The organism is Kurthia sp. Dielmo, from assembly GCF_000307285.2.
Taxonomy (GTDB): domain Bacteria; phylum Bacillota; class Bacilli; order Bacillales_A; family Planococcaceae; genus Kurthia; species Kurthia populi.
This window is the reverse complement of record NZ_HE578961.1, coordinates 125,644-183,314: the sequence shown is the minus strand read 5'-3', so window position 1 is coordinate 183,314 and position 57,671 is coordinate 125,644. Positions and strand designations below refer to the sequence as shown.

46 protein-coding genes (2 of these 46 only partly in view) are annotated in these 57,671 nt (G+C 40.9%); 11 read left to right on the top strand and 35 right to left on the bottom strand.

What is annotated here, in order from left to right; genetic code table 11:
- The 35 genes from KTHG_RS16380 to KTHG_RS16210 all read right to left on the bottom strand — a co-directional run.
- Nucleotides 1-4,208, bottom strand: partial view of a hypothetical protein gene (locus KTHG_RS16380; protein WP_139995278.1) — the 5' portion only. It extends 3,967 nt beyond the left edge of the window; 4,208 of the gene's 8,175 nt are visible here — the first part of the coding sequence; it begins with the start codon at nt 4,206-4,208; its stop codon lies off the left edge, out of view.
- Between the two features lie 11 nt (nt 4,209-4,219).
- The gene (locus KTHG_RS16375) at nt 4,220-12,811 is read right to left on the bottom strand and encodes a hypothetical protein (protein WP_139995276.1); all 8,592 of its coding nucleotides are present in this window, start codon (nt 12,809-12,811) and stop codon (nt 4,220-4,222) included.
- Between the two features lie 108 nt (nt 12,812-12,919).
- Nucleotides 12,920-19,366, bottom strand: a complete 6,447-nt coding sequence (locus tag KTHG_RS16370) for a hypothetical protein (RefSeq protein WP_139995274.1) — start codon at nt 19,364-19,366, stop codon at nt 12,920-12,922.
- Between the two features lie 27 nt (nt 19,367-19,393).
- Nucleotides 19,394-20,185, bottom strand: coding sequence for a hypothetical protein (locus tag KTHG_RS16365; RefSeq protein WP_139995272.1), 792 nt, complete (start codon nt 20,183-20,185; stop codon nt 19,394-19,396).
- A 12-nt stretch (nt 20,186-20,197) separates the two neighbouring features.
- Nucleotides 20,198-20,812 (bottom strand): hypothetical protein, encoded by a 615-nt coding sequence (locus KTHG_RS16360; RefSeq protein ID WP_139995270.1) that lies wholly within the window; start codon nt 20,810-20,812, stop codon nt 20,198-20,200.
- An 18-nt stretch (nt 20,813-20,830) separates the two neighbouring features.
- Nucleotides 20,831-21,442 (bottom strand): hypothetical protein, encoded by a 612-nt coding sequence (locus KTHG_RS16355; protein ID WP_139995268.1) that lies wholly within the window; start codon nt 21,440-21,442, stop codon nt 20,831-20,833.
- A 1-nt stretch (nt 21,443) separates the two neighbouring features.
- Entirely contained in the window at nt 21,444-23,114 is a 1,671-nt protein-coding gene (locus tag KTHG_RS16350; protein ID WP_139995266.1) for a hypothetical protein, read from the bottom strand.
- Nucleotides 23,115-23,131: 17 nt separating this feature from the next.
- Nucleotides 23,132-23,932: a hypothetical protein gene (locus KTHG_RS16345; RefSeq protein WP_139995264.1), complete on the bottom strand. Its 801-nt coding sequence runs from the start codon at nt 23,930-23,932 to the stop codon at nt 23,132-23,134.
- 67 nt (nt 23,933-23,999) lie between these two features.
- Entirely contained in the window at nt 24,000-24,635 is a 636-nt protein-coding gene (locus tag KTHG_RS16340; RefSeq protein WP_139995262.1) for a hypothetical protein, read from the bottom strand.
- 61 nt (nt 24,636-24,696) lie between these two features.
- Entirely contained in the window at nt 24,697-27,735 is a 3,039-nt protein-coding gene (locus KTHG_RS16335; RefSeq protein ID WP_139995260.1) for a hypothetical protein, read from the bottom strand.
- A 16-nt stretch (nt 27,736-27,751) separates the two neighbouring features.
- Entirely contained in the window at nt 27,752-28,261 is a 510-nt protein-coding gene (locus tag KTHG_RS16330; protein ID WP_139995258.1) for a hypothetical protein, read from the bottom strand.
- Between the two features lie 458 nt (nt 28,262-28,719).
- Nucleotides 28,720-29,574: a hypothetical protein gene (locus KTHG_RS16325; RefSeq protein ID WP_139995256.1), complete on the bottom strand. Its 855-nt coding sequence runs from the start codon at nt 29,572-29,574 to the stop codon at nt 28,720-28,722.
- The gene (locus KTHG_RS16320; protein WP_139995254.1) at nt 29,571-30,017 is read right to left on the bottom strand and encodes a hypothetical protein; all 447 of its coding nucleotides are present in this window, start codon (nt 30,015-30,017) and stop codon (nt 29,571-29,573) included. Before KTHG_RS16320 ends, KTHG_RS16325 begins: the two co-directional genes overlap by 4 nt.
- 3 nt (nt 30,018-30,020) lie before the next feature.
- Entirely contained in the window at nt 30,021-30,644 is a 624-nt protein-coding gene (locus KTHG_RS16315; RefSeq protein WP_139995252.1) for a hypothetical protein, read from the bottom strand.
- A complete protein-coding gene (locus KTHG_RS16310) occupies nt 30,644-31,396 on the bottom strand; it encodes an Ig-like domain-containing domain (RefSeq protein WP_139995250.1) in 753 nt (250 codons plus the stop codon). Before KTHG_RS16310 ends, KTHG_RS16315 begins: the two co-directional genes overlap by 1 nt.
- A gap of 31 nt (nt 31,397-31,427) precedes the next feature.
- Entirely contained in the window at nt 31,428-31,886 is a 459-nt protein-coding gene (locus tag KTHG_RS16305) for a hypothetical protein (protein ID WP_139995248.1), read from the bottom strand.
- Between the two features lie 34 nt (nt 31,887-31,920).
- A complete protein-coding gene (locus KTHG_RS16300) occupies nt 31,921-33,153 on the bottom strand; it encodes a phage major capsid protein (RefSeq protein WP_139995246.1) in 1,233 nt (410 codons plus the stop codon).
- 161 nt (nt 33,154-33,314) lie between these two features.
- Entirely contained in the window at nt 33,315-34,913 is a 1,599-nt protein-coding gene (locus KTHG_RS16295) for a hypothetical protein (RefSeq protein ID WP_139995244.1), read from the bottom strand.
- Nucleotides 34,914-34,934: 21 nt separating this feature from the next.
- Nucleotides 34,935-36,323, bottom strand: coding sequence for a hypothetical protein (locus KTHG_RS16290; RefSeq protein ID WP_139995242.1), 1,389 nt, complete (start codon nt 36,321-36,323; stop codon nt 34,935-34,937).
- Nucleotides 36,324-36,857, bottom strand: a complete 534-nt coding sequence (locus KTHG_RS16285) for a hypothetical protein (RefSeq protein ID WP_139995240.1) — start codon at nt 36,855-36,857, stop codon at nt 36,324-36,326.
- Entirely contained in the window at nt 36,857-38,494 is a 1,638-nt protein-coding gene (locus tag KTHG_RS16280) for a hypothetical protein (protein WP_139995238.1), read from the bottom strand. Before KTHG_RS16280 ends, KTHG_RS16285 begins: the two co-directional genes overlap by 1 nt.
- Nucleotides 38,495-38,520: 26 nt before the next feature.
- Nucleotides 38,521-40,362 carry a hypothetical protein gene (locus KTHG_RS16275; RefSeq protein ID WP_139995236.1) on the bottom strand — a complete coding sequence of 614 codons (1,842 nt, stop codon included), beginning with the start codon at nt 40,360-40,362 and terminating at the stop codon, nt 38,521-38,523.
- Between the two features lie 69 nt (nt 40,363-40,431).
- Nucleotides 40,432-41,688, bottom strand: a complete 1,257-nt coding sequence (locus KTHG_RS16270) for a hypothetical protein (protein ID WP_139995234.1) — start codon at nt 41,686-41,688, stop codon at nt 40,432-40,434.
- A gap of 64 nt (nt 41,689-41,752) precedes the next feature.
- The gene (locus tag KTHG_RS16265; protein WP_139995232.1) at nt 41,753-42,019 is read right to left on the bottom strand and encodes a hypothetical protein; all 267 of its coding nucleotides are present in this window, start codon (nt 42,017-42,019) and stop codon (nt 41,753-41,755) included.
- Nucleotides 42,020-42,115: 96 nt separating this feature from the next.
- The gene (locus tag KTHG_RS16260; protein WP_139995230.1) at nt 42,116-42,313 is read right to left on the bottom strand and encodes a hypothetical protein; all 198 of its coding nucleotides are present in this window, start codon (nt 42,311-42,313) and stop codon (nt 42,116-42,118) included.
- Between the two features lie 153 nt (nt 42,314-42,466).
- Complete coding sequence (locus KTHG_RS16255) at nt 42,467-42,823, bottom strand: hypothetical protein (protein ID WP_139995228.1); 357 nt, start codon at nt 42,821-42,823, stop codon at nt 42,467-42,469.
- Between the two features lie 12 nt (nt 42,824-42,835).
- Nucleotides 42,836-43,300 carry a hypothetical protein gene (locus tag KTHG_RS16250; RefSeq protein ID WP_139995226.1) on the bottom strand — a complete coding sequence of 155 codons (465 nt, stop codon included), beginning with the start codon at nt 43,298-43,300 and terminating at the stop codon, nt 42,836-42,838.
- A complete protein-coding gene (locus KTHG_RS16245) occupies nt 43,297-43,644 on the bottom strand; it encodes a hypothetical protein (protein ID WP_139995224.1) in 348 nt (115 codons plus the stop codon). The genes KTHG_RS16250 and KTHG_RS16245 overlap by 4 nt, the downstream gene beginning before the upstream one ends.
- Before the next feature lie 42 nt (nt 43,645-43,686).
- Nucleotides 43,687-44,613, bottom strand: coding sequence for a hypothetical protein (locus tag KTHG_RS16240; RefSeq protein ID WP_139995222.1), 927 nt, complete (start codon nt 44,611-44,613; stop codon nt 43,687-43,689).
- A gap of 15 nt (nt 44,614-44,628) precedes the next feature.
- The gene (locus tag KTHG_RS16235; protein WP_139995220.1) at nt 44,629-45,039 is read right to left on the bottom strand and encodes a hypothetical protein; all 411 of its coding nucleotides are present in this window, start codon (nt 45,037-45,039) and stop codon (nt 44,629-44,631) included.
- Nucleotides 45,040-45,480, bottom strand: coding sequence for a hypothetical protein (locus KTHG_RS16230; protein WP_139995218.1), 441 nt, complete (start codon nt 45,478-45,480; stop codon nt 45,040-45,042).
- Nucleotides 45,481-45,495: 15 nt separating this feature from the next.
- Nucleotides 45,496-46,482 (bottom strand): hypothetical protein, encoded by a 987-nt coding sequence (locus tag KTHG_RS16225; RefSeq protein WP_139995216.1) that lies wholly within the window; start codon nt 46,480-46,482, stop codon nt 45,496-45,498.
- Between the two features lie 12 nt (nt 46,483-46,494).
- A complete protein-coding gene (locus KTHG_RS16220; protein ID WP_139995214.1) occupies nt 46,495-46,839 on the bottom strand; it encodes a hypothetical protein in 345 nt (114 codons plus the stop codon).
- A 12-nt stretch (nt 46,840-46,851) separates the two neighbouring features.
- Nucleotides 46,852-47,592: a hypothetical protein gene (locus tag KTHG_RS16215; protein ID WP_139995212.1), complete on the bottom strand. Its 741-nt coding sequence runs from the start codon at nt 47,590-47,592 to the stop codon at nt 46,852-46,854.
- Nucleotides 47,589-47,966, bottom strand: a complete 378-nt coding sequence (locus tag KTHG_RS16210; RefSeq protein ID WP_139995210.1) for a hypothetical protein — start codon at nt 47,964-47,966, stop codon at nt 47,589-47,591. Before KTHG_RS16210 ends, KTHG_RS16215 begins: the two co-directional genes overlap by 4 nt.
- A 340-nt stretch (nt 47,967-48,306) precedes the next feature.
- Between KTHG_RS16210 and KTHG_RS16205 the strand changes: the two genes are divergently transcribed.
- The 11 genes from KTHG_RS16205 to KTHG_RS16160 form a co-directional block, all read left to right on the top strand.
- Nucleotides 48,307-48,804 carry a hypothetical protein gene (locus KTHG_RS16205; protein ID WP_139995208.1) on the top strand — a complete coding sequence of 166 codons (498 nt, stop codon included), beginning with the start codon at nt 48,307-48,309 and terminating at the stop codon, nt 48,802-48,804.
- Nucleotides 48,805-48,829: 25 nt separating this feature from the next.
- Nucleotides 48,830-49,063 (top strand): hypothetical protein, encoded by a 234-nt coding sequence (locus tag KTHG_RS16200; protein ID WP_139995206.1) that lies wholly within the window; start codon nt 48,830-48,832, stop codon nt 49,061-49,063.
- A 377-nt stretch (nt 49,064-49,440) separates the two neighbouring features.
- Nucleotides 49,441-51,948: a hypothetical protein gene (locus KTHG_RS16195; protein ID WP_139995204.1), complete on the top strand. Its 2,508-nt coding sequence runs from the start codon at nt 49,441-49,443 to the stop codon at nt 51,946-51,948.
- Between the two features lie 159 nt (nt 51,949-52,107).
- Nucleotides 52,108-54,387, top strand: a complete 2,280-nt coding sequence (locus KTHG_RS16190; RefSeq protein ID WP_139995202.1) for a hypothetical protein — start codon at nt 52,108-52,110, stop codon at nt 54,385-54,387.
- 383 nt (nt 54,388-54,770) lie between these two features.
- Complete coding sequence (locus KTHG_RS21505; protein WP_186439673.1) at nt 54,771-54,914, top strand: hypothetical protein; 144 nt, start codon at nt 54,771-54,773, stop codon at nt 54,912-54,914.
- A 253-nt stretch (nt 54,915-55,167) separates the two neighbouring features.
- Nucleotides 55,168-55,437: a hypothetical protein gene (locus tag KTHG_RS16185; protein WP_139995200.1), complete on the top strand. Its 270-nt coding sequence runs from the start codon at nt 55,168-55,170 to the stop codon at nt 55,435-55,437.
- 105 nt (nt 55,438-55,542) lie between these two features.
- Complete coding sequence (locus tag KTHG_RS16180; RefSeq protein WP_139995198.1) at nt 55,543-55,911, top strand: hypothetical protein; 369 nt, start codon at nt 55,543-55,545, stop codon at nt 55,909-55,911.
- A gap of 130 nt (nt 55,912-56,041) precedes the next feature.
- Nucleotides 56,042-56,662 carry a hypothetical protein gene (locus tag KTHG_RS16175; protein ID WP_139995196.1) on the top strand — a complete coding sequence of 207 codons (621 nt, stop codon included), beginning with the start codon at nt 56,042-56,044 and terminating at the stop codon, nt 56,660-56,662.
- Nucleotides 56,663-56,780: 118 nt separating this feature from the next.
- A complete protein-coding gene (locus KTHG_RS16170; RefSeq protein ID WP_139995194.1) occupies nt 56,781-57,020 on the top strand; it encodes a hypothetical protein in 240 nt (79 codons plus the stop codon).
- On the top strand, nt 57,020-57,433 hold the full coding sequence (locus tag KTHG_RS16165; protein ID WP_139995192.1) for a ribonuclease H family protein: 414 nt from the start codon (nt 57,020-57,022) through the stop codon (nt 57,431-57,433). Before KTHG_RS16170 ends, KTHG_RS16165 begins: the two co-directional genes overlap by 1 nt.
- 61 nt (nt 57,434-57,494) lie before the next feature.
- Nucleotides 57,495-57,671, top strand: partial view of a hypothetical protein gene (locus KTHG_RS16160; RefSeq protein ID WP_139995190.1) — the 5' end (the start) only. The gene runs 663 nt beyond the window's last position; only the first 177 of its 840 coding nucleotides appear in the window; its start codon is at nt 57,495-57,497; the stop codon falls past the right edge of the window.

Below are 57,671 nucleotides of genomic sequence, written 5' to 3'. Positions count from 1 at the left end.
AATGAATCTGCTGTCTGCGATCCGCTGTCCGTAAATTCTTCTGCAGAGAAATTTAATTTCGCGAGAGCATCGCCAAAGTCCTCGTTCAAACATTCTCTGATTACGCGGTCACTAAAACGACGAGTAAAGTCATCATCTTTACGAGCATCATGTGCTTGACCAATGCTTGACAGTGGTTTATCTAAAGCGGCTTTGATTAGCTTACTTGCTTCTCTTGCTTCATCCATTCGTTCTGATAACCACTTGCCTTGTCGTTCCTCGCCTGTCTTACCTTTCTTCATTGCATCATCTCTGTGCAATAAATCTTGATGATACTGGTCGATTCCTAGCACACGTATTTTTGGTGAAACGCTCCAACCTTCTGCATCCTCTGCAGACTGGATAATATCAATTAAGGCTTCTCCACTATTAACGTATTCTGTGACACTCTTCGATTTATCTGCAGCTGCCTCAACTTTACTAATACTTTCGTGCAAGTCTTTCGTATTCTTGCCTTCTTTTTTAGTGATGTACCCAAATTCCTTATTTGTTTCCAGCTCAACAGAACCGCCGTATTCATCAGTCCAAGTAGACTCAGCAATACTTTGCTCGTACGCTTGTGAAACAGCATCTCGTAATACGTCTGCTTGTAGTAAGTACCCATACACGAAATAGAAATCGGGATCTGGATAACTTCGATCTCTGTCGAATACATGACGAATAAAGTTAAATCCTTTCGATTCAAGTTCTTTCACTGTTGGCAATTCAAGGTCTGGATATAACTCTGCCGCAGCCAATGTTTCGTTTAAATTGTCATAAGACTTCAATTTAAGCTCTGTTGCGTTATCGTTACCAATAGAACCATTGTTCGTCCAATCGTTCACTTTGTTTAATGCTTCTCGGCTACGCAAAGTACGGTCCATTGAGATAGCACTAATATGTATGTCGTATAAGCCCGGCGCTCCTGCAACAGTGCTTACTTCTACCTTATCTAAAATGATTTCATTAATCCCAAGTGTTCGTGTCAGTTCTGTATCAATTCGGAATGGGCAGGCTGGAAGAATCAAGCGGTAATCACGAGCGTAGCGTGTTTGAAGCGACGTCATTTGATTAATCATCCCCACTGCATATTCATCCATTGAGTGAAGCGTGATTTCAATAATAGAATCTTCTGAACCCATGTACTGGCTGGCGTAACCTTCGCTACCGTTCAGTCCATACTTCATAAAGCTGTTCGTTGTACTAACAGAAATATTTTGAACGGTCACATGGCCCATCTCATATTGATCATAAGTCAAAGTGTACGGACTAATGTAATCTACATTCTTCGCTGTATCAGCAACTTCTTCGTTCGGGGTGTCTTCATCGCTGTCTTTGATTTTTTTATATTGTTGAGCATAAGCTAACATCTGATAATCGTAGCCCGACTTCGTTGTGTTTGGTAAAGCAGGATATTGGATAACTCCGTCATAATCCGTTGTAATGAATCGGTCAATACCTGTTTTTACACCAACTTTATCTTTTAATTCAACGCGATAACTGATATATAGTTTTTCATCTACTAAATTAAATTTATCTCGGCTCACTCCTGTAGCGGTAGATGCTTCCGCAATAAGGTTTGTAATTTGAGCAGGTGTTGTAAAACCTGGCATATACAAGTCCAGACACACACCAAACGTAATGTAGTCATCTCCTACTTTGTAGTAAGGTGTCACATCGTTTAGAATCTTTTCTTTCCCTTGAACATCCTTGAATGCGTCAACCATTCTCGATTGAACAAGATTCATATATTCTGGGAAGTACTCGTCATCAAAAATAAAGCCGTTTGTTTCAACTCGCATGATCTTAGGAGAACCCAGTTTCGCTTTTCCATAAACCAACCCTTTGCTTGCTTTCTCTGCAGTTAATACAGGTAGGCGGCCATCTTTGGCTGGTTTTAATTTATCGATCAAGCTCGTTGTGTACTGCCCCATCATTTTGTCAGTAAGCGCATCATCTGCAGCTTTGCCTAAAGGAGCTAAGTCGACCAACAGTTCTTTTTCAAGATCTGTTAAGACTGCGTATGTTTTGGACGTATCAAGTGCATTGATTTTCACTTGAAGCATTTTCTTCAAGTAATCTTCGTTTGCAACGTAAAACTTCACACCGGAATCTTCAAAGTGCATTGGTTGTAATGCAGTATTGCTACCCAATGTTTTTTCTATGTATTTAATGGAATTTGCATCAAGACCATCTACTTTATTCCCTCTTCGAATAGCACGTTGGTAATACCAGCGCATCGTAGCGTAGTCGATTGATTTAGCGAAAATGTTGAAGTATTCATCTTCATCTTGCTGGTCATCCATTTGAATGTTTGCCGGTAAATCTGGCATATAAGTACGCCAATCAAATGCTTGTAGTACGACACGAGCTACTAATGTTCGAGGGAAACCCTCAACTGTAGAGATTTCTAACGTTAGTAAATTGACCGCTTCGATATTACACATCTGATTAATGTAACGATTTTCAATTGGTAGAAATGGCGTGAACTTGAATTGCGAAATTAAAGCACGTAATCCATTCATATAATATGTAGTTTTATCTCCGTTTGGTAAAGTTGTCTCCCAAGGGTAGCCATTGATACCGCGCTCGTCATTGAAATACAAGTCCAGCTCGATATACTTATCTACCTTGGTGCCACCTTTAACCATCGAGCCTTTAGAACGCATTGTGCGTAGGCGTTCATTCGATACTTCATTCGTGACATTGATACTTGTTGGTGGAACGAAGAAGAATGTGTCACCAATACCGACAGTCCATTCTCGCAATTCATCAAATGAACGACCGAAGATTTCTTCTTGTACCTTTCTGCGGTCATCAATATCATCGCCAGCAACCTTCGTCGCATCATATAGAGCGTAGTTGTCAAAATCATAACTGGCTAAATTGAAATACTTATCGGCATAGTTATTGTTTACGCCAGACCAAGGTGTATCGCCATAGTCTGGAAATACGTCAACCATTTTCTCGTCGTCACCAGCAATCACATATTTAGCTAAGTTCACGTAACCTTCGTCTGTAATGACATATGGTGTTCCAAGGAAACGATTATATGCGTCAGTTCCCCACATATTATAGCCTTTATATGAATAATCGTTGTAGCTAACAAGTTGGCTAAAGATGTATTTTAATTTATTAATAGGACCTTTACTCAGTGCTGTCACATCATCGAAGATAGAAGCATAGCGGTCTGTGGCCATCTTCAAAGTAGAAGTGTTTAACATTAGGTAAACATAACCATCTGCAGAAGCATTGATTGCTTTGATTACGCGTCGTTGCGCTAAATCACCCTGTTCACGACGTTTCTTCTCAGTCTCACCTACTGTATTTAAATAATAGAAGTCTAATTTTTTCTCTGATTTAATACGACTCTTTGTTAATGGACTATATTCGCTATTCGTTTCGATAAACATTTCACCCAAGTCAATTCCGTCGTCATGGCTCATTGCATCACTCAATGTTACGAAGGCAATTACTTCTTTATCTTTGCGGCCTTCGTAGCGTCGGCAATAATAATGTGCTTCATCATTCTTGATGTCTCCGTATTCTTTAAATTCGACTTTTAAATAATCCGCATTAATATTCGACATATGTGTCCATTTTGAAACCTCTGGTGCATTGATTCCAAGGAAACGAATTTTAAATTCTTGCTCACTTGATTCACGTAAATATTTTTTGTACTCGCTATTCTTAGGATCACTTAAATCTAATCCTAAGCTCTCTAGTCGATCCATCAAATCTAATGAAGCCTTGTCATTAACAGCGTTGATGATTTTTTCAGTACCGCGTTTTACCTCTTCTTGAATCTTTGACTTTGCTTTGCCATCGTCATCACCAACGACAGCACTGACCTTGAAGGTCAGTGTGTCTCCATCGACTTTTCCCGCAAGTACATCTTGCGTTGTAATCAATGGCTTTGCTTTTACAAAAATAAGGTGATTCTTTTCATAGAAGCCAAGTTCGCTCGCAAATGGATTTTCCAAATAGAACGAAGCTTTCGTCATTTTGTCTTTACCTGCATTGCCTTCCAGTGAAGCGGCAAAATCATTTAATCGTGCGCTATCGACTGAATTGACGTACATGTCGCCCATGGACGGCAAGAAGAAATCTTCATCTGTTAGAATGAGATTTTCTTTATTCATCGTGCCATAAAGCTCTTTTAATTCTTTAGCAGTCTTTGTAGATGCCATAATAGTTCCCCCTAATTAAACGCATTTGACAGGATACTTGTGACGCTTTCGTTGTCCAAGTTGTTGTATTCGTTTCGCGTTGTCATAGAGATATTGACAGAACCGCCGCTTGCTTGTCGAACGGCTTGTCGAATTGCTTCTTGTGCATGTGCTTGTCCTTTTGGTGATTGTGCGTTGACATTCACGACATAACCTTGACCAGAAGGAATTTGGCTTACCGATCCAGTGCCGTCTGATAACGGCATTGATTCATACCCACCGGCTGATGGGGCTTGCGCTGCATGTTGTCCTGTTGGCTCAGAAGGATTACCGCCAACGAATGCGCCTAGCATTGACATTCCTGCCATACCAGCAATACCAAATACCGCTTGTTTACCACTAACTTTACTTAGTAGGTTTTTAACGCCACCCATTTTATCAGAAAACTCGCTGCGAAGCGACTGGACTGTTGGTGGCATATAGTCGTTACCTTGAAGCGGTCTTGAGTCACTGAAAGCTCCTTCTATACGCTCACGCATTTGAAGGTCGCGGGTTTCCCATCCAAGGTCGCCATTGCCTTCTGAGAGCGCACCATATACTTGCGACATCATAGATGATGAGTTCATACCAATCATTGCATCTTCAATTCGTGATGTTGGAATACCGTTTTTCCATTGACCAACGGCACCTAAGAACATATTGAAATCTTTTCCGTTCTCCGACTTATTAAAGATTTCTTGAATCATATCCGCAGCGCGGTCCATCTTCGTCGCAACAACTTCCTTAGATTCACTCTCCCAACGCATACGAGTTGATGTCTGGTCGCGGAAGTATTGTTTCAGTAGGTCTGTCCCCGCTTCATCACCTTTTTGAGGTGTACCGGTAGCAGAGCCCCACGCTCGTTTGAATTGGTCCATCACGTCTGGATTTTCAACGATGATTTTATCACTATGCTTCGGAGATAGGAAGGCTTCTTCGGAAGCTTCGAATACATGCTCAAGGAATCGTGATTCATCATTCGTATAACCATTGTTAATAGAGAGGTTACGCAGCTTACGAGCCTTGTACATGCTAAGGTTAATTTCACCAGCGCTTTGTCGTTTTAATGCACCCATCTGTGCGGCTTTGAAACTGTCGGATTTATCTTCATAAATCATAGCACGTTCGTATAGATCCGCTTGCGCAGCATCACCAGTATCTCGAATTACTTGTTTTTGTCGAGAGATAAAGTCCTCGTGTAGTTCAAAACTTCTGCCACCCTCTTCAGATCCACGTAGTTGAGTAAGAGCGTCTGCTGTCGATAAGTTATGTTCAGTTGCGTAAGAAGCCAATGCTTTATTGCGTAGGTCTGATTTAGCGTCCATTAGTTCTGCACGTTCTTTTTCATTCCATAAGTGTGGTAACGATGGACGGAGTTTGCCCAACTCCGAGCCGTCTTTACCCCATGCTACATCTTGCATAGCAGCGGTTGCTTCACCTCGTTCGCCTAAGTCAATGTCACGAATAATATCATATGCTTCTGCGTTCGCTTTATCTAGCTTCGATTGGAAGTGTGGGTTACGAACATACGCGTTGATATAGTTACTTGATTTTTGCTGTTGGAAAGCTTCGTTAATGTCTGCAGAGAATTGCCCACCGGCAGCTCCTCCTTTTAATGCATACTCTAATGAGTCCACTCGGCGTCCTGTTTTCTTATCTGTGTAAGATGAAAGCTCACTACCAGGGCTATCACCATCGGCATCGGTTTTAGCAGTCAATGCACCCGCAGCACTTTCGATGACTTCATCGCCTAGCGAACGGTTCAGTACAAAGTATGTTGAACGCTTTGTACCTTCGTATACAGCCGGATGACGTTGAGATAAACCAAGTACGCCACCTTCTAATTGCTTGATGACATCTTCTTTTGTAGAGCCGATGTGGTCCAGATACTCTTGGTCAAATAAGCCAAGTCGTTCTGCATGCCCCATACCGAATACTTTGACATCCATTAAACCACCTTGCGCATAATGGTCTCGGATTTTTTTGCCGTCGATTTCAACGTTATCTAGCATCGGGAACATACCTTCACTGTATGTATTCAGTGCATGAGCAGTATCTTGCAGCATCGCCTTACCGAATGCAGAGTGCTGCGCACGATAAGAGCTTAGTTGCCCGATAGCACCTTTTTTGCCGAATACTACTTCTGACAAGTCATCGTTCAATTGCCCTGCTTTTTCAACGATTAATTCTTTCTTCCGTTCAATTGCTTCGGCTGTTCCAGCATCGCCATCAATAATTGCTTGTCGAGCTGAAACGATTGAATTGATTGTTTTGTGAGGATTTTTGTCTAACACTTCATCTCCAATTACAGAGGTCGGTACAGCACCAATAGCTAAGTAACGATTACCCATGCGCTCTGGTACGCCACCTAAATATTTATCTTTCATATCAATCACTACATTTTGGTTATAAACAGAGCTACCATCCTTCATAATGATCTCACCATCGTTGCCGTTTGATACAGTTAGGTCTCCGATGCTAACTACTTTGAAGTTCATTTTTTTATCGGCAGTAGATTTACCTTCTTCTAATAAATCATTCAAGGACAATGTGCCATTGTTGAACCGCATCGCTTGCGTGTTACTAACAACAGAGTGATATTGTTTTGCTGATTCTAACGAAACGGCACCGCCACTTTGTTTTTGTAGCGCATTAGCTGACTTAATGAGGTTGCTCTCGACATTTTGCATCGCTTGGCTACCGTCAGCATTTAGCAATAATGCATCTCCCGCAGAAGCAAATTGGTTTAGACGGATTTCGTCGGTATATCGTCCAAGTACTTTCATGTCTTGCGCGCCGTCGGCTAATTCCATATTGTCATTCAATACATGGCCAAAGGCACGTTTGAATAGTGCGTCATCATTCATTGCGGAACGAATAGAGCTTAATTCATCTTTATCGTATCGTTGTAACTCTAACATATTCAATTCTCGGTCAGTCATTTTTAATCCTGATTTCATCGCTATTTTATTACGATTAATCTCTGTGTCATCCAATACTTCTGTACGTCCTGTACCTTGGAAGTTGGTTGTGTCGTTAATTAGATTGTAACCATGGCGTGATACCTTACCGTTAGAAGCCCCGATGTTATCAAATTGATTTTCTGGTTTATCAGTGCCAGGCATCATCGCATCATATGCTTCTTTTAACCGGTTTACATTTACGCCATCGCCGTTGTAGTAGTTGAAGCCACCAGTCAATCCTATACGGTTATTTTTATCTACAAACAATCCATCTTTTCCGTTGATTTCGAAGGCATCGCCCACTGCATCAACGACTCGTTGAGACGCTTCTCGGATAGCTTCTGGCGTAGCTCGTGCCAAGCCTTGCTCGTCCATGACTGCGTTTAATTGGTTGTAGTGCATATCATTAATTGCAGATTTGATACGAGCACCAGCGTTTTTGTGGCTTACATCATCCGAGTGAACGATTGCGTCTGCTCCTGTTACTTGTTGCAGGATGTCACCGGCTAAGTGACGCTCCTTCTCTAGCTGACGCTTGAATTCACTTTCATCTTTAAAGCCAGCCGATTGAATTGCTTTTTGATAACCCATGCCGCCTTTTGCTGCAGTCTTTAGTACACCACTGTCATAAGCTTCACCAGACAGTAGCTCGTTAAAGAATTCTGGACGAAGCGTACGACCTTTTAAATGGTTTAAGCCTAAGTTATCTAATGCTGCTCCAATTCCTTGTGACGGTTTACTGTGGTCATCTAAGGCGCCTAATGATTGATAAGTAAAACTTGTCATATGTTTTTCAAGATTATCTTCTTGGATTTTACGATATGTTGTCATGTCTAGCTTATCAACATACATTTTTGTGTCGTAGTAATTCTTAGCGAAATCAATCATCTCTTGAATGTTACTGATATTTACTTGCTTTTTACGAGCTTGTTCGCGTAGAAACTCCTGTGCATCTTTTGCCGAAACAAGAGCACCATCTCGTGTGAACAAGCCGAAACGAGCAAAGCCATCGTACTTCGCTGCTACTGGAGACACATTGTTGCCGTATTCGGAACGAACATTTGCGAGCGTTTCACCATGACGTACATAGTAACCTTTTCCGTAATTAAAATCGAAACCGCGATTGCCCTTGTCTTTAAACACAGGAGCCATTTTTGAGATGTTGTCCATCCTTTTCTTATAGGCTTTCGATTCCTTTTTTGTCATAGATTCTACGTCAGCGCTCAATTCTTGTGAGAACAGGTCTTTTGAGAAATCTATTTTCTGTTTGTCATACCCTTGAATAATCGCATCGGCTACTCGTGAGTTCATCACAGCAGCCCCCTCTGTCACGTTACCGATATTCATTAGTTTCTGAATAGATGTGCGTTCCGCTTGATCGTCTGTTGCTAAATAAGCCTCTTTTAGTTTCATATGTAGCTCTGCAGGTGAGTAGGCAGCACGTTGAAGCTCAAATGATGAACGGCGTTTTTGGGTGTGTTCCTCTGAAAGCATGTTGTCTCTAGCAGCCCCTAATTCTGTACGCAAGTTGGAACCAATCCCCACACGCTTATCAAGCGATTCACCGGTATATTCATCTGGTGTTAATAGGGCCTTACGCGCTGTATCTTCATCAAATGAAATAAAACTGTTTTGCGCATCAATACCACGAGAAGCATTATTGAACATTTCAAGTTCTGTTTGAAAGTCAATTACGCCATAATTCCCTTTTTCATTGGCGCTCGATTTCACGCGGTTTCCGATACGTTTTACAGAGTCTTTTACCCACTCGTCTTTCACGCCCTGTGTTAGGAATTGTAGCAATGGACTAATTGATTTCTGCATGTACATATTTGTAGAATCGGTCATCTTACTAAAACTGAAATTGTCCTTGCGAGCTCTTGAAATAAGTTCTTTAATTTCACTTTCGTCGTCAGCAGTCATGTTCTCAATGCCTTTTACTTTGCCTAGATTATCTATCAACTTAGAGATATTCAATTGCCCTTGGGCTTTCATATCTTTCTCATTGAAATAATCAACACTTGCACCTTCACGCAATGAACTATTAATATTTTTTAACCATCGCTCCACACTCTTCGTCGGATCATCGTCATTCTCGATTGCTCGTTTAATACTCCAGTCCAGATTCCCTGGCGCAGCATCCATTGATTTTCCGAGTCCAGACACAGCTTTTACATCACTTAAAGCGTATTCATCTTTGTCACCGGCGCCAAACATTCCTAAGTAAGTACCTGTGCGTAATCGGTTTTTGCCGACTTGCGTATAGAACACACCATTATGGAATCGGTCACGCGCTACGATATTGGCTAGGTTTGTGTACTCTCCACCTCTAGTCATACCGAAGATGCCTTTATCTGCATCGAATACTAAGCTTGCGCCTGACTTATGGACACCGTTGATTAGCTCCTCCGCATATTTCGTATAATCTTTGCGGCGAAGATTACGTGAATCCTGCAGAAATTTAACTTGTTCATCATTAAAACCATGGTCTTTTAAATTGTAATTTGAGTCCATTAAGAAGTTGTCAACAACGTCATTGATCAACGTATTCTTATTAAGTGCGCCCGACTTTGTAAAGTAATGATTTAGATCGACAACCGTCCCCTTCTGGTATTTTGATAGGTAGTCGTCAATGTAAGAGGAAATCTTATCTGCATGTGCTTCACTGCTAAGTATTACTGATCCTTTAGAAAAGTCGTTCGCTGACACACCGCTTTGTGCGAATAGAAGCGGATCGACTTTACGCTGCGTGTGAATCTTATCAACAATAGTTTGAGCTACTTGATAACGATTCATTTCACTTGTGCCATCTAATGCGATGTTATTTTCCTCCGCTAGTGAAAGTAATCTACTCTTGATTGCACCGTCGCTTTTACGACGAAGTGTTTTTGTCACAGCGTTAATCAGTTTTGTTTCTGGTGAGTCATCTAAATTGATACGCAGCATTTTCTCTTGCGTATCAAGCCCCATTACACGACCATTCTTCTCGCGCATCGAGCTTGGGCGAGATAATTGAATGACATTCTTTTCGTATGAAGGGACACTTATGTATGGTTTGTTTGCTGCTTTGAATTTCGGATCATTCGCTTGCACAAAGCTATCATTCAATTCTGCAGTAATTCCTTGCATCACTTGTTTGAATACGAACTGCTCTTCTTTTGAGGAGCCTAACTTTTTGCCTTTAATCCCTTGAATCAGTTGATTTAATGGTGCGCGTGCGCTTTCGATAAAGTCTAGTGAAGCGGCAGCCTTGTCGAGTGAACGATAATCAAGTGCATGCTTTCCGTTATTGGAAAGAATATTGTAGGCATCAAGCCCAACCATATCTTGCATATCCTTCGTAATTGTTCGACCACGAGAAACTTGATAAGCGATTTCCATAGCGCCATCCATCACAGCATTACGAGCTGAACCAATGTCGATATGTTTTTCCTTCGCAAATTCTTTTACAGTGTCGCTGAACTTCATGTATCGCTCAATCTTCGGCAGTTCACTTTCAGTGATACTACGGTTAAATGAATCATTCAATGCTTTCTTTTCACCGCGTTTAATGACGTCTAAAGGCGTCGTTTCTTCTACTTTATGTGTAACTGTGTTGTAATTCGCCAGTTCCTTCATTCCACTTTCAATCGGATCTAACTTGACGCTGCCGTCCAATTGTTCGGTCGCATTAGCAAAGGCAATCATATTGCCATTTAGATAACGTTGAATTTCATCGCGGGAACCTAGCAGAGCTACAGGCATATTCATCTTCATGTTCGTTTTTTCAGATGCCGTACTAGCGCTAGGTTCAATGTTCCCCTCACGTACTGGAGAAAGAACCAGCTTGTAAAGCTCACCTTCTGCCATATGTGCGTCGGTTTTCCCCATACGCTTCATGATGTCTAGCATGCCATCGTCATTGCCTGTCGTTAATTTCTGTAAGCCTTGTGCAACGTAGCTGACATCTTTCTTGATGATAGCATCACCAAATCCACTCTTAACTGAGCCATCTGGAGAAATTTCATATCCATTAGAAGTACGGATACGTCCATCAATCTGGTCCACATTATAACCAATGACACCAGATAAACCTTTATAATTGAACAGACCTTTTCGTGCGTTCATTACAATATTTTTCGTTGTGCCATTAGATTCCTTCACTTGCTGTTCAGATGGAGCAGCTGTCAAAGGTATCGCTTCGTTTGTCATATTCATTTTAGCCATACGGAAAGCTTTTTCGACAAGAGTTTCTTTATCAGAAGAATTGATGCGCCCCCCTCGAATAATCTCATTAAATAGGCGGGTATCTTCTGCAGCTGTATGTGGTGCGTTCGTCGTATTTTCGATGACGTTTTTAGATAGTGTCGTTGCAACCAATGTTTCTTGTTGCAATGCAGTAGAACCCATTTCGCCAAGTCGCTTCTGAGCGTTTGGATTTGATTCAATCTCACGAGAGAGTGCGCCATTCAAGTCGGCCATACGTGCAAGTGGAAGTAAATCAAATACAGCTCCTCCAGTTGTTTTAACCAACTCGCCTTGCAACTCTTTAAAGTAATAGTCCCTAAATGGCTTCGATCCACGAGTTAATGTTTGGTTAAACCAAGGAACGTCGGCCTGCGCTACGTTGTGACCAGTTAATACATGGTCGCCTTTCGTTGCAATTGACATCGCATCAGCTAAATCTTTCTCCCAAACTTGTAAGCCATTCACTGAACCTGCGCGCTGTACAGTACCAATATCATGTAGACGTTCAACCCCACGCAGTACGTTCTCTTTTGAAATTTCTACATCTTCATTGGCGATTGTTTTAGTTACGCGATAGCGCCCGTTAAAACCATCCTTGAATTGTTCGTCCACATTTGAAATTGTTGTTTCTTTACTACCCATACGAGCTAAAGTATTCAATTGAATTTGCTCTAATTCAGTGAAGCGAGTGAAGTCAATTAATCCACCATTTAAATTACGTGTGTCCTGTATGTCTCGTGAGCCACCAATGAATTTTTTGATAAATTCATCTTTCTTCGCATCGGTAATCCCAACAACGCCCTCGATACGATTCGACGACTTCTTCGCTTTAATATTGTCAAAGGTTTCGAAACTATATTCTGTAAGTTGGTCCAATGTTTGCACACCGAACGCATTGCGCCCACCGAACGTTTCAAAGTCAAATACGGTATAAGCGCCTTTCTGCATACGTTTCCATGCCGCTTCTTCATCTTTAAGTGAAACTGTCTCTGTACCTCGGGATTGGTTATTAATCGTAAAAATCTTGTTGACCTCTACGTTTTCAGCCATGAACTTCTGTCCGCTTTTCTCCTTTACTGTAAAAGTGGACGCTGCTGCATTGAAGAAATCTGCATATGAATTAAGCACATCTGGATTTTCTTTTAATGCTGTTTTACCAGTGTTCATTAAGAATTTATAAGGTGACTTGTTATCTAACACAACATCCTTAATCTGGTTGGCATACATAAAGCTAGTCGCTTTCATGTGTTCGTTTACTAAAGCCTTGTAACCAGCTTGTGTGTTGCCGAGTGCATCCTGTGCGGACTTCTCTGAACGAGCTTGAATCAATGCTTTCTGTCGCTTTCCATTAAATCGTTTAATGGAACTGTTTTCCCAAAATGATTCTTGTACCATCAAAACCCTCCTTTTTAAATAGTGCATCTTAAAATGCATCCTGTATTTTATCCTATTATCTACAAAATGAAATAGTTTCGCTTAAAATAAAAGAGAGCCGAAGCTCCCTTATAGTAAATTTGTTAAAGCGTTATGGATATTGTATTGTGTAATATTCGCCACATTTGCGATAACTTCCATACCACTTTCCTTTTTAGGCTCAACGTTTACGTTTACATTAGTTAGCCCATATCCTTTTAATGTCGCAATCATTGCCATTTTCGTCTGTAGGAAGCCGCTACCGGGTTGATTAGGCGAAGCTTGGTCTGCTCGGATAACGTCTGGATCACGTAGCTGTGATTCAAAGAATCCGAAGTCTGAAAGCAATCGGCCTTCATTATGTATAGTTTTTACTTGAATGTCCGATAAGTCTTTGTCTGGACGCCACCCACTCCATGTTGCCCCTGGCATACGGTGATGTTCAAAGTAAGAGCTATTCGATTCTTGTTTTTCAGTCTCCATACCCCAAGCGGTTTTCAAGACCTTAGCTTCGTAAGGTGAGACATATTTTAATATCTCTTTACGTTTTTTAGGATTAGCTTCTTTCATGAAGGCCATAAAATGATCACGCTCATTGGTCGGTGTAGCACGTACAATTTGAGACCACGTAGCATCGTCTTTTAGACCATAGATGGTAGAGTCCATCGCTTGTTTATAAATCAATGCTGATTTCGCGTAGTCGCCTACTGCAATGTTGAATTCTGATTCTTTCAATACATTCATCTTGCCATCAATTTCATTCAACAGTTGGTCACGACGCTGACTTCCCGGAGCGTAAGCTTGCATGATGATTTGACGATATTCTCCAAGTTGCTCATTTACTTTACGGTTTTCTTCACGCTGCTTCTCGTAATCTTTTACGAGTTTCCCAATATCCATATGCTCTTTATGCTTCGCTTTACGCGCAGCCTTTTCAAATAGACCAGAGTATTTAACATATTCTAAGCGGTCATAGTACTCACGCATATCCCAAGTTTCACGAGTTCGTTCTGGAATGTATTTGTTGCCAAAGCCATAAGCGTCGTCACTCAAAGCAGATGAACTCATACCACCGAAAAGGAAGCCTGTAGCGGCACCAATTGCTCCGCCTTTTCTTATGCCTATATCTTTCAATAAGTGACCAACACCCATACCTAATAGTCCTCCCATTACGCCTTCTTGAAGCGGTTGGTCTTGACGAGTGTAAAGGTAGCCAGCAACTTGCGCACCAGCACCAACAAAGGCTGCTTTACGAATTTGCGAGTTTGGTATGCTCAATCCTTTAGCTAAGAATCCACCAATGAATGCACCACGATTAGATAGTGCCATCGCAACATTGGCAACAGCTCGGCTTGCTTTATCATCTGTCATTTTATAAGTGAGATGATTCGCTACGGCTGCGCCAATTCCTATTAGTACTTCGCCGTCACTCATTAATGAACGTTCAAAAGCAGGTAGTAAGATACTGTCGATTGGGCGATTCCAACTTGTATAGTTTGTACCGTACACCAATTCTTGTTTATACGATTCTAATGGATTTCGTACTTTCATGAATTTTTGTTGAAAAACAGGGATAGGTAGATGGGCGATTGCTTCATACGCCTTACCACGCGCAATCTGTGTGGCAGAATAAACACTGTCTGCAGCTGCAGCGGACGTGTCACCACGTTTTTCAGCATACCCCATATCCATTAATTCTTTACCAACAGATTTACCGTTAATGAATAGCGCCGCACTAACAGCGCCGCTTTGTTGGTCGGTGCCGTCGAATGTATCTTTGTCTCGTGAAATCACGACTTCTTGACCTGGTGCAAGGAATTGGTCAATTGCGCGTGTGCCATCAGTTAAAGATAATGCGTCGTCTTTTTTGTTTTTATTTGTGACCGACACACCAGCTAATCTGTATGTTTTGTCATCCCCTGCTACTTTGAAGAAGTTGTTGTCGATTACTTCGGAAATTTGCACTTTCTCTTTACGAGTGGATTTTCCTAAAAATTGATAATCGAAGAAGTCATAGTTCTCGTTTTGCTTTTTGACACGATCGTTAATACGGTCCATCTCTTCTTTTAGTTCGGGACTAGAGACCGTTTCCTTCGCAATATCACGCCAAATCTTGTACTCTTCTGAACCGGGCGAAATATCCGAAAGTATTTTGTATCGGTCAAATGCTCCATAACGTCCATACTGATCAGAATGCAGCTCGTTAAGTGATTCATACCCTTTACCCGGCATACGCATTTCACCTTTAGGGAGCGCTGTATACGGATCGCCAAAACGATATTTATCTGGCATCCAGTCGGGCATAGTATTCATCAATGGATTAAAGTTGTTTTCTAAGAAGTTATTTGATGGAATAAAACGACGGAAGATTTCAAGATAGTTACCACCAACACCGCCAAGGTTTGCATCCCAGAAGCTACGAATAGGACTGGTCATGTCACTTGCGTCAGATACTTTGTTCTTAGCGCTACCCCCTGCAGCTAAGAATGAACCGTAACCATAAATACCTGTAATGAAACGAGCAGAGTAAGCCAGCTCGCCAATCATGTCATCCCCGCCAGATAAGCCTTTCAAATCGGATATTGCTTCTTTATTATCCAAAATACCATCACCGAAACGAGCGCTCGCTTTGTAAAGTGATTCTGTTGTTACAACACCACCCTCTCGTACGTGTGAGTTACTAGGCCGATAGGAACGAGTATTCATTAGCGTGTTATAGTTCAAGTCACTGACGATATTCATGGATTCATTACTTTCGCGGCGTAGTGTTGAAAATAGTTTTGCGACAACATTGCCACCAGCACCTTCAATTTCCGCACGATCTGCGAAGCTTAAACCAGTACCGACACTGATTTCGCCACCGTTGCCAATCGAGCTCATTAGGTCCATAACACCGCCAGCTTTGCTACCGTAGTCCATCAATGCAGAGTTACCTAGCCTTTGGTTGGTTCCTTCTGCTACGCCTGTTAAGAATTCGCCAGTAGCTCCTCCACCTGCAGCATCTTCACTAATTGCTTTTTGACGCATATACGCTTCACCTGTTGTAACGCCAGTGAATGCACCGTAGTTCATCGCTGTGACATCAGATTGACCATTGCTTTGATTTATACGAACAATGCGTTGTGATTCAGTGGGTGCATCATATGATGTGAAGTTTACCGCTTCAATCGCACCATCTTTGAATCGAGCAAGGTTGCGATTTTCACCATTAGCTCGCTCCATCGTTTCTCTGTTTCGTCGTTCAATAATGGCACGTACATCGACATAATCGCTGTTCAATCGTTCTTGGTGCATCTGTATTTGTGGTTTCAATACGTTACCAACTGTCGCATTTAACAGTGGTCCCCATGGTGTTTCTTCGGTGAACATTTTTCCCGACACCATATACGGTCGATCTTCGTAATGTTTGTTTTCCAACCAATATGGATCCATCAACGCATTTAATGGAGATAGTGGGTTGGTTGGTGTTGGCATCCAGCTGTGGCTCCATTTATCAAGAAATCCATCATACAAGGATTCATCGTGATAGTCGCTGGTTACTCGACGTAACAAATTAGGTTGCCAGTATTGAACCTTGCTACCTCTAAATTCATTTAATGAACCGAACGACCACCAACGGCCTTTACGCATTGCGCTATAACCATTTTGATAGTAGTCAGCACGTTCATCTTTATCCATATACTCTTCACCGAATAGGTATTGAGCAATTGGGTTTAAAGCACGTTCATCTTTTAACCAATCGCTAACACCTGTTATATCAGCGACACCGCGCATACCCAAGTCAATGTTCGCAGCGTTCGATAAGAACGACTCTGTAATGCCGACGCCTGTTGTTGCTTGCGAAAAGTCGTTCATGTAGTTATAGCCAGTAATACCCATTGCAATAGGTAGTGCTCTTTTCATTACAATGCCACGCATTAAGTCTACAGAGCTTCCGCGATATTCAGATGACAAACCTACTCCGATTTTTTCAAGCGGATCATTTAGGCGATTTAGGAAGAAATATGGCATCATCGTAGCGGTTGTCACATTCTCCATATCATTACGGCCAGCTACAAACTGCTTAACGAATGACTTTCTAAATTCCTTATCGTTCAAGTTTCGAAGCAAGTCCATTGGCGAAATTGCCTTATTCATGTGTATCCACGCATCGTTACCAAAACCTTCTACGATATTCTCCTGTTGCATATGGATGTCATAGCTTGTTTCAAATTTGTTTGTCTTGTTTAATACATTGTTTACTAATCGTTCGGATATATCATTCCGTTGGTCATCACCTTCACGACGAGCGAATAGCTTGATAGCTTGTTCTGCCATGTCGGCAGATTCTTGTACAGACTTGTTGTCAGTGGCATCCTTATAAACACCTGTTAAAGATTGGAACGTAGCGAAGTCAGCTACATTTTGTGCGTTCCTTACTTGATCATATTGCGCACCAGAACCGCCAATTAAGTCGCTTAGTCCACGAATGTTTACTTGCCCATCGTCTGTGCGTACATGACGAGCCTGTCGCATATAGGCTTCTTTTTCAATCTCTAAACGAAGTTCGTCAATGAAGTTACTTGAACGATTTTCCGTACCAAATAATTTACCGGTCATTTGTGAGTCGTTCTTGATTGATACATGGTCAAGGGCAGTCTTTGGATTTTCAACATAACGTCGCATCGTCGATAATACGTTCTTATTTAAAAATGCAGAGTTGTCTTTATTAAAATCGTTGTAACCTGTAACGATGTTCTGTAACAACGATTCATCATCTTGGTTAAGCATCTTGAGCATATCTTCTGCGGACTTGTCGAATCCTCCTGTGTTCAATAAACGTCTAATTGTGTCGTTATTAGATGCCTGTGCATTCTTATCATAAAATCGGTAAACAGTACGTGATTGCTCTACATACTTATCAATCGTTTCAAATCCTGCATCACGCATTGCGTATAAAGCTGCCTTCTCTTCGTCAGTCACAGTTGTCGAAGCGTTCACGACTTTTAACCTTTCAGCAGCATCTTTGTATGTTTGTTTTGCTGTGGCAAGCTCGCTTAAATTATCGAGTCCGTTCTTCACTAAAGATTCAATAGCAACGCGTGGGTTTGTATTTGAACCACCATATTCAGAGATGTTGCCAATCATATCGAAGAACGTAATACCCGAAGTCTTGCCAATATCTAATGCGTTTCGCCACTTGCTATCTGTCGTACGATGGCCACGATCGCCAATCATATCACCATACAATGAACGTACAGTACCGTTTTTAGAAACCAAGTAGGAATCTCTCAGTGCTTCAACTTCTTCTAAACCATCATTTGTTTGACGATATGTTCTGTCGTACAAACGGAAATATGTATTATTAATAGATGCGGTTTTACTTCCTTCGCTCGAAGCGAGTAGGGCGTCCATTGTTTGTGGGCCTGGATTTATCCGTAAGAATGATGGTTGCTCGAATCGCTTCTTAACATCGAATACTTTTAAAATTTTACCAATCATTGTTGTACCAAATTCATCAATCGGGTTTGCAACCAAGTCGTGGAAGTCTTTCAGAGAATATACCTCGTTAGTCTTTATATCACGACGTAAAACACTGCGGTCCATAAGCAATTGTCCGAAACGCTCTCCTTCTCCCCTATTCGTAAAATCTTGCATTTTTTCCTGCAGGTATTGAATGGCTGGCATGACTTGCGGTTCTTTACTGCCTTTCACTCGCCTACTCAACATAGATTCACGATAGAGCTCTGGATTATCTAAGACGTCTTTAACTGTAACCATTTGCTCTGGTGACAGCATCTTGTCTGGCTTTCGTATCGTGCCATGCGTACGTTCTAGTGCATTAATGTCGTAGGCTTTTTCGCGAAGGTCACTCAGGATTTTTTGGTCGAATTCTTTATCGACAGTATAACTTTTCTCCTTCGCAGTTTTGATTGATTTTAATTCTTCATAAATAGAATCAATTTGGCTACGGCCGCCCATCTTATTCGCAATTTTTAACGAGTCGGCTTTCTTGTAGATAGCCATTTTGTTCGAGATGTTTTTATTCATGAAGTAGATTAGTTGGTCCAAACGTTTCTTATCTTCAACGGCTTCGAATTTGTAACGGTCATTATGTTTATTTGCAAGTGGTCGAAGTACAGTACGCTCGATGAAGCCATTCTTTGCGTCGTTTTCGAACGTGGCCAGTTTGTTCTCGACTTGTCGTAAAGAGTTCAATACGCCACTAGAACCATCGACTCGCAGTGAGGGGGCGTTGTGTCCCTCGTCTATATATTTTTTAGCGCCTTTAAATCCACCTGTTTGATCGTGGAAGGCACGATTGTAGAGATTCTTCAAATCTTTCGTTGTAAAATTACTGCGGTCTACCTGTGCAAATTGTTCCTGCAGATCACCAGTTGCGCGCTTTAATACGGTACTCGCATTCGCCACCATTTTCAATCCGCCTTCTTTATTAAAAACAGCAGCTCCAAATCCTAAAGATAGAGCTGCTGTCCCATAGGAGACGATGTGGTCGAATGGGGACTGCTGCTTTTCTTCACGCAGTTTATCCTCCATACAATATCACTCCTTCGTATGTAATTATTATTTAGGTGTGCGTAGCGCTGGTGCTACGTCGTCCACGCCTTCTTTTCGAATGTTCCCAGTTAAAACGGATTCTTTATCCCAATCAATTTCTGGGTACTTCGCTTTTAGTCGTGCCAACTCTTGCTTCTGCTCTGTTGTCAACGGGACACCTTTCTTAGCTGGTTCTGATTTCTTCTTAGATACTGTTGTAGAATTCTCTGGCATTGCATCTGTTCCAGCTTCATCTGACACCGCGTCTTCATCTACTAACATGTCCAAGTAATCAGCAAATGGAACACCACGTAAATTTTGAAGTTTCCATTCAGCGCGCGTTAAGTATTTCGTCGTTTTTTCAATGTCCCACGCTTCGATTTCTTCAATATCAAGGTTCGGAAATGCTTCATTGATAATGCACGTAATTTGATTTTCGAGAGTGTACATTTCAGAGCGATAGTAGATAAGAATGTTTCGACGGGCTTCTAAACTATCCAGTAAAGAATCTTTTAAGATTTTCTTGCGCAGGATAGTTGGTGTGCCAGCTGAACATTTTTTGAAATTAAAGTTGCGTGGGTATAATGTGCAAACATCGCAGATAACTTCTTCTCTTGAAAAATCAGTTAGGTCTGGGTTCTCTAAGATGTCGCTATATTCTTTGCGCCCAAGCGAACGATAGATGAATAGCTGTTGACCAATTGTTGTGATGAATACATTGCGGTGTTCTTCTGACAGATTGATAAACAGCTCTGTTAAATCAACTTCTGGTACAGGAAGAGTCTCCGCTTCTGTTGTAACTTGCCCCTCTACTCGCATAAATGTTACCCCCTACAGCTCTTCCGATGTAGGGATTTCAAAACCAGAACGTAAAATCGCTTCATCCGTAATAGATGCTGCATAACCTGCGTTTTCACGTAATAGCCATTCTGCATCTTCTGGCCATAAAACAATTTGTGATGCGAAGAATTCTTGTCGCGTATAGATGCGTTGGTTACGAGAGTCAACGTGTTCTTTTGCTAAATCTTCTTGTGTTAATTCTGCAGTTGAATTTAGCATACCTTGTGTATAAATATCACGAGGAACTGTTCGTACAATAAACTTATCGCTCTGGAATGTTAATGAGAAGATGCGACCGTATTTACGTTTAAATGATTCGATGACTTCGGCTGGAATATCTTCGAATTTTTCATACTTGCGTTTCGGTCGTTTTCCTAATCCTTTATACAAGTCTTTTGAATCTGCATAATCAAACGTTGGAGTATCTGATTGAATAGCATTTGTTGGTGCAACCATCACTTCTTCTGTTGCATTTTCTGCTTGGATTTCAATTTCCTCTGTAACATTTTGTTTCTCTGTTGTCATAGCTACTGGAGCTACTGGCTCGCTAGGTGCGACCACTGAATTGTCAGCTAGTCCAGCGTTAGTAAAGTCTTTAATTTTCATGAATGGTTCTCCCCTTCTTTATCCGATTGGTACAATGTCTTTTGCCATGAAGCTATACACTTCACCGACAGGTTGCCCAGTTGTATCTAATGCGATTTGACTACCTGTGATTGATACGTTTTCAAGTACATGAAACGCAGCATCACCTTGCGAATTCTGCTTGCCGAACATCACTTCGATGTTGAATTCAGAGTAGAACAATGGTCGTTTATCTCGTTCGAGCGACGTGTATTTTTGTTTGTATGTAACGGTCTCGCCATTTTTCTTCTCTACAACCACATCTTTGTTTAAGTTGACCTTTTTCATTAGGTCGAACAAATAGTTAGGACGTGTTAAGTTGATGACGAATTGACCTTGAACGATACGACTACCATTAGCTACTTCATCGTATGTGTATGAATTGTAGCCAGATAGCGGCATACTGTTTTGCTGTACACTATATTGAATTGAAATAATTTCATCAATAAAGTAACTGCCTATGTAGATTTCCGCATTCAATGACGAATAGTATCGTTTGCGGCCAATGGATGAATCCCACGTTGTCGCAACCTTGCCTGCGTCATTTTTCTTTGAAGCGGTGCCAGTCGGAACGTAATTGACGAATGGTGACGTTGTATTAATTGAATACATGCTATCTCACCTCCACGTTACAGCGTTCAGCCTGATACTCGATGTGCTTGCCATTCGGTTGAATAACAAGCAGCCCAACTGGTGTTTTTGATGGACGGTGGTAAACCGTCACGATAACCAAGTAGTATTTACGCATTAATAGAGAAATGTCGTCATATACAAATGATTCGATGTTTTGATTCTCTGCATTATATGCAGTGATATGTAGTAAGTATGTATTGTCGTTATCCACAATTAAACGTTTTAATGTGCGATCAAGTGTGAACACATTCGGGAAAGCATCTTCGCTCATGTAACCAAACTGCTCTTTTAATAGAAAGAAGCTTACTGGTAGTGCGTCCTCGTTGGCATATGAGTGCTGAACAAGTAGCGATGCGAAGCTATATGGTATTTCGTATGTTGTCGTTGCTTCCGAACCATTGAACGAATTGAACATAGCAATCGTGTCAGATGTCTCTACTTGTCGGATAGCTGGTAGATATTTCGTTATGTATGTATTGCTGTCGTAAGCGGCCATTGTTTGCATACGCTCTACTTCTTCACTGATGAAAACGATAGGCGTAATGGCATTACCATCTGATTCAATCCAGTAGCAAGCAGGATCGCCTAACATTTTAATCAAAGTCCATTCGATTGTAAACTCTGATTTATCAATTGCCATACGATAGGTTGCATTTGGATCGTACTGATCTATAGAAGCAACAGCTAATGTGAGGTCTGTAAATAGCTCACCGATTACTTCCTCGTCAATACCTAATTCATATAGCAACCCTTCATCATTAGCTTCAACTAACGACGGTGGCGCAAATTCATAGCGTTCTTTATGGAACCCTCTAAGTAAATTAAATTGAGTCACATCTTCTGGCTCCGTTTCGTATAGGTAACTGTTGCGTTCAATATACAAACGATAGTCATTCATCCATGCCTTTTTATTGCTAAGGACCGTTTGTAAGCTCTCCTGTTCAAAGCAAACGCAGAACTGGCTACATAAGTAGTCCCCTTTTTCATCATAGGCATCTACTCGGCATAATTCATTTTGTCCAGTTGGTAATGCCCCTTCGTCAAATAACGTGCAAATAACTCGTTGTGTAGTAGCGTCGCGCACAATACATTTAGCGATGTCCTGGTTATTTAAATAGATGCGATTGTTCATGTATCGAATGCCTGTATTCTCATACTGTGTTACTAAGATACGATTCATTTTTTGAACAGCGTCATATTTATCTACGGCATCTGTCAATGTTTCAAAATAACGAAGCGGCGACAATTCGTCTGTGCCAAAGAAAGCACTCATTACATTCGAATCGTTTTTAACTTCAAATGTTTTCTCGTGGTTGTTGATTGAAAGGATGTTCACCCCGTCATGCGCGTACAACGGCTGTGGTGTTGATGTTGCAATCATCGTTGACTTTTCCCCTTCCGAAGAAGTAATTGTTACGTCAACGCTCTCATTCGAAGCGACTAGCATTTCGTTACCTAAGATGTAGCAAATGGAAATGTTATGTTGATGTGATTCATCGTGATAGGTAAGTAGCTGCGTTTTAACAACATCACCCGCTTCGTCTAGAATGTCGATAGCGTAATCGTCTTGCTCTACTGGTATATCGTATTTGCTATGGAACGGTCCATGCTTAACAACGTATCCGTTCTTATCTCGAATATTAAAATTCATTTATTCCCCTCCCTAGTTTATTTAGCAGAAACGCTATTATTTTTCTTATCTTCTGATACATCTGCATCCTCCGCACCCTCTTTGTCAGAACTGTGTAAGCTAGATGCGACAGGCTTATAAGAAGACGCTTTGGTTTTGGTGTCATTTACACCGATTAAATTGTACGTTTTTTCCGAATCACGATAGACGACATCTTCTGTTGTCATGTATTCAATGTCGTTGGCCATATACTGATACGTGTTTTCTGTATAAATGTCATTCATACTCATAACTTGTCCTTCATCAATGATGCTAATACCATAGACTGTTAAATGTGCTTTCGAGCCATACTCATTCGTGAAGCTGATTGTGATGTCGAATGGTGGAAGTTCATCCATCAAACTGTGCTTTGAATCTACATAGTTACCAGTTGATTCCGCAAGACTTAGAATACGTTGATAAAAATGGCGGTCGAACACAGAGAAGATTAGTGTCCCTGCAATTGTACGTGGCCCTTCTGTAAAAGCTTTTGCATTCACGTTGCCAAGCGAACGCACAGGGTATTTATCCATATGTACAGAATAGGTGAACGTCTGCATTTCACCGATGACCAGCGTATGTGAGCTCACCTTGCTCGGATCGTTCTTGCTGGGGAGTTCGATATGAACCGAAGCCACCATGTCGCATCCGGAGAAAGAAGTGTTTGTTCGCTTAAAGTCACTAAAGCGATTTTTGCTCTTGTACTTATCGTCTATCTTCTTTTGAAACGTCACGATTTTATCATTACTTACACGCTTATTGTAAGCACCATCTGCTGATTTTGTAATTGTTTTTACCATGTATTACTCCTCCTCTCTAATAAAAAAAGCGAAAGGCGTTTTGCCCTTCGCTTTTCAGTAGCCCATTTTAGCCTGAAACTGTGTCGCTATCAACAGTTTTCATCGGATCGACGCGGCGAGCTACGAATGTGCAAGCACGTTCAGAAGTTACAGTGTCGGTTGAGAAACCAGTACCTTCATTGATAATTTCAAGACCATAGATAACGATTACAGATTTTTGGCCGTATTCGTTGGCGAATGAAATTGTTACATCGAATGGTGGAATTTCATCGGCATAATGTGGTTCTACTTCATCAACGATAGCGTTTGTACGTTCTACCGCATTTGTAGATGAAGCAATTTTACCTGTCATTAAGTCATCCCATTCATCAATTGATAATGGAGAGTCTGTTGAAATGTCACCATTTACATTACCGATTTTGTTAATTGTACCAGATTGTTTTTTCAGCGCTTGTAGTAAAGCATCTTGGTCAAATACTGAGAACACCATTGAACCGGCAATCCCGCGTTTACCACGACTGAAACTTCTTACTTCGGCACTCCCGAAAGTATAGTTAGGCGCTTTCTCACGAGAAATAGAGTATGTAATAGCTTGTAATGAACCGATTACTACGGCACCAAAGCTACATACAATATCGCAACCAGAGAATGTAGTATACGTTTGAGTATACTCAGAAGTCATTGAGTTGTTATATGCTGTCATTGAGAGACACTCCTTATTATGTATGTATTAATATAGAAGGAAGCGGCATCGCCGCGACCTATTAGATTTCGTCTTGTACAGTAATGCGGTTGCGGATTTCTCGGATTTCGTATACTGGACGAATTGCATAATCAATGTCGATGTATGAATACTTCTGAGTGTTACGGTCCGTATTCAGTGTGAAACGGTAGCCGTCGATTAACACGCCTTTGATTGATTCAAGACCAGACTTGATTGCAGTTTGAAGTGAGTTACGGTTCGAGTCGTTGTTTGGTTTACCAATGAATGGATCACCAGCAGCACGAATGATTTTCGTTACTTCACTAAGCACACGTTTAACAGATAAACGACGCATTGGATCGTCAGCTTGTGCCATTGTTACACCATCAGTAATAACAAGGCCGTTTGTAACTGTATCTTTCACTGTAACGAAACCAGCTTGTGTTAAGCGTGATAGTTGGTAGTTAGAGTATGTATAGTTCACAGAGCGTAAAGCGATTGGTTGGTTTGTAGAGCTTTGGTCTTTCGACAATACAGTTACCATACCAGCGTATGCAGCGGCACCGTTCATTGTGAATTTAGAGTTGTCTTCATCAATGAAGTCGCTTTGGAATTCTGTGATTGATACGTTATCGCCAATTGGATAAGGCTCGCTGTTACGGCCAATCATTGGTTTACCTTGTTTTGTTTTAGCGTGTAAATCGAAGTCAAGTTCCATTAGACGTTCTTCACGAGCCTTTACGCCTTTTAACGATTTATCGCCTTGCAATTTAAGACCGATAACACCATGAGTAGTACCAGTTTTCAGCGTTGTGTATGTAGCGTGTTGCGCTAATTGACGAGCAAAGTTGTCAGATGTTTTATAAGGGATGTATTGAGAGTAGTTATAAACAATCTCGCGGTCCTCTTTTAATTCAACTGACTCATGGAATAACACGACTGCAATTTCGCCTGTTGCTGGGTTCTCTACGTCTGGCGCAGTGATCTCAGCAATCTCAGATAGGTATGAATCTTTTTCTTTCATGCCCGCTTCTGTCATGTCGAATGTGAAGATATGATTTAATGCAGAGTGACCATTTAGCATTTCAACTAATTCTTCGATTGTAAGGTTATCCATGTAAGCACTACGAACGATAACTGGGTTCATCTCGAAGTAGTTTGATTGTGCGTAGATAACTGTTTTCTCTTCATTTTCAGAGAACATTGTTTCTGCGTCACCTAATGGTGTAACCACTTTACCAGCAGCTAATGCAGCAGGATCAGCGTAGACAGTTTGTGTTAAGTTAGCAGCTAATACTTCAAATACATAAACATGCGCATTATTTTCACCTAATACGAATTGGTATTTAACAGAAGTTGTTTCACCTGTTTGTACTTCGAAACCGTCGTCCCCTACCGCTACTTCTTGGAAATCAACTACACCATCTGTTGCAATACCTTTGTAGATTTTGCCGTCAGAGATAACCAGTTTGTTTTCAAGTAATGCGTTAGAGAATTTACGGTAGCCGTTGTTTTCGTCATAAATGAATAAGTTTACTTTGCCAGTACCATTGTCTTTAACTAAAGTACGTGTGCCGTTTTCGATATTCATTTTTTTGATTTTGTCTAATTCATCTTGTGTTGTATAAGATAATAATGGAAGAACTTCCATCACTTCATCTGTGTAAACAGAATCAATTGAAGCGGTCATCGTATCTTCTTCTTCAACTTCATGAATTTCGAATTTGTACGATTTAACAAAATCATTGTCGATTGCATCTTCATTGACGATCGGTGTTGCTTTAATCATGCTACTGAATACATTCGCACTGATTGGAGAAACAACTTGGAAATCTTTCGCACGAGGAACGCGGTCTTTGATTTCTTCATCTGCGCCAACGCCAGCTAATACGCGGTAATCTGTAGATAAGTTTTGAATTACAGAATAGATACCGTCAGGAATTTCTTGTACGCGGTTTGCATCAGTAAGTGGCGTTTCTTTAACGCGTGGCGCTAATTCTTTAATCACTTTACCTGTTGCATCTTTTTTAACACGACGTTCAGCGTATGCTGTAGTCGCATAACCAGAGCCTAATTTTTTATAAAGCTCGAAGTTTGAAATAGCTACTTCTTCGTAGTCTGTGTTGTCTTTTTCGAATGCGCGGTCAACTAGACCTTGCGTTTCTAAGAAATCGAATGGTGCCGATGTGAAGATGGCCACTTCATTTAAGATTTCTTTTAATGGCGCATGTGATGCAGAGAACACTGGATAGTCAGATGAAACATCTGTATTCAAGATGATTTGTTTGTAAACAACACCATCAAACGATTTGAATGGTTTATCTTCATCTTCAATGCAAAGTTTATAATCTAGTGTAGTGACTGGTGTACAGATAGAATTTGAACGACCGATTGTATATAGGCCTGGTAGTAAAGCGCCTAGTGTTAAACGTCGAGCTTCTTCACTGCTAGTTGTAACCTCAACGCCCGATTCATCTACGATAGATAAGCGAAGAACGTTGTTGTATTGGTGATCGTTTAATAGATCAATTACTTCTGATAATTCAGAGTTACTATCTAACGAATAATCATTTGCAAGCTCAATTGTATTAACAAGTACTGCGTTTTCCGCTTCAACTAGGCCCAAACGTTTCTCGACGATTGTTGCGCGGTTGGCTGGTTTGTAGAATTTTAATTTTTCTGCGCCAGCTGTATTGTCATATACTAAGAAGTACTCTTTCGCATCATTCGTAGGGAACGCTGCTTTCATACGTAGACGTAAGCTAGAATCTACTGCGAACTCGTAATCCTTCTCGGCGTTTTCACCAGATACGCGTACTGCGTAAATTGTGCGACAGCCTTTTTCGTAAGCATCTTTAATTGCTGGAACTAAAGTAGCTTCTTTCTTCGTGTTTGAATCGTACCCTTTACCAAACATGTATTCAGCGTGTTCTGGTGAGTAGATTGCAATTGCTGCGCCAGTTGGTCCATGGAAGGCAGTACCAACAATCACGATTGATTCAGTTGTACCGAATTGTGATGTGTCGTAGCCGTAGCTATATTCGCTTGTTACTTCCGTTAATGTACCTGGCAGTAATGCTTCGTTTTCAATAAGTCCCATTGGTAGGAATCCTCCTTTAAGTTGTCGCTATTTCAAGGTCATCAATGATGCCATCGAAAATAACAAATTGCTTTTCTGTAACCACTTGATATTGCAGACTTTTAATCGAAAAATTCTCTCGATATGTGTCTAGTGCCGTATCGGTTAGTTGCTGCTTAAAGATGATCTCCCCGACGCCATTACGTTTGAAGTAATGCATATATGAGAAGATGGCGTCTTCTAATTCATTCATAGCTTTAGTTGCTTGCTTGTAATCAGCTGCAAAGACGTCGAATTGAATGATTGAACGGAACCGTTGCGCTCTTACACTGAGAACACGACGTTCGCTTTTGGGAACGCCTTTCTCTGCAATGTATTCTTCACGCGGTACAGGCTTCAATTCTCTCTCCGGTGTTCGACTTAAAATGTTGTAACGGATAAAGGTCTTATTGATGTCTACGTCTGGGTCCCGCTTGATGCGGTCTCCTTCGTTGAAACAGAATTCAATATCTTCATCTGTTGTTTTTGCAATCACCATACCGACCATCTCAATGAAATCTTCGATAGAAGCGTTGCCATCTGCTTTGAGTGATTTACTTGCGTTTGGATTGATGACTTCGGTTTTATCCTCGTCACCATTATTAGTACCGTCTGTAGAAGCGTCTTTATTCGATTCTTGTAAAATATCTTGTATTTTATCTTTATTTTTTCTAAGTAATCCTCTAACTCCTTGTCTTTATTGGGATCTGTGGGCTTTTGCACCTCTGATTTTTTTCGAGGCTTGCTCACAGATAGAGGTGCTAATCGCTCCGTATGGTCAGCAAGTAAGCATTCGAAAGATGCTGTAGAGTTTATTCCACTTCTGCTTTTCATGTTAGTTATCTCCTTCAAATTCCACACGAATACGTTCGGTCGAGAATGGAATAGAAATAGCTGCGTTAACGATAACGCTGTATGTGTAATTCGTTTGTCTTACAAACTCCACATTTAAGATTTCATAATCCTTCACGTATCGTGATTTTTTAATGCTTCAAACGCTTTGTCGATAGCATTACGAATTAAGTTTTGTATGTATGGACGATTTAGTCGTCCTATGTATTGATCTACGTTAATGTAGGCATCTATGTATTTTAATAGTCGATCTACTAAAATAGATTTAACGACCGAACTGTTTGGAGCGAAATTCAATAGGTTTTCACCATGAGCGATACCATCTACATCTGTACGAAAGTATGCAACTTCCATGTCTCCCATATCTTCAATGGATAAATCGAATACCGAATTCCCTAGACCTACATATTTAATTGCATCGAGTACCCCTGTCGTTTCGAGAAGGCACCCTAGTGCTACATTCGCAAATGGATAATTAAGCAAGTTATTTGCTACATAAGCGATTCGTGAACCACCGTTTTGAGTTGCTGTTTGTTTGTAGATTGCATCTCTACCCTTTCGTACTGCTTCAAGGTATTCATCAATATCTTCATACAGCGATGCATGCTCGTCAGTGAACAGTACGGTCACTTTACTCATGGGGCTCATTCTATTCATGTAGTCGACTGCATAGTGAAGATATGCGCCGTCTACCAAATCATAGAAGCGATCATTGATATGAATATCCAATGGCACAAAGTAATCGACCGGTACATTCTCTACCAATTCAACAAAATCAATATGGTCTGTTTTCTCCTGCATATTTACAAGGTACACATCTTCTACTCCAAACACCTTTGCAGTTTTATAAGCATCTACAAGCTCGCAGTCCCCGAAGTATTCGTACGCTTCTTCGTATGTATTAAATGTTTGTGGCTCGCAGATAGATGCTAGTGTTTTCGCCTTTCCAGAAAATAAAATGCTGGTCATTTATTCATCACCTCATAGAACTTCCGAACGAATTTCTCGGGATTCTTTTTCTTTGGTGCCAAGAACACAACACTGTAAACAGGTGTAATACTATCCGAACGTTTGTCAGATTTCTTAGTAACGTGATAAGCATTCATTCCTTCAACCACAACGTCATCTTTACTGAGTAAGCGACTGTATCGCTCTGTCATATAGCCTTTGTAAACAACGGATTTTTCATCGACCGCCATGTTTTGAAAGCTACCTTCACTCGTGCGAATGGCTGCCTTAATAGATTTGATGCGCAGGTTGCGCCCTAGTCCCAAGCATTTAGGACAGTCGGGATTAGCTTGCTTCGTTGCATAATCGACGCAGGAACAAATAATGTCCCCACGAATAATTGCATACGAATCGGTTTGTAGCTTATTGATGATACGTTCAATGCCTTTGTCAAAATGATTCATTGTTTATCGCAACCTTCCAATGGTAGTTAAATTAACGTGATGGCCATGGTTACGATTTCTAATATGGTGAATTGTGCGACGTGGTTCAGCGTAGCCATACTGCCCACAGTTTTCAACTTCTTGCTTCCATTTATCAAGTTCACCTTTTAACTCATTTAATACTGATTTAGCAGACGCTTGCGATGATGGGTTGTTGAATGTGATGTCTGCCAACGTACCGCTGTACCCTGCTTCTGGCACATTCGATAACATCGTACGGAACAATGCATCGTAGGCTGCTTTGTACCGTACATACTGTCGTACCCAAAATGGCAACTTGTCGTAATCAATTGGGCAGCTCGAACGGTACTCTGCTTCCTCAGATGCTTCGCGAATGTAATAAAGCAATAGGTTGTCGTCTAAACCAAGATCCTCTACTAGCGACTTCACTGATTCAAGCGATACGAAACATGGGTACATTTCTGTTGTGAAATTGTATTTAATTCGCTCTAGTGAACGATTAGAATTCTTAGCCTGTATATCTTCGATTGTTATTTCATAGTTATGATTACCGTCTACTTCTTCCAATGGAATGATTTCAATTTTGTTATCATAAATCTTCACATCGAACTCGACTGATTTACGCATTAGATCAACCTCTTTTCAACTTTGATTCGTCCAATAAATTCGTCAATATCTTCATCGAATTCAAATATGAACGACTTTGGTTTCGTGCCCGATTCTGGTTGGCTTGTACAGATAAGGTCTGTTTCGATAGAAGGACCTTCATTTGCTTCATCGCCTTTCTTATCGCAGGAGTCTGCTTCGTAAATAAATGAAACGGCATCTGACCATACTCCATGCTCGTCACCGTCGATTGTACGGACGCGCACGTAGTACTGCCCTTCTGCTGGCAAGTCATAATTGAGTTTCGTTTTTCCGCTAACAATTGCGCGAAAGCTTTTCTTGTGAAATGCTGTGTCGGAACTCACCTCAACTTCATAATGTGATACATCTGCCTTGTCTGGTTTGATTTCTAAACGTGGTTCGTCCAATCGCTGGAAGTCTACTGGATAGCTAATTGTTGGTCGGTCCTCAATTGTGATGCCAGTTGCTACATGGTAGCGGAAGGTGCGATCCAACTTATCTCCTGTAATAGATGTGATACCTCGTCGTAGTGTTACTATATATACGCTTGTATTGGAGCTAGTCGGTTTAACATACACGCTATTTTTATCTACAGAAACAGTGAAGGGAACTTCTTCACCAATCTCTTTATCAGACAAAATAAGCGTGTTTAGATTTACCGTACTAGCTTCTAGTGCAAGTGAGAATTCAATGGCGATGTGATCCTTATCTGGATCAAAGACCATTCCCACTAGACCGAATTGTGTGTACATGTCTAAACACGCTCCTTTATGGATTATTTAATTATTTTGAAGCTTCTTCTTTGGGTTCAGCTTTTTTAGGAGCTACTTTCTTAGCAGGAGCTTTTTTAGTAGCAGCTTTAGCAGGAACCTTTTTAGGTTCAGCCTCTTCTACTACTGGTTCAGCTGGAGTTTCTTCAACAGGTTTTACTTCTGTCTTAGGTTCAGCTTTTTTAGCAGGAGCTTTCGCTTCTACCTTTGGTGCAACAGGTTGTGTTGCGATAGGTGTAGTTTTTAAACTGCGCACCTTGCCTAAACGTTCTTGCTCAATAGCTTCATCCGAAGATAATGTGCCGCTTAGTAATTCCAAGCGACCGCTACCTACAGCAATTCGTAAGTTTGTTGTGTTCATACCGGGAACAACAAGTCCCATCGGTTGAGTGATTGTTAAATGGATACGAGTCAGATCGTCAAAGAATGCGACCTGTCCTCGTGCCAATTTAACCGTTGCCATTACATCCATGTGTTAATGCCTCCTTAATTGGCTTCCATTTTTGTTAGACTGACTTAGTGTTCACAGTAACAGTTGGTGGTACTGGGTAAGTTGGAGCTGCTGCAATGTTAAGAGCAGTTGTGATACCGCGACCGTTGTTGTCAATGCCGACACCATAGCGTTCTTTTGTTTTTAATAAGCGTACATCGACTTCTGGGTTTGTCCATTCGTCCATAGATAACGCTTCTTTTTGTGCGATTGTACCAACCTCATTACGGTCGATGCAGTACATATCAAAACGTTTGCTCACTTTATCGAAGTTTACGAATGGTGAGAAGTTGATTGTTAATGGGAACGGAATACGGTTTTGAACTTGTGAAGGTTCCATGATGTATTGTTGACCTTCGCCGTTGTTAGCTAAACCGAATGGTCCTGGTGTACCTTGTACAGCGCCCCATGGGTGAACGTTTTGGCCGCCTAATGCGCCCCAAGTCATACCGTTACCAACCATTGAGTTACGAGCGAATACAGTCCAAACAAGTGGATGCATAATTACGTCAGTTGGGTTCATACCTTGGCCCATTAATGCCATTACTAATTCAAGGAAATCTTCTGAGCTCATTGTGTCATTGAAAGTACCGTCAGCAGCGCGACCAGTTGTACCAGCTTCGGCAGCTTGCGAACGAATTGCGTTGTTGAATACTGGACGACCATGGCTAGAGAAAGAGTTGAAAATCCATTCCTCTTTGTAACGTGCCATTGCGCGGCCCATTTTACGAGTGTTTAAACCAAGGATGTCGAAAGAACTGTCTTGGATGGCTTCTTCTGTAATAGAGACTTTTAAGCCGATCTTTTTAACACGAATTTCTAACGTGCTGTTCTCGATTGTAGTTTGGTCTAAGTTATCTTCGTTGTAACGAGTACCCTCTCCGACTTCACTAGCAACTAATTCGCCTACTACTGGGATAACGAACACAGTTGATGAACCGCCTTCGACGTGTACAGTTTTCATAAAGCGTGTACCTAAGTATTCTGGTTCAGCTGCTTCACGTAATTGACCTTCTAATACTTTCGGAATTAATTTAACAACGTCTGTTGTTTGTAATGTTTCGCGAATGTTTGCGCGACCCATTGAGAAGTCACCGTTTACGTTACGAGCCATACGTTCCATTAAGTCGATTGACTGTAATGAAACCGATGGACGTTCCGCTGTTTTCCCTTGTTCGTATGCTTCCGTAGCATTTGTTACGTTTTGACGTAATGCATTAATGTGCTGTAATGATTCAGTTAAATTCATGATTGAATTTCCTCCTATATAATAGGAAGGGATTTTATTCCCCTTCCCTGTTTTTATGTTTTTTAAGTTATGTTATGTATGCTTGCATACAAGTATGCGATGATAAATGTATGCAAGACACTTTACAAGGAGCCCTGTAAAGTTAGATATGTATGAGTATGTTATTTAGTAAGTAAGACTTTGATTGTACCGATTGCGCCGTCCCAGTCAAGGAATGTTGGAACACCAGCAAGACCACGTTTAGAGTAGCTAAGTTTCACTTCTGTTGGTTGAGCACCAAATACTTTAAACTTCTCGAAGTCTACAACTTTTAATTGAACGATACCTTGTAGGTCGTCAGCATAGACAATTTTCAAGCCAGTGTCGCCAATTAATGCGCCTTCTGTAGCTGGAACAGCATCCAATGCACCGACTTTGATTTGGATGTCGTGAACATTTACGTCAGCTGTACGTAGGAAGAAGTCGATTTGTGTTTCAGCTGTTTCACCTGCAGCAATCATGCCAGCGTGTGTTAATGGTAATGTACGGTCAGCTACGTTTTGACCATCTGTAAGACCTGGGATGCCAAGGTTCTCGAATTGATGCTCTGCGTTCATGCGTGTGCTATAAACATCTAAAGTGTTTGTGCCACCGTTCATGTGTAAGTCATTTTCGCGGAATGCAGGATCATATGGATAACCAGGGTATTCGTTGTTAGAACGGAATGGAGAGCGAGCAATTGCATCTTCACCACGACGACCATTTTGATACCAAACAGCTGGATTGAATTCAGCAAAGTTCATGCGGTCCTCTAATGCCCAAGTTGCGAAACGAGCAGCACCTTCTGGAAGTAAGTTGTTAGAAGCTTCGTATACTTGACCGATAACTTGTTGACGTTCAGCTTCGTATTCAGAGATTGTCATAGCCGCTACTGCTTCTTCATATGATAATGGAGAGATTGTGATACGACCGTTTTCGTCTGGTTTTAATAAAGCACCCGGGAATAAGTTTCCGTATACAGATGACCATGGGTTTAGTTCAGCTTTGTTCTTGTATGCGAACCAAGGTAACTCAACTAATTTATCCGTTGCGATTGCACCCGGCATCATACCGTTGAATGCATCGTCATCACGAGTGTATTCATTACGCATAATCATACCTACTGGAATGTTACCAGCGCGAACTGCTACAGGAACACCAGCGCCATTTACGATTCGACCAGTGTCAGCATCGACTTTGAATCCGCCATCAGTTAATTGTTTTAATGCTCCGCCGACTTTGAATCCTTCGAAGCCACGAGCATTATATGTACCAGCTGTTACTGGAGTCCATTCTTTACCGATACCACTCATGTCAGCGCCTTGTGCTGCTACTTCGATAATATCAGTTTCTTTAGCGTCTACGAATGTATCGTATTTATCACCCATTTGACGTAAACGAACAGGAACACCACCGTTTGCTAATGTTAATGTGTTGTGTTGTTTCTTCATGTCGAAGTCTGTTAAATCCATTGTTGGATCGATTGCAACGATACGACCACGCGGCATTACCATTTGGTTGTAACCATAGCCATAACCATATGTGAATAATACTGGTAAGCGGTCATCCATTTGATATTTGATGTTTAAAATGTCATGCTCAGATGCATTTAATTTTGTATTTGTACGATTGATGCGGTCAGTTTCGTTACGGTAGCCCGGTAAATTCGCTTGGAATGTTTCGCCGCGGCCCCCTGGTTGTAGGAATTGTTGACCTGTGTAATTACTTGGATTAATAGCCATGTTTAATTTTCACTCCTGTGATTAGTATTTGATATGTTGAGATGCAACGTTACTAAAGATGTTAGCTGCCGCTTCTTCAAGTTCCATGTTAGACATGATTTTGATACCAGTTGTTTTAGTTGATTCAACTGCAATAGTAGGATTCTCTGCTTTAGAAATGTTAGCAGCACTTTCTTTTACAGCGATACCGCTAGTGTTCACTGGTTCTTCTTGTGTTGTTTTTGTTGCTGGATCTTCTTTCGAATTGTCGTTGGCAGATTCAGCGTATACACCACGTTGCACAGGTTCTAATGTTTGCACATTTTCACCGGCAGGATTTTCCGAAGTTGTTTCGGGTTCATGCTCTGCAGGCTCCTCTTTTTGAATACCGTTCATTGTTAATTCTTCAAGCTCGTCAGCAAGACGGTCTTTTAAAGATTCAATTGTACGGTTTTCAAATTTGCTACGGTTCAGTTCCCCTTTGCCGTTAGCAATTGAGATGCCGTTAAGTGAGTCAAGAAGTACGGAGCGCAGTTCCGTTTCTTTTGACACAACTTGTTGTTCAGCGCGTTGACGAAGTTGAGTTTCGTTGTTCGCACTTTCTTTCAGTTCCATGATTGTTTGTTGATCCGCTTTATACTGTTCGCTTTCAGTGAAGCTAACAGATGTTTGCGGTTCAACGCTTGTCGCTGGAGCTGGTGTAGAAGTCGTAGGTTGTTGATTACCTAGATCCTCTGACGTTTTTTGTACCATGTTTGAACCTCCCTCTAGGTTGTTAAAATTTGCACTCTCTGAGAACGTCACAGATTTTACACTATTGTTTTCCAAAATGCGAGTATTTTTTGAGAACTTATCACTAGGTACAACGACATATGAAATTTCCTTAACATACATGTCATTCATATCCCATGTGCAAAGCTGTCCATTATAGAATGTTCCACGAGCGTGGTGAGGACAGCCATCCTTCTCAGAAATAATGTGATGATCACAAATTGAGCATCTTACATCGTTCACTCGCACACCGATTGAAGTTGTTAATAATCTGCCATCGAGTACTTGTTCAATCGCATCTTCATCATAGATGACGGCTTGAATAACGACACAAGGCAGTCCCGCTTCACCATTCTCTCTGTATTCTGCAGACAGTACACGTCCGATGACTTTCCCGTCTTTCTCGTTGTGATGTAGGATGACTGGTTTAGCGTACGGTGCTGTCCATGATGGTAGACCTTGCTTCATGCTTTCTTTTGTATAACGAGTAAAGTTACTCGTTACAGATTCATGAATTGCTTCAATCTCAACAATTAATCCTTTGTTCGGTAATTTAATAGCATTTTCTGCCGCTACTTGTTTGTCGGCTTCTGTGAAATTCATCTTTCCAACGACTGTACTGTCAATTGGTTTGAATCCTTCATATTCTTTGAAATCCATTTACGCAGTTACTCCTTCCTTTTTTAAACTTAAACGACAGCTACAGTACGAGTGATAAGCGGGGATTTCATTGAAATCAACGCGGGCTGTGTCGATAGTTGCTTCGTGTTCTTCACGATCTTCACTGTCACCGAATTGCACGTAAATCTTTTTAGTGCCGAGCTGTCTCGCTGTTTGTGCATAGCTGTACCAATACGTTTTAGGAATGATGTATTCCATAAGGAAACGTAAACGATATTCCAGAGATGAAAAAACAGCTTGAACGTCTTCGCCTTTTTTGATAAGCGATTGGATGTCGTTCAATAAAGTTGAAACCTTTTCTCGTGCATGCTTCTTAGCTTCACTCATAGTCAACGCTTTAATCGAGTAGCGTTCTTTGAGCTTGTGGTCGTTGATGCAACGAGTAGAACCAGTATGCGATGCATTTTCAATTAACGCATTAATTTCTTTTAAGAGTGCATCTTTACTGATTTTAATAATTTCATCGAAATCATCGAAGCCCTTATTTTGATGCTTCACTAAATCAGTACGCATTAAATCGAACTTATTATATACAGATTGAAAATCTTTTTTATTTTTTCTAATCTTTTTTGGGCAATCAGCTCTCCATCATCCGCTTCTTTCACATTTACAGAAGTTGTGCCATGTTGATTCGTTGGGCGGTTACGTGTAGCAATGTCGTTGTTCGGTGTATTGCTCGCCACTTTACCATTGCCATTATTTTTATTTTGGTTATTTTGGACGGTTCCTTGTTGTGCCGCTGCCTTAGCTGTTTTATCAGCAATCTTCTCAGCAGTTTGAGCAGCCTTCTCTGCTGCAGCTGCATCTACTTTTGCCTGCTCTTGGAGAATTTGTACAGAGCTTTCTGTTTGTTTTTCAATCGTATTCGCAGATGATTGGTCTGTAATAAGACGAGCGTATAGACGTTCTTCATCTACTTCTTCTTTTTTACCAATCGCACGACGAGCTTCTTCAAGTGTAGTTAAGTTAGATTGATATTTAAGCATTTCATGATTTTCTAATTTGATACGTGTATCAAGTGCAATTTCATTAAAGATGTAATTAACTGCATCGTCTTCGCTCAGTATTGGATCAAAGCCACCTTCTAGTAAAAGTTCATTGATAATTTCGTTCTCCACGAAAATAGAAATGATTCGTTGAACAAACTTAATGACATCATGTGCTCGACTCTCCATTGCGTCAGCATCTCCAGCGGTTGTGCCTCGCCCCATTTGTGAATCCGACACACTTAATGCAGTGAACACGCGTCGCTCGAAATAATTTAGATAGTTCGTGACGTCGATAGCCGAACCCTCCGCTCCGATTGTGGCTACATCAACACGTTCATTGGTAATGATTGAACCATCGTCTGCCATTCGTTCTAGTTCCATACGAAGCTTATCAATTTCGCTTTGTGTACCAGACTGCCCTACCCCAGTCGCCCCCACACGCCAATGATAGATTGGTAGTGAAAAGCGATAGATTAAGCTAATAACATTCCCCTCGATTTTACGAAGCAACTTAACATCTTCTAATGCTGCTGCAATACGTGGCATACCGAAGGCGTCATTTGGACCTCTGTCAAAATACATATGTACAACGTTTTCTGGTTTGAAGATTTTCTCTTTGCCGTCAACGATTTGACGGTATTCTTTGATGACGCCATTTTCGTCGCGCTTTATTGAAACGGAAGCGGGATCAATACGGAAGTAACCAGATACAGGTTGGAATGTGCTACCACCAATTGGTTCAGCTTTTAACGAAACGATGGACCACTCTTGTCGGGACTTCACAAGAAACGCATTGCTAAAGCGATATAGGTCATCCGCGATTTCCTGCATCAACAATTCGAATGGCTTGTCTGTTGCGTAACTAATAATTTTCAAACGTTTCTTCACGTATTGAATTGCTTCTTTGTTTTCGCTGTCCAGCTTCACGCCAGCTTTATAAATTAAGTATGTATATTTTGTAACGGCTTGTTTTATGTATGAATCTGCCTCGATTGCTGTCTTGATTTCTTCAAGGTCGTATTCGGGATAGACGAATTGATTGCGGTCCTCGCCTTGTCTACGGATAAGACCAACAGCTTTCGCTACTAGGTTTTGTAAACTAGAACTATGAATACTGGTACTACTCAATTTCTTTTCTTCTTTCTTAGAAAATGAAAACATATACTGTCCCCCTATTTTTTAATGTATTAAAAGCGTCGTACGAACATGGTGGTCGAAGCGTACGTGTCTTTAAATCTTTCTTGATAATGAAGTCCATCCACACCTGCTCCACTCCACTTCGTGCATTCTACGCACTTATGATCACCAAGATAGATATACACATGCGACCATGACTTGCTCATACTATGCCCGTCAATGTTGACACTTGCTGGATGTCCTTGATAACCAGTTTTGCCAGCAACTTGATAACAAATGTCGCCCGGCATCATTTTATCTATTTTTCCTCCGACATAAATTCGCTTACCACCTGGCATATTTAATTGTTGGCCTACAGATTTTATTTCGCCAGTATTGATACCAAGGGCTTCTTTCATTACTAGGTATGTAAATAAAGTACAATCCATTCCTAATTTACCGTCGGCACGTTTCTTGCCCCGACCTTTTGCGGAATTGTTATTGTAATAAATTTTGGATTTGTTCTCCTTGTAATATTTCAGGGCAAAGTCAATTATCTTCTGAGCCTTCTTCGATTGTTTGCCATCCTCATATGAAACATCGTAATTATCTGAGCTATTGCTTTCACCCTTGCTGTTGTCAGATGATGATGTTGCACCTGTGAAATCGGCTGGATCTGCAAAGTCACTAAAGAACTTTGCGACATCTTCGTCACTCTTCTTAATAGCGGACTTAATTTTCTCTACTCGTTCCGCTTCATTTGAGATGGACTTCTCAATACGCGCTTCGGTCGTTTTCTTTAGTGCCTTAGCTTCGTGCTCTTTTAGCTTGGCTTCTTCTTCGACATGTTTGTTGATGTCTATACCGTTTCGCATAAGAACTGCTTTACTCGTAGCTTCGTTCGTGTAAGCACGTAAAATACCATCTGTTAAAGTACAAGAGCTCATTAAATATTTATAGAAATTTTTCGTTGCTTTGAAATACTTCTCGTCGTATTCATGCCTTGCCCTAGCAAGCTCTTGGTTTTGATGTGTGTCTAAGTAATCGTTGGCAGTAATGTATTTTGAATTACGCCAGTCATCCCCTGAGATTGAATCACCGTAAGATTTCGCTTTGTCACGACCTTCGTAGTAAGCATCACGTAATGTTTGCGCTGCATCATTTTGTCGTAGATGCGCAATCGTTTTGTCGATGTTGTAAATCTTAGTAAAGAATAACGTGTTTTGTTTACGCTTGATTTGGCTCCGCGTGATACTATCCGATACATGTTTCAGTGTATTAGGAATGCTTTGGCCAGAAAGTATATAGTGCATTTGAAGTTCTTTTATAGAACCAACGCCAGCTGGAATAGCGACCGACATATTATCTTTCCAGAATCGAGACAATGAACGATACAAACTGTCCACGTAATCTTGATAAATTACCTTCGTGTCGTCTAAACGCTTTTTGATGGCCGCTTTAACGAAAGGCTCTACATCTCCAAGTTCTTTATCCAGTTCGATGTCATCTGGAAAAAGTTTTGGTATGTCGTCTGAGATGTCAGCGTTTGGAGTGTAGTCATCCATATCATCATCTGGTGTTGGCATATCATCTGACGTTGTTTCATCATTCCTTACAAACTCACTTTCATCTGGAACGTGCCACTTGTCGCTAGACAAATCTCTTTTATAGTATTGCAAGGAAGGTGTCAATATCTTTCGTACATCTTCCGGCGCAATATCTAACAGCTTTTCAATCTTTTCGATTTTATCAAGAATCTCTTTACGTTCATCTTCGAACAAATCACCGTCTGGGTTTAACGGTATAGTTTCTACAGGTTCGTCACTGTATGGAACATAGCCGTCTGTATAGTAATCACGACTATACTCAATCTTTGGTTTGTAGTTAATCGGTTGCTCGTTGTAGTCTGCCATGTGAAAAGTCCTCCTTATTGAAAAATCCCCTTAGCATTTTACAGCTAAGAGGATAAAAAGGCTATATTTTTACCAAACAGTTCTTGTTGCGCCGCCTGTACGACTCCCCCAACCGCGTCCGTTAGAGCGTCGACGAGAAGAATTTCGTACTTGCGTCCATGTAGGACGATCCCCTGGTAGGTCGCCGTCATGGTGTGCCGCTTCAATTTGTTGACTAAAGCTTGTTTCACTTGCGGCTGCTTGGCGTAACGATGTTTCTACACGTTTTTGACCAGGGCGTTTTTGTATAGATGACATCGCCATTTCATATCGAACTTTTTTGATTGTATTGGTAAGCTCCGTAAATTCGAGTACGAATGCAAGGAAAGCCAAACCTAATGTATCGACAAAGTGTTCATTTTCAGAAGTGAAAATTGGCGCACCATTTTGTTGCTGGCGCACTACTTCATAGTCGATTAATTGCTTATGTAAGATTTCATCGAATGGAGAAAGAATCAATTGCTCACGCTCGAAGGCCATAATCAATTGGTTAACCATGAATGGTTTCATTGGCTCTTTAACCATCTCTTTTGTAACTGGGTCCATTACGTCAATTTTGTTAGCAAACTGCCAGCCCTTCACTTTATGTTTAAGGCCCGTCTCTGGACGTTCTTCCCCAATAATATGTAGACGTTCTATTTGATACTCGCCTGATCCGCGGTCACAGTAGATCCATGTCGGATTATATATTTCGTTTAGTTCAACAATCAAATTAACTGCTGCATCGTATGAATACTCCGCTTTCGGTACTTCAATACGTTTAACAACAATGAATTTTTTCGATTCAATGTCATAGTCCATTATCAATATACTACTTGATGCTTGGTATTTATCCCAGTCGACGCCCATCGTACGGAATGTATTTCGTGGCACAGGTATACCATCGTACACTCTGTTAATTGGTGTCGGGGTCCCATTCTCCGCTTCACGCTTCACGCGATCCAACTGGATAACAGATAGCGGATTGTAGTAATAGTTTTGGAATGACATTGCTTTATCGACCTTATCTTTGTTGAATACACCGGTATCTTGCGCGCCGAAATCTGCTTCGATTTCATGCGTGTAACCAGACGGCGTAAGTTGAGCTCTGAATTGAGCTTCCATCGTGGCATCCCAGTTCGGGTTATGGCTTGATGGATGGAAATGTTCAGTGAAGCCCATTGATTTATCGGTACACGCTTGATAGAACTTAGAGCGAGCACCTGTTGGAGTAGATGACAAGAAGATACCGATGTCGCTACGTTCAGCGGCAATTGTTGTTACGGTATCAAAGTCAGCTTCGGTCATATACGTTTTCACTTCGGACTATATCATCTATGTAGGGCGCTATTAATAGTCTCTGAACCCTCCGTTAGTCATCAAGTAAATCTAAAGCATGAGCACATTGTTCATCATGTAATTCACTAATTAGTCTGGCGCGTTGGTTATAATTAAAACGTCCAGATGACCAGCTTATACTTGTATTGTCTGTTAGCGCACATCCAATGTATAAAGAGACAGCTTCGCCATCCTCTACTACTTTTTGGATTGTGTCTAGCATATTCAACATGTCCTGTTTGTCGTGTTCAATCGCTTCTTTTACTTCATTATGTTCATTTAGGAAAATAAGTTCTCCCATAATAAAACCTCCTAACAGCATGGCTGCTGATTATTCTGATGCAGATTTTACACCAAACCTTCCAGCAATTCACCCTATTTATAGTGGACTATATGGTTAATCCACTTCATCCATGTGAATATAATCGGCACGTTGGCCACGAATAGAAGCACCGCCTGTACCAGACGAAGCACCTGTCGTGAAGCCCATGATAGCAGAGCCATTTTTAAATTCAATCATGAATGGGTTTTTGATACGACGAGCAACTTGCTCTTGTAGAAGCGGGCTACCGTCAATCATTTCGTTTAGACGCATAAAGATTAAACGTACTTGCGTCTCGTATGGCGTAACATACAGAATACGTTGGTTTGGTTGGGTGGACCCCTTGTAAAGACCATTTACGCACATGGTCTCTGTTTTCGCTACCCTGTTAAAAACAGGGGCGGACTATATCTTTTTTAATACAATCTATAGGGTAGTTAATCCATTCTTACGGTCAAAAATAAAATTGACATCATCGTATGTTTCCATAAGGTCGCTCATTTTTGTACGGATTAGTTCGCCTAATTCCTCTACAAATTCATTTGCGGCTTGCGATGCTTCTTCAATATTTTCACGACCATCGAAGCGGATAGCTAACTTCAAGCCAGTACGAATTGTTTTAGAAAATTGCACAGGATATTTACCTTTGAACATTTTCTCCATTTCAATGACTGGCTCGCCTAATTCTTCTAAGGCGATTCGCTCGTTTGTAGTGAAGTTTGTCGTCTCTACATTTAAGCAGATAATGCGTTTACGAATACTACTTGTGTATTTTAGTTGCATGATCCGTCCTCCTTATGCAAAGAAATCGCGTGGGTAGCCAGTTGTGAATGCAGTTGATTTTGCTTGTAACTTATCAGCTGCGGCAACCGCGCGATCTTGGATAGTTTTTTCGAAAAGCTCACAGCGAGCTACGGCTTGTAAGTAATCCTCTTTTAATAGAGATTTTTCATTAATGTATGCAGCTGCTTTATCTAACCCAATAGAATATGACGCTACGAAATTCTCGCCAAGCTCTGCCGTCTTATTAACGATAATGAACGATACTTCTTCACCGATTGCTTCTGGATCTTCTACGAATTGACCTTTCTCGTCAAACTTCGCTTTAAACTCGCCACCTACTGAGATGACAGGATTGCCGAATGCGCTAACCAACGCTTTTTCCTGTTCATCTGTTAAGTCGCCTTCACCGTAGCTATCAAATTTAATGTTTACTGATAGTACGCGATTTTCGATTTTTCGTTCTGCTACAAATTTCATGTGGCATAACCTCTCTCGTGTTGTATTAAAACATTTGCGCTCGTAGTCTCTGAACCCTTCCTATTTCTATAGGACATGGCTGCTGATTCTTCCAAGGGAGTTGGACCTTCCAGCAATTCACAAATGAAGAGCAAATGTTTACCCGTACGGCGTCCACACCTAGCAACCTTTTTGACCGATTCATCTAGTAAGATTTCTGCTTGATACCAGCGGGCTACCCAAGGTTCATGCTTTTTCGTCTTCGGATTGAAGGTGCGAATGAATGCACGAGCCCACATTACAGGGTTTGCCATAATCTCTTTAAATCGTTCTACTTCGATAGCGGATAATTTATTCTTCGGCATATGTATTTATTACTCCCTTTTTAGTCCTTTATTTTTTTACTATTAGTAATAGGACTGTTGTTGGCCATAAAGTTGCGAGTTAGATTGTTGCCCCTTGCCCGCAGCCATATTATTCACAAGCCAGACTGTACCTAGCGCACCAACACCAGCTTGATAGCCTTTGTTCGCTATCATCTTGTCATGTAAGTTTGCTTCGAATCGGTGATCTTTTACTTCTTTTTGAAGGCCATCAAATGATTTAGATGAACTCATTTTATCTACCCAGTCATCCATATCTTCACCTTTGTGATTCAATCGTTTACCGATACCACGTAATTCACTTCGAATTTCTTCTTCATCCTTTAACTTTCCACTCTTCACTGCTTTTTGGAATGTATCTACATGATTCTGTAATCCCATGTGCTTGCTTGCCAGTTGTTTAGCTAAACGTTTTTCTGGACGAGAGTTTCCTTCTCGATATACGTTTTCGTAGTAAGATTGGTCAACACCTTTTGGCGGTGCTTCACTTCGCTGCGTTCGAGCTTTTGCTTTCTCTGCTTGCCTACGCTCTTGTCGAGTCACTGATCTCTCATTTTGTGGTTGATTCAATTCTCTAAACATTTGAGCTTCTTCCGCTGCGCTCATTTCAATAGGGTTGCTAGAAGGTTTCGTATTTGGCTTACGCGATTCCTCTAGCATTCGTTGACGCTGCTGAGTATTGTGGCGATTCAAACGTAGCATTTCTTCTTTTTTCATCTGCATATCTTTTGCAGCTTGTGTTTTACGTCCTGTATTCTGCAGAGCGAATTCTTTAAAATCCTTGTAGTTACCGACGTCTCCACCTTGTTTTTTATAGTCTTCGACATGTTCATCGAAACCATACTTCTTAGGCATCATATTATCATTTTCGAATTTCCCTCGTAGGGCTTCGTGTTGTTTGATGTGATGCTGGTTTTTGGCATTACGTGCTGATCTAGATATTTTAACCATTTCTTTTCACCTCATTTAATAGTTCATATATTTTGCTTCGCTACCTAACATGGCATTCTGCTGATTATATTTCGCTCGCTCAATTGAGGCCATACCTGCTTGTCGCATCGTAAACGTTTGAGAGTTATCAGAGAAGTAAGAGTTAGAAAATGCTTGATTGTTTCGCGCAAAGTCGCGTGACTTCATGTCTACTTCTCTTACACTTTCTCCTACTGCCCCTTTTAATAAAGGATGTGCTTGCAAAGCAAACGTAGCGTACCATGGTAAAAAATGAGACATTACAGCTGTTCCCGCTGCGCTTCCTGCCGCTTCCATTGTCGACTTACCTTGTGCTTTATTGATGCCATAATCCAATATCGTTGCGCCAGCAGTTACTAGTGCTCCTGTCTTTTTGAACGAACGTAATACAGAGGGCGAAATATTCATCTACATATACCTCGCTTCATTACCGAGTAATGCCCGTTTTGTATTCATTTCGGATGATTGCACTTGTTGCATACCTGCTTGTCGCATCGTGTAGGCTTGTTGAGTATCAACGAACGTTGACGTCGCAAATGCTTGATTGCTACGCGCCATCTCTCTTGATGTTCGTGCAACACTTGAAGCGATTGCGCCGCCACCTTTTACAGCTCCACCTAACGCCATAGCACCAAAGTACACAGGCATCCCGACAGCATCCATAATGAATGCATTACCCGCACCTTTTACGGCAGACTTTGCAACACCATCGCCTTCTGCGCGATTTTCATTGTATTCATGGACAAAACCTAATCCACTAAGACCTATGCTGACCATTCGACCTTTATTTGAGTTCTTGAATTTGTTGAACCCAGAAGCGGATCGAAGGATAGAACCTAATGCCGGCATCGTATCTCCTCCTTGTTAATTTCGATTGTTGTGCATAGCAAACACTAAGTCACCTGTCGCACCGCCATTATCTACATAGCTGTATGGTTTTGGTGTAGGAGTCGATGCCCCACTTGGAGAACCACTACGATTTAGATAATCTTTTGTTGCTGATGTACCAGATGCAATTAACATCCCTACTGCGCCGACACCTAATCCTAATTTGGACAAGCGCATTCGACCAGGTGTATGAACCATCTTACCTTTGCTGTTCAATTTAGCAGAAGCATTCTCATACTTAAACATCTTGCCAGCAACGCCTGTTGCGAACTTTGCATATTTTTGTACTGGATTTGTCGCAAAGTAGCCCGCGCGTTTAACACCACGAGCAAGCGCGTTGCCTGTACGCGGATCGAAAGATGTACCTTTCAACGTTTTTGGTGCGAGAAGATGCCCAGCTGTTGCGGCTGAACCTAGCGCTGTACCTATCCCTACTGAACCAACTCCAGACATAATACGCCCAGAGTTTTTTAGTAAGGCCATTCCTCCAAAACCAACTGCTGCAGACGTTGCTCCAAGTGCTAATGGCGCGGCTAAACCAGCAGCTCCACCAATCGCGGCACCAGTCAAGGCACCAGAACCATCTCCACCGGTGAATTTGTTTCCAAAGTACATACCAATACCGGCACCTGCCATCCCACTGCCAATGCCTAAACTGCCGACAGCTGTTCGCAAACTCCCGTTGCCAGAGACCGTTTTGAAGCTATTCATATAAGCATGTGCTGGTTGAACGAATAAACCTTTTGCTAAACCAGTACCGACTTTCTTGCCAGCTTCACCGAAGTTTGGTAATACACCTGCTCCGATACCACCGACTGTTGCCCCAATTGCAGAACCGACACCGGCAGAGCCCATGACGCCTGCTGGGTTGTCACTATTGGCGGCGGCGATGATACCTGTCGTACCACCAACTGCGCCACCAGCTAGAGCTCCGCTTACTGCGAAACCGTTTGAGAATACCATTTACAGCCCCTCCTAAATAAACGGTACGCCAGCAATGTTTGTTTGACCGTCCTTATCACGATACAAACCACCACCACTTAATGCACGATAACCGACACCAGCAGTCAATACGCTACCTGCAATACGACCATAGTTTAATGCGCCATCTTCATTTGAGTGCGCAGCTTTAATTGATCTTGCAAGGTCGCCAGTATCTCGATAGGCATTGACCGATTGTGAAATACCGCCGAGCATACCGCCAGCATGTACATTTTGAATTGCTTTATTTGAATTGAGGATGTTTTCTCGAAAACCGCCAGAACTAAATGCGGCTAAAATCGAATCTCCTAAATCAGAACCAGTTGGTCCAATTTTCATTATGTATTCCTCCTATTGAATATTCTCTGGGCGTGTATCAATTTCTGCGTAGTCTGCATCTTGTACAAACGACATGATTTGATCCATAGCTGTTGAACCAACATCTTGCTCGCCTTTACGGTCTTTACGTGTAGCTAATAGTAAATTGTAAATTTCGTTACGGCGTTTAATGATTCGCTCGTACGCTTCCCAGTGTTTTGATACTTGCGGTTGATAAAACTCTTCACCTTGTTCACTGATTCCAGCTACGACATCTACTACTGGTACGCCTTCTGCAGCCATCAACGACTTACATCGTTCAAGTAGAATATCTTGGTTAATCAAGTCACTAATTAAGGCGCGGTCTGTGAAGCTGATTGTATTTTCAAGATAGCCGAAGTCCTCTGCATAACCGCTGAAACGTAACTCAATCTCTGCCGCTTCAATAGGACAAGGTTCTCCGACTGGGGCAAGGTCGTACGGCAACAGCTTACAAGTCGATGCATACGGACATCCTTCACCTTTACAGGTAATTGGAATACGTGCATACATTCCTGTTTTGGTTGATAGCATGGCCATAGCTGCGCTTTTTGCTTCGCATCCAGTCTCGCTAAATCCCCAGATATTCTTCACATTTTCTTCAAACTGTAGTCTACGCTCCACAGGGGTTAAACCAGTTGGCGAATCATTTCCTGCCAGGGCGGTTAAATCAAAACCTTCTGGTAGAACTTCCTCTGCCGCTTCCTCTACGACTTCATCTTGTACATTTGTCATTCTACTTCCCCCACTTCCTTGATTGGTTGAGGTGGAACAATCGTAACACCGTCAGCAACAAACTCGTAGTGAACATATACTTGTGCATTTGTAATAACTTCTCTAATGACATTCACGTTGCGTACGAAATAATTTCCGAACTGAATAGCTTCAATATCTTCGAGATAGTCGTTGATTTGCAAAGTACCTTGTACAACTAATCGTTCCATTGATTGTTGGCGACCATCTTCATCTTCGAATGACTCAGAAACTTTTACTTGCTCTACTGTACATACACCGAATGTAGACTGCTCATTGTTAATAAGAATTTCATCACCATTGTCATAGAATGTGGTGTCGTCCTCGTTGAAATAATCTTGATTTTCATTTTCCATTAAAATCTCTCCCCTCATTTGTATTAGTACCTCGAAAGGCAGCTACTATTTTTGCACAAACTTTCTTATGGCGCAATTTTTTCTTAAGGCCTCATTAAAGACTTTAATAGTCTGACAATTTAAAACGAAACTAAGACTACATAAAAAATATATACGGATTGTAAAAACCCTATGCGGAAACGAAAAAATGAAAAAATCCTGTGGCTACCCATTATATATATACACTCAAAAACACATATTTTGGAGCCCCGGGTATGCCATTTCGCTTTTCTAAACAACGTATCAAAATCTGCCTAGAAACAGCATACCTATGCCCAAGATAAAAAGGGAGCGACTAAAGATGAACAAGCAATTCATTATGAACAACCTGCGTTTAGCTATCCAACGTGATGTAACTAACGTATACGCAGAGCAATTAAAGGATATAGATGTAGTCTTTACAGAAGATGATTCTTTATTCAATTACAAAGCAATCGGTTTATTCGAAGGCGGTCACATTTACATGAATGTATGTGATCGTCTTTTATTTGATTTGATGGGCAATGATGCTGTCATTAGCGTTAAAGAAATTGTAGATAACTACCTTATCGCAATGGCACATGAACTAGGACATGCCAATGATCCAGCATGCCGTTACCAATTAGCCAATATGGCAGCAATGGTTGTTCATAAGCACAAGCCAACATTAGGAAAGATTCAATTGAAATTAGAAGAGCGAGCGTATCGTATAGGACTTCGCTATATTCCAGATCGTTTACGCAATCGCTATATCACATATAACGAACGTTACATTAATCAATTAAAACGCAAACCATTATTCATGCATAACAACAAATAACACATAGGAATGGGAGAGATACATTATGGTAAAGTCAGTAGATTTAAGCAAAGAGGAATACACAGAAGCACAGGTGAACATTATCAGCAGACACAAATTAGCTGGTAATCATGTCGTATGTAAGTTGATTAAGCAAGGGAAGGACATAGTAGCTAGTGTCATCTCAGTATCTAAAGATGGCAAGAACCAATGGTTATTATTCCACTGCCCTGCTGAACAACACTTTGCATACGCTAAGAATGACTATATGAGCATGTAGTCATATAAGGGGTTCTATATAGAGCCCTGCTTTTAATGCGGCTATACAAATGTATAACGGTCCAAAGCCCGTACAAACGCAGATGGAAGGCAATAAAAAAAAAGACGAGTGAGGAAACACCCGTCTATGTAATAAGTATTGGACGTACTTATTACGATTCATTATAGGAAAGATTGGACTCTTTTCTGTAATGGCGAGTCTTTATAAAAGGCTCACAAGTTGTAGTTTGGAAGACTACAACGTAAGTAACTGGTTATAACACCACTACTTACATAAGAGAAACGATGACTAACCATATAGGTAGCATCTACGCATATTGAGCATGCGTCAGAGATGACTTGCAACAAGGCAAGCATCTACACAGGAGAAATTATATCATGAAAACATCTACACAAGCAACAGTAACAGAAGCAGCAACAACAGTATTAGCATTACCAGAAGTAAACTACGTTAAATCAGAACTATCAACTGTAGCAGTAAACCTGTTACCAAAAGCTAAAGGTAACAAAATCAAAGCGTACCTTGAAGAAGTATTCCGCGCAGTAAAAGACGGCGTAACAATTCGCAAGGTGGTTCTTGAAAACGTACACCAAGTAAGCACTTCTGTAGCATCTACAAAAACAGGTGTTTCTACAGATCGCTATATCGAAATGGTAGAAGGCTTAGAAGGTCAAGCATTACAAAGAGAAACAACAATCATGACAGATCTTGGTGAAATGAAAGTTGAGAACTTCCTTAACGGTTTATTAGAAGTTAAATTCGACAAATCTTCATTAGACGCTTTAGAAACTGGCTTATATGTAGTATTCGCAGATAACGGTTCAGTGGAATTATACACTCGTTCTCGTAACACATATCGTTCACTATTAAACAACACTTCATTAACAATTGAAGAATTCAATAAATTAGGCGCGCTTCGTTTATACGGATTCCAATACACTCCAGGTATGGCGAAAGTAAAACGCTTATTAATGATTGCCTTACCAGATACAGAAGAAGGTAAAGCAAAATTCCGCGAAATCACAAATGCTGCAACAAACGGCATGAATCAATACTTCGTTGATCAATTCAAAGATCGTGAAGCAAGCAAAGCAGATTTAATCAATATCGCAACTCGTGAATCTCAAACACACACAGCTGGTGTAGATTTAGCGAAATTCAATGGAGATGATGTTTCTCCAATGATTGATTTAACAAAACGTTATGGCGTACTGAAAGATGGTGGCGAAATCGTAAGTGCTGAATATGTAGCGAAATCTATCAACAATGCTTCAATTTCAATTGGTGGTAGCGCAATGTTCAAACCTCAACACTTTGTGGGTGAATTAATGCAAGCTCGTTTCGATGGCGTAAACAAAGTAGCAAGCGTACTATTCATGCCTAGAACAATTGCAGCATACATCCACGCTTTAGTATTCCAAGGATACAAAATTAAATACATCACTCGTGAAGAATGGATGGAAGCTCGTGCAACAGATGCTAATGAAAAGAAAGCATTCAATGGTATCAAATCATACTTCAAAGGATATGACGCAGTTATCATTCAAAAAGTAGTAGATAAAACAGCTATCCCTACTTACATCGCAACACTAGATGAAATGAAAGTTCCTGTTTCATACGGTGAAGGTACAAAAACAACAATGCCAGTTATGACATTTTCTCACCCTGCTAAACAAACAACGAATCACTCTGGTCAAATGGGACAATCTCTATTAACAGAAGATGCAGTACAAAACATGAAAGATATGCGTGTTGCAGATTTAGCAAAACAATTCGTAGCAGAAGGTATGGATAAAAAAGAAGCATTAACTAAGGCTGTAGAAAACCAAGACCAAGCTCCATTATTAATCGAAACATTAGGCGCTGAAACAGCTCGTCGTGCATTAAGTGCGGCAATCGGTACAGAAACAGATGAAGAAGGCAATCAAGCATTGCGTGATCCTAAAGTATCTGCTTCACAATTAACAGGAGATAGCCTTTACTACACAGGTATTATGCGTAGTGCTGCTCCTCGTTTCGCATTCGAAAAAGAATCATCTATTGTTAACTCTATTTTAGGAGATGTAATCAACGTTACAAATCGTGACCTTGATAGCAAATCTCGTGACGTTGTAGCTGGTACTTATGCGTCTGGTTTATACGACTTACCTGCTCTACTATTCAACACACCAGATGATATTGCTAATTTTAAATTCATCGACTTCAACACAGATGAAGAAGGTTTAACACAACACGAAGCGGCTCACTTAAAAGCATTAAAAGATTACAACGATTTAGTAGAAGCTGGTATTGAAAGTCAAACAGCTAAATACGAATCAGTAGAGGGAATCAAACCTTCATATATGCAAATTCGTAAAGGTGTAATGAAGAAACGTGTTGTTCGTCAAGCATTCGAGGACCTTCGTAACGCAGAAGCGGCTTACCGTCTAGGTGTATTAGGAACAGATGAAGTGTATTCACCAGCTGCAGAAAGCTATGCTCGTAAGCATGACCTAGTAGATGCAGAAGGAAATATCACAATGCAATTAGTATTCTATCGTTCACCAAAACCAGGTGCTCGTGACTTCCATATTGCAAACGTTGTATCTCGTGATGAAATCTTATCACGCATCGAAGATAAAGCAGCAGCATTACTTGGTCGTAAAAACAAAGACGGCAAAACGTTACCAGTAGCAGTTGTTAAAGAATTAATGAAAGGCGCTAAAACGTACATGAAAGCATTATCAGATGGTATTGTTATGCTTCCATTCCACCCAACGTTGAACTTAATCATGTCTGGTTCTGACTGGGATATGGATGGTTTTACATTAGTATTTGACCAACGTATTGTCGAAGCATTATCAGCAACACAAGCAGAAGCTCACAGCACTACAGATTTACTTTAATAGTAAGTTTAGCAACATCATTTCATTGTCACTCAGTATTATGGACCTGCCGCATGACTGTCAGTTGTGTGGCTTTTTATTATTTATAAAACAAACATTAAACTAAAAAATTATTTATGGAGCTAAATCAAAACGGTTTAGCATAGGAGGAAATTTATCATGACATTCACAAACAACAAATTCAACCAATTCGCAGCTACATCATTCGTTAAAAACATCAAAGAAGTTCAAGCTCAACGTGCATCAAAATTCGGTTACGCTGCAGAGAACTTAGCATTAACAATGGTTAAACAAACATCAGCTAAAGTTGCTGGTATCGGTATCGTAGCAAACGCGTCACAAGCACTTAAAGCAGCAGCAGAAACATTAAAATTCGGCGCAGCATTACGTGGCATCACAGAAGAAGCATACACTGTAGCAACAGAAGAAACTCGTCGTGTTCTTGGCGAAATCTTCAACAAAGATAACACTGTACCAACAATCACTAAATACAAAGCTATCAAACGTACGAAAACATCATTCGTTAATGCTTCTGGTGTAATCGTAGAGCAAGCAGAACTTAACGTCGCAGATCGTGAAGCTATCTTGAAAACGTTAGAACACTTCGACTTCAAATCAGCAACAGACAAAACAATCATCGAATTATTAGCAGATGTTGACTTAGTATTCGATATTGATATGCAACGTCACATTGACGCATTCAAAAAAGCTTACGAAGTATCAGTAATCGCAAGCCCATCAAAAGCATATAAAGTAGCATCTATTAACAAAGGTTCAGTAAAAGTACAACTGCTATTCACTGATGAAATGAAAGCGGAATACAAAGAAAAAATGACTGAGCAGTTCTTAACTATCGCAAGTGATAATGCAGAAACAGCTGGTAGCCGCGTATCATTATTCTACCGAGATGAACTAGACTACGATAAAAAAGGTAAAGCTATCTTCACTGACTTGAAACAACAGTTCAAGAAATACAGCCTTACTGAAATCTACAATGCATTAATCGACCTTGATGAAACAGCTCGTGAAGCAACATTCATTAAATCAGAGGTTATCGAAGCTGCAGCAGTAGTAAGTGAGAACCCAGAGTTCACTTCATATGTACAATCAACATTAACTCAATTCGATGCAATTGAACGTGCTCAACGCGATGAAACAAAATATGAATTACAATTAGTTGATTCTGATACTGACGAAGCAATGGAAGTACGTGCTCGTGTATCTAAAAAATACAAACCATTAACTGAATTCATGAAAGCTGCCGTACGTTTAAAAGCAACTCAACTTGGTGTAGATGCAGCGAAATTAGCATTAATCACTCGTCAAATTGGCGACCTTCGTTATGGTGAAGATAACAAATCAAACACAATGTCATCTGCTTTCAGTGCCCTATTCGCAGAGGAACAATTACTATACGCTGAAATGATCCACAACGAATCAACTGACCTTGAAGGCTACAAAGCTTCATTCGTAACAGAAGATGAACTATTCATCGCGCCAAACGTTGAGGAACTACCATACCAAAATGGTGACGTTGTGACATTCAACGAAAAAGGCTTCAACCCATACTTCGTAAACTTCTTACCAGAAGGTGAATATGTATTCGAAATTCAAGAATCAATTGAATTAGATGAAGATGGCGAACAGAAATTCCGTATCGTAGCAAAACGTAACATTCAAGATAAAGCACAAGAAATCATTGAACGCTCTATCGAAACAGCACCAGAAGGTATCTTATTCTTACAAGGTGATAGCTCTTACTTCAAAGAAGATTCAATGTACACACAAGATGAAGAAGGCAACATCACTAAATACGCTACAGAAAACGTTGCTAAATTATTAGCTACATTCAAAGCTGGCAAAGAGCTTTATACAACAAACATGGATAACAAGAATCGCCAAACAATCCCTGCTATCTGGGATGTAAGTGCTGACGAAAATAAAGCAGCATTAGTGTTACCTGTTAGCACATACAGCTCAAATGTATCAAACGATGAACAACGTAATGGCGTATTCAATGGTACAACTGAACCAGCTTCAATGAAGAAAGTTCGTTTAGTACAAGCAGTATTCTCTAAAAACAAAGGTTACGCAAACGTTGGTATCGTGATTCAAGTTGTAGGTGATGCAGAAGAAAACATCATCGACATCATCGCTGAATCAGATGAAAACAAAGCAATGATTAAAGACCGCTTCAAATCTAGCAAGAAAGAAACAAAAGAAGCTGACGAAATCTCTGCAGACGATGAAGAACTATTCGCTACAGATGACGAAGATGAAGTTTCTGATGACAGTAATGATGATTTATTTGGTGACGATGCAACTGATAACGAAGAAGAAACTGTAGAAGCAGCAGAAACTTTAGAAGATCGTAAAGCAGCGTTACTAGCTGAGTTAGATGATGAAGATGAAGATGACGACGATTTATTCGGATTCTAATAAGTAGTATTGTGCGTAGGGGATCTCCCCTATGTGCATTAAGGTTACAATCGCATTCGTATGCACACATGATTGTTACTTTAATGGACACAGCACATTTGTCCCAAGCATTAGAGGTGTGTTACCGCTTCGCGTCGCCATCGAAAACCACGATGGCTCCAAGCACGAAGCTCCCCATACTTCATATGTGGCTGATGTGTGCAATGCACACTTTAAATAACAACTCTTGCGGGAGTGTTACGCTGCGGTGCCCTACTTCGAGGAAGTTAGGGTTCTTTGTCGTGCTTTCGTATGTGTGTCTCCGACATACCATGATGAACGCACTAATTGAAATGAATGTCGTTTTTAGGGACTAGAGCCCTCGACGACTGGAGGTATATATAATGAACAACCAACCAATGAACAGCGAAGAAAAACAATTAATCATGCTAGGAGTTGTGGCAATGCCATTCGTCATCATGTGGAACGTGTTCCGCTTCAAGATGGCCAAACGTGCAATCCGCCGTATCATCGGGCTATTTAAATAATGGTCGAAACTGGGGCAACTCAGTCATGCAGTAGGTGGTTCCCCTGCATCTGATGATGACAAACCAAATCAACAGCATATAGCTTAGTCCACTATATGAACTAACATTGCCGAGTGCTTTGCTTGCGGAACAATCTCCGCTTCGCGGGTAGGAGCACTCACACGTTTTCGGACGGTTAATTAGGCTGGTCGTGACTGACTGGCCATGTTGCTGACTACAACAAACCAATACACAACTCACAGGAGGTAATCAAATGATTACAGTAAAAGGCTATAAAGCATCTAACCCCTATTCAAACCATGGTACAAAGCTAGACGTATATCACGTATGCGTACCAAATTCAGAAATGCAAGTGTGCTTAGGCGCAGACGAAGTAAAGGACCTAATCAAGAAAGTGATGAAGTTTGCGAAACAAGATGTACGCTTCATTGATTTAACAACAGGTATTGAAGTAATAAATCGCGCGCGATCTTCACGTAAGTTAATGAAGGCAGTTGAAGATATGCAAGCCTTCTTTGGGTAGGTCGAGAAAACGGCCACCCCCCTAAAACAAAGTTTCTACCTATTAAATATAAATAAACTATGAGGGCGTACAGTGTGCGTCCTTTATTCTTTGGAGGAATTAATAATGATTACAGTAACATACCATCAAATCCCAGATACAACGTACGGCGGTTTCCTAGATGACTTCTTCACAATTGACTGCGAAAACAAACCAGAAAACGAATTCAATCTTTCAGTAACCGAATCAGATGTCGATGCTACATGCGCACAAGTTATTAAAGCAATCAATACGCCAGGACTACAAAATGGTTCGTTACAGTTAGTAGGCGAGGATAAGGAGATTGTCGTAGATTTAGTAATGCTTCGTAGAATGTTAGGATGCACGTTCGACGACATGCTTACATTAGCCATTAAAGATTTCCATGCGCGTGACCTTGCAGTACGTGAAAGAATAAATAACTCAGAGGAAGGGAAACGCTATGAATTTGCATAATGTTCAAATCGGTAATATTCAAATCAGTAGCTTTCAATTAAAGCTAGTCGGCTTCACCCTATCAGAACAATTCTTTATTGCATTATCTTTTAAAACAAAAAACTATAAAACTATTTTGGAGGCTTTTAACATGAAAACAACTACATCAATCGCAGGTATCAAAGTATTATTCGCTGGAGCAAACGACGTATTCCAACCAGTAGGCACAATCAATAGCATTCGCACGATCGTTGAGAAACAAGGTACAGCACTACAAGTAAATACAGAACTAAACGGAGCAACAATCACAATGGACGATAACGATGGCCAAGCAGGTCAAATTCAAGTGGACCACGCAGAGTATGGTGTCGAACTAGATCTTAGTGAAATCCCAGAGCTATTCGACCAAATTGTCGCATTAGGCAGCCAACTTGTTGAGCAGTTCAATGTGTTAGAAGAAAAGTATGCTACGCATGAACCAGACGTTTCTTATGAAGCGAAAGCATCGTTCCATAGAGAAGGACTTAACTGGAGATGTAGAATCTCTGCTGGTTCAAATCAAGATGATGTGAGACCGGTGGCAATCGCGCTTATTCGTGAGATGGATCGTATGAGCTATCTGAACAGTGTTGTAACAGTAGAAGTGGATGGAGCAGCAAAAACATTCGTTACGCATCGTGCGTTCAATTATATGAACGAAGTAGTTGGAGGAGATAAGGCATTAACAGTTAACGATATTACAAACCTTATTGATTCTTTAAGAAAAGTTTAATTATTTATACAGCGTGTACCCCTAACGGCGGTATGCGCTTTTTTATTATGAGCCAAGCGCTCACCATTGTACGACTTTTAAGGGACGAGAGCCCAGTAGTCGGAGGAGATTTACCACTATGAAATTTTCAAACAAAGCACCTAAAACAGAAGCATTCTATCGTTCAGCGAGCGTATCACCAGTTATCATCGCAAAACAACACGTACGCGTAATTGTTCCAGCTACATCATTAACTCGTGACGGCGGTATCCCTACTCGTCTTCGCCCTATCGTTGCATCAATTGACGGTGGCGTAACAGTAGCAGAAGCTATTAACTTCAACGAACGTTACGGTTTAGAGTTGGGGGTTCAGGCATAATGACTAGCACCAAAGAACGTACCGTCATTAAAACAGACGGCAGCTACTTAGAATACTTAGGAGAGATGGCTGGTGGATGGGCAATCGAAGTCCATACAGAGCAAGGAGTCATTCGCCGTACAGGTAAGGTGAAAAACCCAGTATCTTCAAGACATTGCGAACTATATGCCATCTATGAAGCATGCAAGTTTATTAAGAAGGAAGGCTGCGCTGCAGTAATTCAATCGGACTGTAAGGAGGTGATTAACACTTTTAAAGGAATAAAAGGTGTCGCATTCTGCGAGGACCTGTGGTGTAAGATTCGTGACTTAAACGTACGCAATCTAAAAGACATCATGTACATTGCACGCGAAAACAATGAAGGTGCAGACCATGCGAGCCGTATTGCAGCTCGTTCACTTATTGCACGATAACGCGGAACACAACTCAACTAACTCGGTATAGTAAAACACATTTTGGAAGGAGCCAATTATCATGGCCTTAATTAACACAACATTCGACTATTTAAACTCACAACCAATCTTTTTCAGAGGGAACCGTCACGTCGTACAAGACGTACGCGACTTCCTAGCTAAACGTGGTAATACCACTGAACAACAGCAAAACGAAATGATGAACAAAATGCTTGAAATGAAAATCATCGAGGTTATT

What these genes read in the sequence shown, in the direction of transcription:
- KTHG_RS16365 (WP_139995272.1), bottom strand. Translation starts at nt 20,185, where the DNA reads ATGCGAGTAGAGGGGCAAGTTACAACAGAAGCGGAGACTCTTCCTGTA.
- KTHG_RS16325 (WP_139995256.1), bottom strand. Translation starts at nt 29,574, where the DNA reads ATGACCAGCATTTTATTTTCTGGAAAGGCGAAAACACTAGCATCTATC.
- KTHG_RS16225 (WP_139995216.1), bottom strand. Translation starts at nt 46,482, where the DNA reads ATGGTATTCTCAAACGGTTTCGCAGTAAGCGGAGCTCTAGCTGGTGGC.
- KTHG_RS16375 (WP_139995276.1), bottom strand. Translation starts at nt 12,811, where the DNA reads ATGGTACAAGAATCATTTTGGGAAAACAGTTCCATTAAACGATTTAAT.
- KTHG_RS16290 (WP_139995242.1), bottom strand. Translation starts at nt 36,323, where the DNA reads ATGGATTTCAAAGAATATGAAGGATTCAAACCAATTGACAGTACAGTC.
- KTHG_RS16335 (WP_139995260.1), bottom strand. Translation starts at nt 27,735, where the DNA reads ATGGGACTTATTGAAAACGAAGCATTACTGCCAGGTACATTAACGGAA.
- KTHG_RS16250 (WP_139995226.1), bottom strand. Translation starts at nt 43,300, where the DNA reads ATGAAATTTGTAGCAGAACGAAAAATCGAAAATCGCGTACTATCAGTA.
- KTHG_RS16255 (WP_139995228.1), bottom strand. Translation starts at nt 42,823, where the DNA reads ATGCAACTAAAATACACAAGTAGTATTCGTAAACGCATTATCTGCTTA.
- KTHG_RS16195 (WP_139995204.1), top strand. Translation starts at nt 49,441, where the DNA reads ATGAAAACATCTACACAAGCAACAGTAACAGAAGCAGCAACAACAGTA.
- KTHG_RS16230 (WP_139995218.1), bottom strand. Translation starts at nt 45,480, where the DNA reads ATGCCGGCATTAGGTTCTATCCTTCGATCCGCTTCTGGGTTCAACAAA.
- KTHG_RS16190 (WP_139995202.1), top strand. Translation starts at nt 52,108, where the DNA reads ATGACATTCACAAACAACAAATTCAACCAATTCGCAGCTACATCATTC.
- KTHG_RS16310 (WP_139995250.1), bottom strand. Translation starts at nt 31,396, where the DNA reads ATGTACACACAATTCGGTCTAGTGGGAATGGTCTTTGATCCAGATAAG.
- KTHG_RS16370 (WP_139995274.1), bottom strand. Translation starts at nt 19,366, where the DNA reads ATGGAGGATAAACTGCGTGAAGAAAAGCAGCAGTCCCCATTCGACCAC.
- KTHG_RS16205 (WP_139995208.1), top strand. Translation starts at nt 48,307, where the DNA reads ATGAACAAGCAATTCATTATGAACAACCTGCGTTTAGCTATCCAACGT.
- KTHG_RS16260 (WP_139995230.1), bottom strand. Translation starts at nt 42,313, where the DNA reads ATGCGTCTAAACGAAATGATTGACGGTAGCCCGCTTCTACAAGAGCAA.
- KTHG_RS16220 (WP_139995214.1), bottom strand. Translation starts at nt 46,839, where the DNA reads ATGAAAATTGGACCAACTGGTTCTGATTTAGGAGATTCGATTTTAGCC.
- KTHG_RS16300 (WP_139995246.1), bottom strand. Translation starts at nt 33,153, where the DNA reads ATGAATTTAACTGAATCATTACAGCACATTAATGCATTACGTCAAAAC.
- KTHG_RS16180 (WP_139995198.1), top strand. Translation starts at nt 55,543, where the DNA reads ATGATTACAGTAACATACCATCAAATCCCAGATACAACGTACGGCGGT.
- KTHG_RS16295 (WP_139995244.1), bottom strand. Translation starts at nt 34,913, where the DNA reads ATGGCTATTAATCCAAGTAATTACACAGGTCAACAATTCCTACAACCA.
- KTHG_RS16240 (WP_139995222.1), bottom strand. Translation starts at nt 44,613, where the DNA reads ATGGTTAAAATATCTAGATCAGCACGTAATGCCAAAAACCAGCATCAC.
- KTHG_RS16245 (WP_139995224.1), bottom strand. Translation starts at nt 43,644, where the DNA reads ATGCCGAAGAATAAATTATCCGCTATCGAAGTAGAACGATTTAAAGAG.
- KTHG_RS16165 (WP_139995192.1), top strand. Translation starts at nt 57,020, where the DNA reads ATGACTAGCACCAAAGAACGTACCGTCATTAAAACAGACGGCAGCTAC.
- KTHG_RS16265 (WP_139995232.1), bottom strand. Translation starts at nt 42,019, where the DNA reads ATGGGAGAACTTATTTTCCTAAATGAACATAATGAAGTAAAAGAAGCG.
- KTHG_RS16285 (WP_139995240.1), bottom strand. Translation starts at nt 36,857, where the DNA reads ATGCGTACTGATTTAGTGAAGCATCAAAATAAGGGCTTCGATGATTTC.
- KTHG_RS16185 (WP_139995200.1), top strand. Translation starts at nt 55,168, where the DNA reads ATGATTACAGTAAAAGGCTATAAAGCATCTAACCCCTATTCAAACCAT.
- KTHG_RS16170 (WP_139995194.1), top strand. Translation starts at nt 56,781, where the DNA reads ATGAAATTTTCAAACAAAGCACCTAAAACAGAAGCATTCTATCGTTCA.
- KTHG_RS21505 (WP_186439673.1), top strand. Translation starts at nt 54,771, where the DNA reads ATGAACAACCAACCAATGAACAGCGAAGAAAAACAATTAATCATGCTA.
- KTHG_RS16330 (WP_139995258.1), bottom strand. Translation starts at nt 28,261, where the DNA reads ATGGTCGGTATGGTGATTGCAAAAACAACAGATGAAGATATTGAATTC.
- KTHG_RS16200 (WP_139995206.1), top strand. Translation starts at nt 48,830, where the DNA reads ATGGTAAAGTCAGTAGATTTAAGCAAAGAGGAATACACAGAAGCACAG.
- KTHG_RS16305 (WP_139995248.1), bottom strand. Translation starts at nt 31,886, where the DNA reads ATGGATGTAATGGCAACGGTTAAATTGGCACGAGGACAGGTCGCATTC.
- KTHG_RS16345 (WP_139995264.1), bottom strand. Translation starts at nt 23,932, where the DNA reads ATGGTAAAAACAATTACAAAATCAGCAGATGGTGCTTACAATAAGCGT.
- KTHG_RS16315 (WP_139995252.1), bottom strand. Translation starts at nt 30,644, where the DNA reads ATGCGTAAATCAGTCGAGTTCGATGTGAAGATTTATGATAACAAAATT.
- KTHG_RS16215 (WP_139995212.1), bottom strand. Translation starts at nt 47,592, where the DNA reads ATGACAAATGTACAAGATGAAGTCGTAGAGGAAGCGGCAGAGGAAGTT.
- KTHG_RS16355 (WP_139995268.1), bottom strand. Translation starts at nt 21,442, where the DNA reads ATGTATTCAATTAATACAACGTCACCATTCGTCAATTACGTTCCGACT.
- KTHG_RS16210 (WP_139995210.1), bottom strand. Translation starts at nt 47,966, where the DNA reads ATGGAAAATGAAAATCAAGATTATTTCAACGAGGACGACACCACATTC.
- KTHG_RS16360 (WP_139995270.1), bottom strand. Translation starts at nt 20,812, where the DNA reads ATGAAAATTAAAGACTTTACTAACGCTGGACTAGCTGACAATTCAGTG.
- KTHG_RS16175 (WP_139995196.1), top strand. Translation starts at nt 56,042, where the DNA reads ATGAAAACAACTACATCAATCGCAGGTATCAAAGTATTATTCGCTGGA.
- KTHG_RS16320 (WP_139995254.1), bottom strand. Translation starts at nt 30,017, where the DNA reads ATGAATCATTTTGACAAAGGCATTGAACGTATCATCAATAAGCTACAA.
- KTHG_RS16280 (WP_139995238.1), bottom strand. Translation starts at nt 38,494, where the DNA reads ATGTTTTCATTTTCTAAGAAAGAAGAAAAGAAATTGAGTAGTACCAGT.
- KTHG_RS16275 (WP_139995236.1), bottom strand. Translation starts at nt 40,362, where the DNA reads ATGGCAGACTACAACGAGCAACCGATTAACTACAAACCAAAGATTGAG.
- KTHG_RS16350 (WP_139995266.1), bottom strand. Translation starts at nt 23,114, where the DNA reads ATGAATTTTAATATTCGAGATAAGAACGGATACGTTGTTAAGCATGGA.
- KTHG_RS16270 (WP_139995234.1), bottom strand. Translation starts at nt 41,688, where the DNA reads ATGACCGAAGCTGACTTTGATACCGTAACAACAATTGCCGCTGAACGT.
- KTHG_RS16340 (WP_139995262.1), bottom strand. Translation starts at nt 24,635, where the DNA reads ATGACAGCATATAACAACTCAATGACTTCTGAGTATACTCAAACGTAT.
- KTHG_RS16235 (WP_139995220.1), bottom strand. Translation starts at nt 45,039, where the DNA reads ATGAATATTTCGCCCTCTGTATTACGTTCGTTCAAAAAGACAGGAGCA.